Below are 57,671 nucleotides of genomic sequence, written 5' to 3'. Positions count from 1 at the left end.
AGACATTGGCAGGTGCATCCTCGATGTCTGTGTCATAGTTAATAAAAGTCTTGTCAGGATACAGCTCGGCTGTCGCATTGAACATCTCTGTAATCTCGGAACCACCGGAAATGACGATATTCCAGTCCTCAGCTGCAATATCATTAAACGTAGGCTCCCACTTCGTCTTGTCCGTACCCATCTCAATCACCTTGGTCTCGGCGTCCAGCTCCGTTTTGACCATTTCCAGACCATGATTGGCTGCGTCGAAGAATGATTTGTCCCCCAGCGTGCCTGGAATCAGCAGCACAACCTTCAAGCGGTCACCCTGTTCACTACCACCGTCAGTACCATTTGTGCCCGTTCCTTCAGATGCGCCTTTCGTTCCTCCGCAAGCGGACAGCAGTAGCAGCACAGCCAACATACACATTACCAATGCATTCTTCTTCATTTTCTTTACTCACACCCCTGTTTGTTGTTAAAATCATTGATGATCTGTCATACTTGTACATCAGGTCTTTCTAACAAATTGTGTATCAGATGTGCCCACTTGAACCATATTGCAATGTTTCATTACCAAAAACCGAACGTAACAATGGGTAACAACAGTTAACTTTCGTTTGTGAGTATGATCATAACAAAATTCAGCCATGATATTTATATGATTTCGGCCATGTTTTTGTACGATTCGGCTAAATGTCGAAATTTCGGGGAGGGCGATTATGGATCAAGTTCTGTATGTTGTCAGGGCGGAGCATGCCAGATTCACACATATTATCCCTCATCATCATGAATGCTATGAGCTGATCTATTATCTCAAGGGCAAAGGGACCTCGACGATCGGGGAGCATAGCTACCATTTTCAAGCTGGCTCTTATGCCTTGATCCCTCCGTTACAGCAGCATGACGAAGACCACCGCGAGGATGCCGAGGTGCTGTTCATCGGGTTTCAGACAGCTAGGTCCAAGGCTACGGAGCTTCAGGGTATGCATCGGGATGACAAGGAGCACAGTATCCGCAGCTATATGCAGGAGCTGAGCACCGAATATACAAGACGTCGAGAGGGCTTTCAGAAGCATCTGAATGATCGTCTTCACCATATGCTGTTGCATCTGCTACAACGAGGGACAGGCAAGCGGCATCCCTTGTTCTCTGGAGATCGGCTACAGTATGTACTTGCTCATATTGATGAGCATTTCAAACAGCGTCTATCCGTCGATATGCTGGCTGATATGTCTGGCTACAGCTATGATCGATTTCGGCATTTGTTCAAAGAGCGCTATGGTACGGCCCCTTCCAGGTACTTGCTGATCAAGCGTCTGGATTACTCCAAGCACCTGCTGGCTAGCACGCAGATGTCCATCTCCGAGATCTCGGCCGAAGCTGGCTTCGTGAATGATGCTCAATTTTGTAACATGTTCAAGAGAGAGACGGGAACGACCCCACGCTCCTATCGCAAAAGCCTGCAAATCAAGAGTATGTGACCACGCAAAAGAACCTTCATAACCACTTGTGTGTGTGGAAATGAAGGCTCTTTTTTATTTTACGCTGGTATATGTTATTTTGTTGATTACGCCGGATATCCTCCGGTGTGTTGTAACAGCTCAATCTCGCGTAGCATGTAGGGCAGATCAGATAATGAATCAATGATTAGATGTGCACCAGCACGCTTCAGATTGTACGCTGCTTCACGACGTCGCTCTTCCTTGTCGAATGGGGTTGGGGCTGACGTTCCATCCGCTGCGGCAGGCTCCTCATTCCGATTCAGCACCCCAATTGTCCATACCCCGGCATTTCTACCCTCTTGCATGTCTATAACCGTATCTCCTACCTTCACTACATCGCTTAGCGGATATACCTGCATGCGTTGGGCCATCTCATACAGCATCCACGGATAAGGACGACCGTTGCTCACCTCACAAGGCGTCACCATGCAATCCAGTCCCAATGTATTAAATACATGACCTGGGACCGTACTCAGCATCTCAAGCGAAAGTGCAGATGTTGCACCACACTGGATACGCCGCTCTCGAATCTCCTGTAACGCCAGATTCAATCCCTTAGCCGGGGCTGTACCATGCAGCATGGATTGCAGCATCGGCAGCAGCTCGTTATAAATATGCTCTACATCCTTAAGCCCAGGCTCATGTCCATAATGATTCACCCAGTTCCTTCGCACTTCAGCAAGCTGCAAAATATGGGCGATATGCTCTCGTAGGGGCAACCCCCGTCCACGCCTGATATCCGTAAGACCGACCTGGACCCCCATCCAGCGAAAAATGTCGGCCATGCCTTGCGATAATCGAAGTCCTTCGGGGTCCAGCATTGTGCTTTCCAGATTGAACACCACCGCTTGTATCATGCCCTTCGCCTCTCTTCCACGCTGCCTTGTATTACTTCAAGAGCTGTTGCACTCCATCGTATACGATGAGTGTAAGAAGAGATGCTGTGAGAGGTTAACAATATGCAAAATTCAATTCGTCCTAAGCTCATGTCTAAAATGCTGCTTGTAGCTGTTTCTTAATCTCAATTATAATGATAGGGCGAGTGAACCCGGCCAAAGCGTTGCTCGCCCCAAGCCGATTGCCTATGTGATCGGCTTGGGCTATTTTGCATTTAAGTGAACCCATTGATTAGAATTTCGATCTGTGTATATATGTACGATGTCTGGATCAACAGCAAATTCGACATAGACAGGGTATTGTGGCATTTTGCTGAGCTTCGCCTCGATCCTGACAATCTCGGATGGAGTGTACCCCTCTACACGAATGAGATGATCTCTTAGGTTGTCTTCAAGTTGGGTATATTTCATTTGCAGTTGGATATACGTTCCAAAGGCAATCACAATAATGATAATCAGGGCAGTAAGCGACGGTGCTCGTAGTAGCAAGTTCCTTTTACGACTTGCCTTATCCTTATTCTGGGACTTCCAATGTTTTATGATAGCACTCAGGATTTTTAATATGATGTATGTCCCGCAGTATATAAGAAATAATAAAATGTATAATGAAAGCATATCATCACCTCTCAAACTAAAAAATTGAGCTCTACTTTTTTTCATCTAGTGTTTCCGCAATGTATACGAGAACTCCAATGATTATCACCAATAAAAGATAGATAGTTTCGTCTCCTACAATCACGTGCATATTAAAGAGTGAAAGTATGAACCCAACAACGTAGAAAATAACGATACTTAGAAACATATATAAATAGACCATTTTACCTCCCTTCTTTGTCAACAGTTCTTAGTCAACAAATAGGTATCGTCGCAGCTTTCCGAGAATGCTCGATTATACGTAGCTGCTACTATGGTTACACCACTTAATTTGAGCTGGTTAAACAATAAAGCATTTTGCACGTAGTTCCTCCGAGAATTCAGGATATTAACACTGATTCATATCTACACATTCCACTTTTGCATAAAGTCGCAAGCAATCGTATGGTACATATTGTGAATTGGATATCACTTGATGAATTTTATACAAACTGGTCAACTCAATCTCTTTTTGATGTTACACCACCAATAATAAACACGAGGAGAAAAACCACAAAAGTCCCTATGATCACACAATTCAGCACACTGTAATGTCTTAGATTTATCATATAGATTGTAATGATATAGATAATGCATATGAAGATACTCTGTAGGTTGAACTTTCGGAATCGGTGTATTGTAATTCTAAACGTAAGCAGGATCAGAACAAAAAATGATATGGCAAAACCCGCCAGCAACATAAATTCTCACCTCTCTATATAATTATTAACAACTATAACGTACAGGAATAGCCTACTAATTTAGCAGGCTATCCAAACAATTAGTATTACATTCTGCTCACATAATTGTAAGCTTTCTTTATGTTATCCTGAGCTGCGTTGTAATTTTCATATACTAAACCAGCTTGTAATGCAGTTGCCCCACCAGCACTTAGAGCAGCTATAACAGATGGAATGGATATTACAGTCGTACCTAACAGTGAAACTAAACCAAGAGCACCAAATCTCATGTTATTGTGGTTAGTTGCAAAAGCGTCTATATTAGCCATAGCTAGTGAGACATAGTTATTTGAAATTGAGACTCCATTTTTACTGACATGGCTCCCAGCAGGTCCCCAACTCGTCCAGAAAGCAAAATCATTATACACTCTAAAAGAATACGTTCTATAATCGCCATAATAGTGAGCAATTGCAGGCAACCCTCCGGTGTCTTGACCGGCCACTAAACTGAAATCATTGGGTTGAATGATTGATTGAGTATTATGTGTAGTATTTAATTTTTCTCCATCAATGTAGTATTCATTTTTTAATTTTTGGATTTGAGTCTTATTTATACTATCTGTAATACCTCCTTCTGTACTTCAGTAGCATTACTATTTAAATTATAGCGTGTTTCAGCAACCAAATTTACTGTAATGTCTTCCCCTTCTATTTCTCTTTCGATCTCCAAATGAATAGTTTTAGTACCAATTTTTTCTCCTTGAACAATAACATCATAGGTTTCCTTCGTATTTTGTTTTTCTAGATTTTGGCTAACTTCAGGTGATGCACTTACGGGAGTGAAGAATACAATATTTGAAATAACCAGTGAAACTGCTAGGATTAATTTCGCTACTCTCAAAAAATTACCTCCAATCGAAATACTCTTAATAGTAAAATGGTAAAAGTATTAACATGCGCAGAGCGAGCGAACCCGGCCAAAGTGTTACTCGCCCTCCCCGTCTACCTAAATAATTGACTTAAATCTTGTTCCGTTACCAAGCTGTTGGTAATAATTGATTAGTTCATCAAGCTTGATAGATTGTGCAATGACCTTGGGATGCTGCATGGGATACCTTGCAGTTACTTGGTGTAGTTTAATTCGCTCACGTTCAATGCGTACACGGACAAAAAGCTTTTTGCTTGGCATGATTAATTCACCTCCTTCTGTGTAATATCTTAACTATTTTTGTCAAATGTGATTATCTTAGTAAAATGACACAACTGCTACAAATCGTCTACAAATAATATGGCTATATTAAAGGGTAATCCCAGTGATAATCCTGATCAAAGAAAAAAGGAGTCTTCAGTTCTACTATTAACAGTAGAATTAAAGATTCCTTTGTTATCTGTATATCTCTCGCTAAAATAGAAAAAATTCAATCCAACACTCTGGATCTAGTTTACCGATAGGTAGCGAAAGTCGAGAAAGCAAATATCAACTAAGAACCGATACCATGTCCTAAAGTTGTAACAACGTTCCCTACAAAAATTATTAAACTCATAACACAACTACACATTACCCAATAGTATTGCCTCCGCATTGATACGCTGCACCTCCATGGAGAGATTCTTGAATTCCTTTAATTCCTCAGGTTCAGCCAAGTCCCGATATTGCTCAAAGAGAGTCATACAATTAAGCATATTCAGCACACTGTGAATTTTAACAGCTATTTTCAAACTTTCCAAAATTAATTTTATGGAAAGCTCTGGCCGATGGCTATATTGATACACAGCCATATCTGCTAAGAACCTTGCATATCTATCTGCCATAACTGCTTCATCGTATTGTTCAATTGAAGGAAACGGAATATAGTCGTGGAATCGCTCCAAGATATCTTCAATGATGTAATGATATTTATTAGCCGCTTGAACGATATGGTACAACGCATAAGGAATCTCATTTGGATAAGAAGCTATGTAATCAGCATATGCTTGAAGAGCCTCCGTTTCTCCAACCATCATACGGTATAGTAGTGCGTTTGCTTCCCCCCATTTCTTGAATTGTTGGATATGCCTGCGTGCCTGCTCATCGTCCTCCCTGATCCAACTTTCACCTGTGCTATAAAGAGCCACGAGCTCCAAAGCACCTTGGTAGTCTCGATTTCACACACATTTGAGCATACTAGCCACGCATATAAAACATAATAGTACATCGGCTGAGATGGCGTTTTTTCGCTATCGATGTTAGTTATCTGAGCATAGTACATTGTGGCTAGTCGAAGCATTTCTTGTGCCATCTTTTCAGCCCGCTTCCAATCATGTACGGGTACAAATACATTAATCAAATGCTTCAATGCATCCAATTGATCCATCTCATCCAACCGATCAACATAATCCTCAAATACCATAGCGGCTCGATAGTTGGCTTCCAGATCCGTACCCAGCGAAATGACAAAGAGACGATACCGGCACAGCGCCAGACGCTCAGAGTGCTGGTACTTCTCCGCCTCACTAACCCGCAGATAGATGAACTTAGCAGCTTGTAACAGGTTATCTGAATATAATTCCTCGGCTATTTCAAACATAGTAGATACATAAGAGTTGTCCTCAAGCAGTTCATAAACTAATCGCTCTATACAGTCAAGACGTTCAAGCTTGGCACATCGCAGTATGAATGGACGAATTCTACGTAATGAGGGGGTAGCGACACATTCATGGACATAGCGATCGAAGAAGTAATCCTCCGACAGCCCCATAGCCTGTGTAACCTGTACAAGCTGATTAAAGGCAATGGGCTTGCTCCCTTGGATTAGCCGACTGAGCGTACCAGGGTTCATGCCTGAATAGTCGGCGAATTGAGCAATCTTATAATCATGCTTCAGCATATAATCTGCCACAATATCACGAATCGGGGGCACCCAATCATACACCTCCTCTCATAAAATCCAGAAATAGGATGTAATTACATTACACAATAGAATTCAACAGTGGTCAATACGAATTTGTTTAAAATTTCCAACAAAAGAAAGAAGCCCTCTACAAATATGAGGACTCCAACAACTCCAGATTAACTTTCAATCATTAATATCCCGAATCAATGGAACCATACACCAACACTCATCCGAAGCTTCTACTAGAGTGCTTCAATAATATCACCAGCAATCAAAGAAGCTGCATTCACCCGATGCGCAGCTGCCTGTGAACCCGCCAGACCATGGAGTCTCACACCAAATGTAGCCGCCTGCGTAGGATTCAAGCCCTGCGCGAGCAGTCCCGCAATGATTCCGGTCAGGACGTCTCCAGCACCAGCTGTTGCCATACCTGCATGCCCTGTAGTATTGACGTAGACCTGCCCGTCAGGAGTAGCTACCACAGTGCGCGCTCCCTTCAAGACTAGCGTTACTCGCCTTGTACGAGCATTCTGCATAGCAGCACTGATTCGATCACGTTGAAGCTCCTTCGTAGGCACCCCGAGTAGCCTGGACATTTCACCGGGATGCGGGGTCAAGATTACAGGTGCTCCCTTCGGACGGGACCACAATAATGCTTCATCGCCTGCATCTGCCAGGATATTCAGGGCGTCAGCGTCCAAGACCAACGGAGCCTCTATCCCCTCCCACAATTGTCGCAGCCAGTCTGTGTCTCCACTGAACCTGCCAAGACCCGGACCGATAGCGACTACATCCCGCTGAGCTGCTAGTTCCAGTAAGGATTGTACGGTGTGCGTACTCCAGCCTTCCTCACGACCATCTTCACTGCTGGATAGCTGGTCACGATCCGTCTTGCCTGTGCCAGTAGCCTGATTACCAGACACGCCTCTCAGCATCAGCTCAGGTGCAGCACCAATCATGTGGGGAAGCAGCGCCGCAGGCAACGCCCAGGTCACCAGGCCACAACCGATTCGCAGCGCGGCTCTTGAGGCCATTAACCCTGCTCCACTCATCGCCAGAGTCCCACCAACAACCAGTACATGACCGTAGGTGCCCTTATGACCATCGGCCTGCCTGCTACGGCTAACATCTATCTCCAGCTGTTGCTCTAACAGGGCTTCGGTCAGGAGCTGAACCTGTACATCCTGCCTCCGTATGGCACTGGCGGGAATGCCAATATAGCGAACGACTGTCTTGCCCGCATATTCTGCACCGGGGTATTGCGTTAACCCACGCTTGAGACAAGCCAGAACCACGGTCAGACTGGCACGGATGCAAGGATCGTGTGTCTCACCAGTATCAGCATCCAGCCCACTCGGAATATCCACCGCCACAATGGGTAAGCCGCTATCGTTCGCAGCCTGAATCAAGGCGGCATAATGCGAGCGTGGTGCACCCGAGGTTCCCGTGCCAAGCAACGCATCGACGATTCCGGTGCCATGCTCCCATTCCACTCGATCCTCTCCCCACACCAGTGCAGGAATACCCAATGCCTCTACAATATTGCGCTGCTCTGCGGCCTCGGCCCGTAGCTGTGAGGGGGCGTCGGCATATACGATCGTAACGCGAATACCAGCGTCCTGCAGATGACGAGCTGCCACCAGACCATCGCCACCGTTATTGCCTTTACCCGTGAGAATGAACCAATGCTCGGTCGGGAGAAGAGTAGCATCCCCAGTAAAATCCACCTTGATAGCACTACCCTGCGCATCGTCCTTTGCATAGCCATGCATAGTGTCTCGGGCGTTGCTATACATACTACTGAGCTTAATACCTTGTGCAGTATGCCCATGCAACGCCATTCTGTACTCACTCTCCGAGTTGCTGCCTCTCGTACTGGATGGCCTTTTTCCCGTTCGGTTCCAGCAGTATCGCAGCACCTCTTCCGCTACCACCCGTCCAGCGTTCTCCATCAGGCTTGCTACGGGAATCCCTAGTATATCAATTGCATAGCGATCGATCTTTCGCATTTCTTCAGTAGTTACAATCTGCACTATTACTCCCCTCCCTTCATTAGCTAATCCATTTCCTACGAAAGAGCATCAGCCTTGACCTTGGGCGACAGGGCTCCCCGCTTGCAGCCTCCTTACATCTACACTCCTATTTGATCTGATCAAGCTTCTAGTACCCAACCGTGAATCTGGCATTGACGAATTCTGCTTCCTCCGCCTCATCTACGAGAGCAACCGCGTAATCCTCAATGGAAATCCGACTGTAACCAAGCTCATCGGTGACGAGCCAGTCTGTGCCTATACGGAAATTCCCGGTGCGCAGTCCCGGCTTAATAACAGCAGCAGGGCTAAAATACGTCCAAATCACCTCAGCTTGGGATATTACCGCGAACGCCTCGGCATGGGCCAAAGCCAGCGGACGTGCCTCCTCTGGGAACTCCAGCGTATCCATCAGCAGCTCCCCGCTGCCCGTCTTCAGGCTACCTGCTCCACCTACGACCAGTATCCGTGGTACCTGAGCCTTCTTGGCTGCCTCAATCAGGATGCGGGCCACCTCGACCAGCTCATCCTCGGCCCCGAAGCGTGGCCCGTATGCACTAATGATCAACTCATGACCTCGTGCCGCTTCAGTCACGTCAGCCAGGGACAACAGATCGACCTCCACGACCTTCACATCTCCAGTCAGCCCGCCCAAACGCTGCACATCCCGCACGGCCGCAGTAACCTGATGCTTCCGCTTCAGCAGCTCCTTCACGATGGCTTGTCCAACTCTTCCTGTAGCTCCAAATACGATAATGTTCATTTGCACATGTATTTCCCCTTTTCTAATGAAGTTCTTGTCTCATACAGCTGATCGTTGTGGTGAATACACATCTTATGTTATTACTTATCCTTACTCTGCTCTGGCTAAACGTATTTCTCGCCATCTTACTCCTTCAAGGCTTCCTCCAGTACATTCCCTCCGAGACGGGACTCGTTAACCGAAAGCCGAATTGCTCATACAGTCGGTTAGCAGGGACATCTGCAAAGAGATTGGCGAAGCTTCCTGAGGGGACTTCACGCTCCAGGAATTTCATAATCTCACCCATTATAAGCTTGCCGTAGCCCTTGCCCTGCTCTGACGGCTTAACAGCAATATCGGTGACCAGGAAGAAGCATCCTCCATCCCCGCTTACTCGCCCCATTCCGATCAATTGTTCCGCCTCACGGAGCGTTACCGCGAACAGACTATTGGCAAGCCCCTTCTTCGCTGCTTCCAGGCTGAACACGGATAGTCCAGCTTCTCCGCGCAGTGATAGGTACTCTTCAGCAGCAGGTATCTCATATCTAATCTCCATCTGAACCATTCTCCTTCCGCGCTCGCTTATCTTACTCATTGTAACAGTATTATGCAAAATTAAATCACAAACACGACCCCATACAGCGTTTGCCTCCAGATCTTGCGCGTTTATATGAATAAAGAACTGTATTTAACACCTTACTAATGATCCTCGAAGCTTAGCCTTCCGTTTCGAGCTAAGGATTTTTGGCATCTTTCTTGAAATGTATATCGGGGTTATGCAATAGTGTAATTATTAAGGAAAGGAGGGACCGCGTTGTCCCCAGCGGAGCCTATGAACTGGAATTGGATTGAACTCTTCGTCATGCTGGCGTTCACCTGGACCGGCGTCCTCGTGGTGTGGCTGTATGTGCACAGCACTGCGCAATTGCGACTATCTCGTCGTAGCAGGCTGGACGAGCTTCAGGAATCATTATACATATACGGCGAGCTTGCTGGAGCCCTGGCATGCGTAAGGGAAGGCTCAAGACGAGGTGAGCCGGATAGCAGTCTTGTCCGGGCTTTGGAGAAAGCCAAAGCAGCTCCTTATCTAACACCCTATCTGCAGGAGGAGATTCAGGATTGTCTAGAGCAGGCGGACAGCTCACATATCTCGCTACTGCATAAATCAATAGAACGAGAAATGAACAAGCTAATCGACGAACGGCGAATGCTGCTGCAAGAGACGCACGCCCCCGGATGGGGAACGGCCTGGTGGAGTATGCTGCGCCCAGCTCTCGGTCCAGCGGCACTCATCGGCATTCTTTGGCTGATCTGGCGGATGCTGCGTCAATGGTTAGCACTCGAAGATACGGCTACCCCGTGGGAGCATAGCTTGCTCTGGATGCAGCTCCTGTCTGGCCTGCTAGCCATCCTGTGTGTTTACCGCCTGCTCAGCCTTCGGCGCCAGAATGGCCTGGATGTGACAGCGTCTCATATCCCAGCCAGCATTGTATCGTTTCTTATCGCTGGCATGGCTTTGCTACAGTGGCTGGGGCTGGGAGCCTCCCCTTATATTCTGGCCGCACAGCTCCTGATGTTCGTCCTCGGCTTCCGCTTCACTCGTGGGCGATCCCGGAGTAACCGCCCTTATGCAGGTCAGCCGGATGAAGACCCCGAGCCCCCTAAGGGTACATTCCCTGATGCCGGTAACACGAGCCAATAGCCTCGCTCATTGCCCGACTACAAGGTAGTGTTAATGATGATCCAGCAAATTCATCTTATGTTGTCATCCGGTCTGTCCCCGGAGACAGGCCGAGGATTGGGCTTGTAACCGGGGACAAATCATCGTATTATAGTTAGTAAAAATATAAATAATATACACTTATGTAAACGATATAGAATTTACAAGTGAGGAGCGCCCATGGAACTCGATATCTCAGAAAAATCTCTTCCGGTGTACGAAGCATTAGCCAGTGAAGTCCGATTGAAGATTATACAACTGTTGGCGAACAAGCCGATGAATATCCGTGAACTGGCAGATGCACTGACACTGAGCAGCGCCATTATGACCATGCATGTCAAGAAGCTGGAGAAGGCTGGCCTGATCTCCACTCGTATGCAGCCAGGTCGTGGCGGTGTGCAGAAGGTATGCAGCCTCGCCGCAGACAAGATTGAGATTACGCTCCCTGGACAGCAGCAAGAGGTGCGTCAATATCATCATACCGAGATTTCCGTTGGTCATTATGCCGATTTCAAGATTGAGCCCACCTGCGGGCTGGCTACTGTCGACAGTGTTATTGGTGAATATGACGAGCCTCGTTACTTTCTGGATGCAGAGCGGGTCAATGCTAAAATTCTCTGGTTCGGTAAAGGCTATATCGACTACAAGATCCCAAATTTCCTCCTCTCCAGCGAGCAGCCTGAGGAACTGGAGATTTCCCTGGAGCTCTCCTCCGAAGCCCCCTCTACGAACAACAACTGGCCTTCGGACATTACCTTCTTCCTGAATGATGTTCAGTTGGGGACATGGACCAGCCCGGGGGATTTCGGAGACAGTCGCGGCAAGTATACACCAGGCTGGTGGCCCGATACTGTCAACCAATATGGTCTGCTCAAGCGGCTTCGAATTACTGCCGAAGGCACCTTCATTGATGGCAAACAAATCTCTGACGTAGGCATACAGCAGGTAGGCATCGAGAACAAGCAGTGGACCTTCCGCATCGCCGTGCTGGAGGAATCAAGACATGTTGGCGGTGTGACCTTATTCGGCTCGGGCTTCGGGAACTACAATCAGGATATCATTTTCCGACTGTACTACAAGCTACTGGACTCGGCAGCAAGAGAAGGTCTTTAAGTACTAGAGAATCAACCTATACCCCGAATAATCGCAACAGCGACAGTAAAGGACGAGAGAATAATCTCCTAGACTGTCGCTGTTGCGTTGAATTAAACGTCTCGTGTTCATATCCATCTAGATTCATATAAAGCTAGCATCCACACTCTTTTACTCTTTCAAGCCACTCACTGATAAGTGACTCAAACAAGATAGCCTGTTCAATCTGAAGATTATGGCCTGCCCGGTCCAGAACGGCGAAGGTTGCTCTAGGATACTTGTCTAAAATGCCAAAAGCATCGATGTAACCAACGACCGCATCTTGTCGACCGAGAGTAAATACGGTTGGTTTATCGAAAATGACTTCATCTATATTGGTGGAGAATCCATAGTTTCTCTGGATTTTGCTAAGAAAATCATAATCAGCAATTCTACAGCCTGCCACGATCTCATTAGAATACCTTTTCCAATTATATTCATTGAGAACAACTTGATTTGCGCTAAAATCACTTCTTTGCTCTTCGCTTAAAGTATCCATGAACTCACGATCATAATGAACAACAATATGTTCGGGAACGATTCTTCTCTTATGCTCAGGAATCATTAATGGACAAATCAGCGCAGCACCACCAATACGATCTCTATGTCTATTAATTACCCCTCTTGTGATATATCCACCGTATGATTCACCTGCGATAAGATAATCTTGGTTCGGAATAAGTGTTTCGATAAAATCGACTACTGCTTCCAGCATATCATCTGAATTATTGATTTGATCGTAATCCTGTGTCAGTCCCATTCCAGGCAGGTCAAGATAGATACGACGCCAACCGGAGTTTTTTTCAAATATGGGCTCCATGCACCCACTCATTAACCGATGGTCCGGTGTAAAGCCGTGGATCATTATAATCGGTCTGCCTTCACCCATTTCCTCGTAATATATATTGGCATTCTTGACTTTGCAATACGGCATTCAGACTCCTCCAAATTGAGCTATTTATACTAAGCTTACACTGCTTACTCTACAGAAAAATCTACTACGCACCCGTAACGATGACAAAGGCTCTTCCCAGCGGAAGAGCCTCTTTGTCTAATGCATAGCTTCTACACTTTTATCCCATCATTCGTTTAATATGAGACGCTCATTACAGCTTCATTTTCAGCCCTTCATGTGTCGCCGTAAAGCCTAAACGCTCATAAAAACGCAACGCATCAGCTCGTTTTTTATCTGTCGTTAGCTGGACCATATGACAGCCTCGCTCTTTGGCGCGCTCTATCGCCCATTGAATCAATTGGCTCCCCATGCCTTCTCCTCTTACTGAAGAAGCCGTCCGCACCCCTTCAATCGTAGCTCTCCAGCTACCTTGATGAGTAAGATAAGGAGTAAACGTAAGCTGTAGTACGCCAACAATCTCTTCATTCAGGCAGGACACAATCAGTTCATTATTTGGATCTGAATCAATGGCCTCAAACGCTCTTACATAGCTGTCCGGAAGGGGAGTCTCGAAGCGTTCTCTCACTCTGCCCAGTTCGTCGTCCGCAAGCATTTCAACAATTTTATACAGATCATCTACTGTAGCTATTCTAAAATGAATCATGTTACCTCCTCTTAAGAGAGCAAAGTTAACATGCATTCTATCATATGTGCGTTTTGCCGCCAACCTGACTATTAGAGCATGAGGCTCCAGCTAGCCCTTATGAGACTCACACCTTCACTCAGGAACGCAGCTGCTCCAGAATCTGCGGGTCCTTGATCTTGCGATCCTCGGCCAGCAGCACAATCTTGGACAAGATCTCTGCCGTCTTGGGGTCCTCATCCAGGAAAGGAAGGAAGATTCGCCCCCGATGCTGGCTATGCACAGGTACAATATACAAGTCACCTGCTGCCTGCTTGAATGTGCTCCCACTGCCAAGATGAACGGCATATTCGCCTAATTCGCCTGCAATACGAGCATAGTTGCCTTCCAGCCTTACATTCTCCAGCTTCAACAGGCGAAGGGATTCCTTCACGATGACACGCCGCATCTCAATCGTCGTCAGACTGGCCTCTGGATCAACTCCACCAACATAAGCAACGCTAACGACCAGATCGAGATCACGCATCACCTCGGAAAATAATACTCCAGGTACATCCTTTAGAGCCACAGGCTCATTGGTCTTTCGGTCAAAGAACTGCACCGTCTCTAGTGTAGGTGACTCGGTATCCGCCGGGGAGAACCAATCGGCCATCGCGTACAGCCGCGCAATCAGATTATGGTGGTAATCCACGCGCTGCAGCCCCTCTTCGTAGCTAACCGTCCACTGACGCTGCTTGAGCAACGAGACCGTCTTATTCGGCTGCACCTGATACCCTGCATAGCGATTCGAGACCAGCCCGTTAGCCAGCTCATCCTCGTTAGGCAAATAGAGCTCGCGGAACACCTGCTTGAAGGGCTCGCGCTGCTTGAGATCCTCTCGTTCACGCTGTCCAATGTAGAATAGCTTCTCCATACTGTTACGCTGGTACAGGTGCCACAGGCCACTCTTGTACAGATGCAGCGGATGAGCAATGACCAGTTGATCTTCGGAATCCAGCGGATGACTCACATAACCCCGTTCTCCATTATCCGTGCCCCCTTGCTCTGAATCAGACTGTACCTGTGGACCAAGCAGACAGCGCAGTCCCTCATCCAAGTACCCGAAGGCGTCTCCACTACGGAACACAAGCGCCTGCAGGAGCGGAGCAAGTACAGGATTACCGATGAGACGGAACAATTCCTGAGCGGTGAACACGGTCTCTTGCACCATGGATCGCTCCAGCTCCTGCCGAGCACGACGGTATTGATCCGTCAGCTCGCCCTTCAGCTCCTTCAGGCGTACAACATGCTCATGCTTGTTCACACGGGACGGCAAGGATTTTAGCTCCTTACCCTGCTTCACCGCCACAATGCTCGTCTGTCCTTCCCTGCTAATCTCCAGCTTCACATGCAGACCTGGCTCTACCTCATACGGTTCGAGGAACGGCTCCAGGCCATCCAGCCTGCTCGCCTCCATATCCCATGTCAAACGCGTCACATCGGCATATCCGGCATTACGTGCCAGATTATCGAGAGCGATCTGAGCAGCCGTACCTTCACTGGCTTTACGCTGAGCCCCGAATTTCTTACTTTCCTTAAGAAACTGCTGAACAAAATCATACCGTCCACGTACATCCTGCTCGCGCTCAGAGCCAAGTGCTAACGGAATCAGACTATACGCCAGCAGATGATCCTTGTTGCGCTTCACCACTACAGAGCCGTGCATCTCCTCAAGTGACAGCTCCCCTAGCACGGCATCCGCGAACAGCTGGGAGCGGCGGTGGTTAGCCCCACCTGAGATATACTTCGCACAGTCATATAGCAGCTTGAAGCGCTTCGCACCAAGGGTGGCATAGGCATCATTGAACCAGCGAATGTCGAAGGCACCGTCATTGAAATCTTGAGCAGTTATCGGTGAATAACAAGCGACCACCGTCTCCTTCTCCGCAGAGAAATGCTCATTAATGTGGGCATGGAAGTACCAAGCTGCACTATGCAGTCCCTCCCACCCAAGGTGTCCGGATACGATGTCCAGCCATTGCGGAGCATACATGGCGGCCTCCAACAGCCTTTTCTCCGTCAGGGGGTATTGCTGTAGCAGCTCGGCAAGCTCCTTCTTCCCCTCTCCTGGGCGTGGATGGCAGTTGCGTATGAGATAGCTGAATGTCTCCTTGCGTGTAGTGCTGTTCCCATAGGAATATATATATCCGCGCACAAAGGAATCCTGGTCAAGAGCTGCAACCAATCGGACCCAATATTCGATGCCAGTTAGTCGGCCCAGCTTCATCGCCTGCTCCGTTAATTCAGTCGGTAGCTCCCCACGTAATAGCTCCAGCTCCACAATCCGGCTTATGGCCGTGTCACGCAGAGCCTCTATACGAGGATGTCCATCTGTTGTCTCTGTTCGCGGAGAAGTCAGGTCCATGAGGAAATGCGGTGAGCTAGGGCCTGCGAGTAGCTGGTAGTAGATCTCCTGTTCATCGATCAGGCTCAGCTCATAGGCTCGGATGAAATCTGACAAGGACAGTAGCATTTTCGGATATACCTTCTCCACCTTAACCATAGCTTGATAGGCTGTCTGGAAATATCGCTGGAAGCTTGCGTCATCATAGCTACGATCTCGCACGAGATAGGCCCACGTGTCCGTCAACATGCTCAGCAGTCCCGCCTCTTGCTGCACTTGATCTGCGGGCATAAGATGCAGGATTGCCGACCAGTATCGCTCTGCCATGCTGAAGGTATCTTCTCGGTTGCTATCTGTAAAGGCTGCCTCAATCAGCGTCTTCACCTGGTCTTTATACTGCAGATTAAGAAGCAAACCTTGGATGTCCTCAATCAAGGATAGGGGGTACACCTGCTCTATATAGGATTTGCGCCAGCCCTCCAGCAGCCAGATCTCCTTCATGTCATCATAGGAATCCATCGTGTAATGATAATATTGGTAATACTCATTCAAGGTGCCTCGCAGGCTGGGAAAGCGCGCAATGATAAACAGCTGTAACAGTTCCTGACTGGTTAGCTGATGATCACGGAAGTAGGCGTGCCATACCTCCGACAGCGGCAGTTGATCCAGCTCTGGGATATGCTTGCGCTCGTTATACCGTACCTTGGATTGCAGACGAGTACCAAGCAGATAGCTATGACGATATCCCGCATAATACTCGATCTCATATTCATAATCTCTGTGCTCATGCACTAGCTGATCCAAGCCCTCTAGCCATGTGCTTATCCGCTCGGGAGTCAGGGTGAACAGCTCCTCTGGACGGAAATCGCTAACATCCCGAACCTCTTCCAGCAGTGCTCTGCGGCGAGAAGGATCAAATAGCCCGAAGCCATTCTCCAGTGTGTATCTGGCATGAGATGGACGTAGCTTGTCGAGTAGCGGCTTCTCCTTCGGTGTGGGCTCAGTCACCAGCTCCAGCAGAGATTGTACACGTTCCTCCTGCTTCAGCTCTGGTCGTACCGCCGCCTGCTCCGTCAGGATCTCAAGCGCACCCAGACGCTGAAGCTCAGACTTGGACTGTAGCAATCGTGCCAGTGATGTATCCAGCTGGGCCTCGTCCTGGAGCAACAGCACCTGAATGACAAGCTGTCGTAACGAGCCTGTCTTCAGCTTAAGCAGCTCCTCCAATCGCTTCATCTCATCAGGTCCAAGAAGCATCTGCTTGGCATGGGCGAGTGCATGCTCACGATTGGACATACTTTTGTCGGATAGACTTTCAAATATAAAATTACGCTGCGTTGTATGCTCTGATCCGCGCACGAATAAAGATAGTAGCTCTCCACGGAGATCGGGTCCCAGCTGATCCTTCAGCAGGATGACCTCTGCGATCCAATCCGGGTCCATGTCATAGGCTGCCAAATACAGCATCTTACGAACCACATCATCCCGATGAATATGATAATGGACGTAATCCAGCACACGGGATGCCCTTTCCTCCCCACTTGGTGGAATCTGTTCAAGCATTTGCCTGAACAGTTCGAAGTCACGGCGACGTTCCACCTTACTCGCCAGCTCAGGTACAGGAGTCAGAAGGACACTTGATCCTTTCTCTTCACTTGCAACATTCCATTCGATCTTAAAGCCCCAGTTCCTCGTATACGCTGCATCGTAGTTCATGATAACCCAGTAGATTAACTCAGGGTCCTGCACTTGCAGATGCTGACGTGCGATGCTCAGTCTCAATTGTCGGTTCTGGCTATTCGCCAGCACATACTGAGAGACTACCTGCTGGTAGAGCTGCCCCTGCTTCATGAGCTCTGGGACCAGCTGTGCTAGATCCTGTTCCTCAAGTACTGCTGTTGCCCACAGACTCATCAACAGACGATGAGCATTCTCTTCCCTTAACCACTCCTCGCGAAGCTGCGCACTCACCAACGCCTGCAAGGCTTGCTCCAGCAGCTGCCCAGCTACACGCTGGTTAGCTGACTCCAGAGCCATACCTGTCCATACTGACATCGCCCGCACTACGGAGCTGAAGCGGATCAGCTCATGGTCGATCAGGATACGCAGCATATAGATGAAGGCCTCTACAGTCCCCTCATCCATGCGCTCTACTATACTTTGACGGAGACCCTCCTGCAGTCGGGCAGCCACCAGCAATTCACCAATCTGACGGTAGCCGTCCTCCCAGCTACTCATCAGCATTCCCTTGATCATCTCTCCACTAAGAAGAGCATGCTGCTGCTCTCCATAAATAATATCCGTTAGTACCTGCTGTACATGTGCATCTCCGGTATCCAGCGCGTAAGCAATACGATCCGGCAGAACCGTTCTGACTTCATGATGAGGGTAAGGCTCATTTGCAGGCAAAGATAAGTAAGCCTTCAGGTCAAAGCCAAGCATCTCCATTCTCAGCAAGGAAGCCAGCTTGCGCACGATCTGCGGCAAATGGGCACGGTAATCACGGGTTCGGAAGGGTCTACGATTATATCCGTTACTGTGTGGATATAGCAGTGCACGTTCCACCACATATACAAAAAAATCAGCTGTTGGCTGCTTCGTCAGACTTCTTACTGCCTGAACCAACGGCTGGAGAAATGTCGGGCCCTGTTGTGTGGAGTCTTGTTGTGTGGAGTCTTGCTGTACGGAGTCTTGCTGTACGGAGTTCGCGATATTCTGTCCCAACAAACGAACAATTTCCCCATAAGTCTGCTCACTCTCATTCACATATGGAGAATGGGCCAGCTGTGCAATGCATTGTGCGAGCTCACCCTCCTGGCCCTTCAGCCGCTCTGCCGACTGCTGCAAGTGCTTCAAATATTCCTTCTCTTCCGCGGAGTTCCTGCTGTTCAAAATCATTCTCCTCCTTCGTCTTCTTGACTCTAGTTGTGAAAGGCTACCACAATCGCCCTGCCAGCATGGTTAACCTGATAAAGACCAGTTCGTCACCCTCCTCTAAGGGTAGTAGCTCATCCAACTGCTCGAGCTCTTGTTCATTCAGGAATACACGGTACAAGCCATCCTTATAGGCAGTAAGAGCAACCGCAGACGCCTCTGTCACGTCAGGCATCCCATCACGATTGATGGTTCCGAAGCTAACCTTCCCGGTGTATGCCTGATCATCGATACTCTCCGGAAGCAAATAAGCAAGTCCGTTATTCTCCTCCTGACGATCCTGATATTTCTGAATTTGCCAAGCAACTGTATGCTCAATTAGCTGTCTCAATGTATTCGTTGTTTCAGGAAGCTCAATAGTTTGCTTAGCCAATACAGGCTTGCGCTTGGCTATGCTCTTGACCGTCACGGCAATCTTCATGATGCGCCTCCTTTATTGCATATATAAATATTCCACAATGGGTACATACATTCCCCTTTTTATTATGATAAACAAATTGATCCCATGATTTCATGAGTCATATCTCATTGTTGTCTAGTTACTAAGGACCAGTTCTGATGCGGTGCAAATACGAAGCTAGCTCATACAAAAAAGAGGCGTCCCACACACGCCCCTTCAATCGTTCGTTATATTTGACTATACTTATGTCGCCTTAACTTGCCTTAAGCTCGCTTCACCTTACCCTAAGCTCATTTTATCTTGCTACTACACTCGCTCTACCCTAACCACTATCGCACCACAGGCTCCACGCATACAGGCGATTTCAGCTCTAATTGATGTCCTGACGCTGTCAATCGACCAGTCTCCCCGTCGATAGAGTAGGAGACGAGATTGTCACTCTCCTGGTTAGCCACGATCAGATAACCGCCCACCAGGTTAAAATTGCGCGGTGTCTTCCCCAGCGTATCCACCCATTCTATCCGTTCAAGCTTCCCGCTCTCCTCGTCGATCCGATACAACACAATGCTGTTATGCCCGCGATTCGATACATACAGGAAGCGACCACATGGCGTAACCCGAATATCAGCGGCCGTATTTTCCTCCCTATAATCCTCAGGCAGCGTAGATAGATGCTGGAGGGGCTGCAGCTCTCCAAAGTGCACATCGTACAAGAAGGCCGAGACCGTGTTGTCCAGTTCATTGGCTACATAGGCGAATTGGCCGTTCGGATGGAAGACCAGATGACGCGGCCCGGCCCCCTTCGGCTGCTCAGCTTCCTTATGCGTCACCAGCTTGCCTTCCTCGATCCGGTAGATAACGATCTGGTCCATGCCCAGATCACAGACCATCACATAATCGCCAGAAGGATCAGGCACAATCGAGTGGGGATGTGGTCCCTCTTGGCGCTCTGCATGGACACTAGACCCGACATGCTTGACCTGGGAGGCCATCTCTTCAAGACCTGCACCACTCACGATAGGGAACATCCCGGCATTGCCTCCTGAGTAATTCGAGACCAGAGCGAAAGCACCATCCTTCGTCACCGAGACGTAGCAGGGATGAGCCCCCTGTGTTAATTGATGGTTCAATAGCCGGAGCTCGTGAGTCTGCTCATCGACTTCGTAAGCATATACCTTCCCCTCGCCGTCCTCACTGACAGCATACAGACAATGCTCCTCCGGATGTAGAGCCAGAAAGGACGGGCGCTCAATGCCATCGGTGCCGTTCACAATGCTCATCTCTCCATTGTCGCCATCCAGCTTGCACAGGTATAGGGCCTTCTCCTCCTGTGATGCATATGTTCCTGTATAAAAGTAGTACATCTGCTCTTGTGCCATGGTCACATTCCTCCCTGGTTCATGAGATAGATATTTCGTCTATCATTATTACCCAATTATCAGCGTTACTCATGGCAGGATCATAAATTAGGTAATAGCTATATATACAAAAAAGATCGAGGACAAAGCTTTATCCAGCCTGCCCTCGATCTTAGATGTATTACCTACCTATCATTACCGCACAAATACCGTGATACCCCTTGCTGACGGCGATATCACTCATGTAGCGAGTGTATTATCTAACTATAATGAACGCAGCCTACTTGCTCCAGCGCTCTAATTCAGCTTCTTACCAATCACATGACTGAGCGGAATGAAACCAAGCACCCGGCTGTCGTTACTGTTATTGCGATTATCTCCCATCACGAAGACGTAGCCCTCAGGCACGTCCCACGTCTGATCCCCCTGATCCATCATCTCTTCCTTGATATATGGCTCATTCAGCAGTGTACCATTCAAATATACCTGACCTTGATTCAGCTCAAGCTCGTCGCCAGCCTTGGCGATTACACGCTTCACATAGATGGAATCCGTCGGCTCATCGCTCAGCCAGCGCATGATAGGCTGCTCCATGATATCATCCCGAATGGTGCGCGCCTCATGTACACGACTATCAATAATGACTATATCCCCGCGCTCTATCGTTCCCGGGAACGTATTCGGAATCTTGGATACTAGCACCTTCTGTTGGTCATGTAACGTCGGGTCCATAGAATGACCTTCAACCGTATAAGGTTGAATACCAAAAATACCGATAACTAATGTAATGACGATCGCAATCCCAAAGGAGCATATCCAGCTCAGCATACTTTTGAAGAACTTTACCATGAATCATCTCTCCCGTACAATCTAGCTTAAATTCTATATGATCTGGATTAGAAATCTTACGATTGTTCAGATCTGTTAATCCTAGTATACACTTTCTAGTAAAAAGAAAGCCAATCTCTCACTACAGTTGTGTAAAATAACGGGCCCCGTACAATGATTTTACAATTCGAGGTCCTGAAACTTGAATTTGTGTATTAATGTAGTATTATGAACCAAGGCTTCAACAATTGCGTATGTACTTATGGATTCATTACAGGTTGTGCCGCTAAGGCACGAATGATGTGCTCAAGATTACCAGGTAGGTGAAAATATGCTTCCTTTCAGAGAGCGCTTAGCATCTCTCAAAATCATTCAACTGGTGGTCTCCGCCTATCAGAAACGAATTGTACGCCTGATCATTCCGGTAGTTATTATTACCCTGGTCGTGTGGCTGGGTAGCCGGGAGCTGCAATCCATTAATCCGGGACGCATGCTGAACGAGCTGCGGGGCTTATCATCTGGCTCCATCGTCTTCATGTTCATATTCTCGCTGATTGCTGCTGCTGTCATGAGCTCCTATGATTTTGTGATTCGGCGCCATTTCAAGCTGGAGGTCACCCGCTGGGCAGCCTTTCGGTATGGATGGATCGCCAACACCTTCAATAATGCCTTTGGCTTCGCCGGCTTTACAGGAGCGGGCTTGCGGGCTCTGCTGTACAAGAAGAGCGGTGTACCACTCAAGACCATTACGACTGCGGTCATCTTCCTATCGCCTATTGTAATTATTGGTCTGTCTCTACTGGCATGGGCATGTATTCTGCATATTCTGCCCGTAGGTGCCATGCTGCAGGAATATTCCTGGCTTCGCTGGGCTGTATGGGGGATGGCAGCGTACTTTCCAGTATTTATGCTGCTTCAGCGCACACCCATGTTCGGCAAATGGTTCAACAAAGGTGAGGGACAAATTCCGTGGAAGACCATTCTGGCCTTCCTCCTCTCCTCGGTGCTGGAATGGCTGTTCGCAGGCCTTGCATTTGCCGTGGCCGCACTTCAGATTTTGGATGGCCTTCCAATAGACGCCTTGATCGGGATTTATGTCGTGGCGGCTATTGCCGGCATTATCAGTCTCGCACCAGGCGGTCTGGGCGCATTCGATGTCACCACACTGCTAGGCCTCCAACTGCTGGGGGTAGACGCGGATCGTGCTGTCACCGTCCTGCTGCTCTTCCGACTGTTCTACTTCGTCATCCCTTGGCTCATCGGGATGGTGCTGGCAGCCCTTGAAATGATGCCCGGACGGGAGAAGCTTGGAGAGCTTGCCGGAGCTGGCTGGACCTATTCGCTGAACAAATGGCAGCGGTTCTGGGGCTGGCCTGGGCAGTTCCGCTTCCTGGCTGACCTTAGCGTATGGGCACTGAGCAAGCTGGTGCTGATCGCCGGCGCAGTCTTGCTGCTATCGGCTGCTGTACCTGGTCTGCTATACAGGCTTCGCTGGGCCGAGCATCTGCTGACGCTACCGATCATGCGGCTGTCCCACGATATTTCCGTTATGATCGGGATTATGCTCATTGTGCTGTCTCACGGCATATCGCTGCGGATCAAGCGAGCACTGCGGCTGACACTCGTGCTACTCCTTGCCGGGGCCGTCTTCACCTTCGTGAAGGGACTGGATTTCGAGGAGGCGAGCTACCTATTGTTCGTTGCCCTGATGCTGTGGCTGTCCCGCTCTCGCTTTTACCGGATTGGAGCACCGCTGCGGAGGACGAATCTGTTCATCTGGGGCGGTATATCGGTCCTTGTGACCGGAGTCTACCTCTTGATTGGGGCTGGTGGCTATCGTTATTTCTCACACTGGCTGCCGCAAGGTATGAACTCGCATCTGTTCATTGGCCCGAATCGAATCGCAATTACAGCGGTCCTCAGCCTGCTGTTCGCCTGGATTTTCCTGACGATGTATCTGGTGCTTCGCCCTCAGCGCAGCAGATCCGAGCAATTGGATGAGGAAGCCTTGGACAAGCTTGAGCAATTCCTGGAGGACGAGGACGGTCATCTGCTGACACACATGCTATTCCTTGGCGACAAGCATCTCTACTGGGCCTGTGATGGCAACGTATTGATTCCATATGCACGCACCCGCAACAAGCTGGTCGTGCTCGGTGATCCATTGGGCCCGCGGGAGCAAATTAGCCGAGCTATACAGGAATTCCAGCAGTATGCGGATCGCTACGCCCTGCTCGTGGTATTTTACCAGGTGTCCCCAGACTACCTGCCCATCTATCACGAGAATGGATACCGCTTCTTCAAGCTGGGGGAGGTGGCTCTTGTCAAGCTGGGGGAATTCACCATCTCCGGGAAGAAGAACACGCCACTACGGACCGTCAGGAACCGTTACGACCGGGAGGGCTATTCCTTTGCCATGGTGCATCCTCCATTGACTCCATCCCTGCTGGAGCAGCTTGAGCATGTATCATGCGAGTGGCTCAAGGGACGCAAGGAAAAAGGCTATTCTCTCGGCTGGTTCCAGGAATCTTATCTGTCTCGTGCACCAGTAGCGCTCGTACGCAATCCAGATGGGGATATTATCGCATTCGCTTCTTTGGCCCCAGCCTATGACGGGGATGACAAGATCGCCATTGATCTCATGCGACATCTACCTGATGCTCCAAATGGCACGATGGACTATCTGTTCACTCATGTCATGGAATGGGCGCGGGAGGAGGGCTACACGACCTTTAGTCTCGGAATGGCACCACTGTCCAGCGTCGGACAGAACGAGAAGGCTCTGCGTGAAGAACGCATGGCACGGCTGGTCTTTCAATACGGTGGTAACTGGTACGGATTTCAGGGACTCAGGCGGTATAAGGAAAAGTTCAACCCCTCGTGGGAGCCACGTTATCTGGCCTATCCCTCCTCGGTGTCATTGCCCATTCTGACCGCCGACCTGCTGTATTTGGTCTCAAAAAAGATGAAATAGCACCAAAAGAGGGACTGCCTTCGTTCACCACAGCTAGTGGCGACGAGGCAGTCCCTCTTCGCATAATATTTATAACTTATATTGTTCGTTAACAGGATAAGCTTGGTCAGGAATATGACATTTCTTAGAAGCTGCCGCGTACAACTACGTCTTCCAGTGGCAGGCGACCTGATGGACGAGCAGGCTCCAGTGCTGTTCCTACCGTAATCAGCATAACTGGAATGTAACGCTGAGGAATCTGGAAGCTCTCGATCAGCTGTGCTGGATTGAAGCCGCCCATAGCGCAAGTGTCATAGCCAAGAGATTTGGCAGCCAGCATGATGTTCTGTGCAGCCAGAGAAGCATTCAGGATTGCAGAATCACGCGCTACCTGCGGATTTTGATAAGCTCCGTTAATTTGTCCTACCAGTGCATCACGCACTTCAGCCGGCAGGAAGCCATTATCAACAGCCTGATCATAAATAAATGTATTGCGGTTAGCCTCAAGATCACCAAGGACGGCAATCGTCACATTGCTATCTGCAACCTGGCTTTGATTGTAAGCGATAGGCAGCAGCTTCTGCTTGTCAGCCTCACTTTCAACCACGAGGAATTTCCAATGCTGAAGATTCCAAGCAGATGGAGCTTGGCCAGCAGCACGCAGGATCGCTTGCAGATGCTCCTCAGGAAGAGCTGCATCCTTTACATATTTCTTGACAGCATGACGCTCGCTAATGACACGCAGCGTCTCGTTATGTTCAATGTTAGACATGGTTCACACTCCTAAAAATATAAATATTGTTTTCGCGAATCGGCGACAGCGAGCTCCTCGTCCACGGATCTCCGAAAACTACCTCAACCCAGCAAGGATGCACCATGACTTACGGCTCACGTAGTCTTCGGAAAATCAACAAATGTAATTTTATTAGTTACAACTAATAAAGTCAAGCATAGCTTTACATAATCAGGTGAACCTAGATATGATGTTAACAGATTCAAATAATAGCGGCTCATGAAGGGATGTTATCCTACTTCAGGACGAGCCAGATTATACTATATAAAAAGGGGATTTCTTATGCTTGGTTACAAAAAAAGCGATCTGGTTCTCTTCGGTGCATGGGTCGTCGCATGTATCGCCACACTAGGGAGCCTGTATCTCAGCGAATATCTGGGATACGAGCCCTGCAAGCTCTGCTGGTATCAGCGTATTCTGATGTATCCACTCACCGTGCTGCTAGGGATTGCCTATTTCCGTGGTGATACGGGTGTTCGTACCTACGTGCTGCCACTGGCAGGGATCGGCGCAGCCATCTCAACCTATCATGTCATTATTCAACGGATTGCTGCTTCCCGCACTTCTGCACCCTCAGGCGGTACCGCTTGTGGTCGTGTCTCCTGTGAGAATGACTATTTGAACTGGTTCGGATTCATTACGATCCCAATGCTGGCCTTGATTGCCTTCATCATGATTATTGGCGCCATGCTGTACCTGGTTCGAACAGAGCGCAGTAGCAACAACTGATCGTTGGCATCCCAAGAGTAACTGTATATTATAACCATCAAGGGTTATACTGTAGTCTGTTACATAACCTGCTCTCATATTCTGTATAACCACGCCGAAGGAGCATTACAGTTCAATCACAGCTGAATGGATATCGACTGCGAGCATCAGGCCTACTAAATATGGTATACTATTGTAGTTAAAATTCAAGATATCAACAATACGTCATAAAAGCAACTGCATCTCCAGAAGGAGGTTCCTGCATGTTTCAGATTAACCCGACTTACCTGCAATATGGCGCTACGTTTGGCATGCTTACCATAGCGCTGATGGCTATTTTCATACGTATGAAGGTCGGACACCGTCCGGTGAACAGCAAGACAATTATTATGCCCCCTGTAGGCATGGCGACAGGATTTGCGATGTTTGTCGTACCGGATGTACGTATCCCACTGTTATGGGCGCTTGCTTCGTTCTTGATCGGATGGTTCATTTTCTCCTATCCGCTCATTCGCAGCACTCGCTTCGAAGTACAGCAGGGTCAAGTATTTGTCCAGCGCTCGCGGGCATTCTTCTTCATTCTGCTTACGCTGCTGGCTGTGAGACTACTGCTGCACGAGCTCGTCTATATGTACATTTCCATCCCACAGACGGCAGGTGTATTCTTCATTCTCGCCTTCGGCACACTGACCCACTGGCGACTCTATATGTACAAGGAGTATCGCAAAATCCAGCCAACTGCCCCTGCCGATCCGCATTCGCGGAAGGAAATGTAGCCGGCGAAGGAACCTTAACAGTCCATTAACAACATACAACGAACAACATGAGGCAGTCATCAGGAGTGAACTGCACCCCAATTGTTAGACACCATCTAGCAGTTGGAGGTGCAGTTTTTTTGTCCAAGTTTAATTTAGAATTGGTTTAAGTTGTTAGTCAGAAGCTGTATCTATCGCACGTCCAGGTTGCCTAAATAAAATGTCAACTTTTTGGGGTCACTTCACCTTAGATGGCTGTTTTTTTGCCCCCCCGAGTCACACTAAGCACTCTGTTGCTTCACTCCAATTCTGCACTTGACTGGTCCTATCTCCTGCTTATCATGTAATTTCGCAGTAAATTACAAAATTTTTATTGTATTAAATTGGTTAATGATTATAATCATTTGTATAAATGACTTTTACATAGTTTTGTAGATTTTTTTACAAAAAATCGAATTGAATTCCTTCTTCACTGCTCCGTTTTATCCAAAATCCATTTTTTCTAAACAGGAGGCTCTCTAATTATGCTCGTGCCCAACCATATTTGGACAGAAGAAGAACTGCAAGGAAACATTCATTACAATGAAGATGTAACCAGCATGATTGAAAAAAACACCTGGCATCATTTATTCGAATCCCCTCAATGGATTCTGTTGAACCCGGCAGAAGAGATCATCAATTTTTATTACAAATATGTGGATAGTCCAAGTAAACAATTTCGGGAAAGAGCCACCCTCCGGGGCAACAAACTGCATGATTTGGGCTGTGGTGGCGGGAGGCACCTCTACTATTTTGCGGAGCTTGGTTTTGACGTCACTGGCAGTGATCTTTCGACGAATGCAATTGACTTTACACGTTCCGAACTGCAGCGCAGAAATGTGGAGGCACGACTGAATCTGTGCCCGATGACGGAATTGCCGTATGATGATAACGAATTTGACATTACGATTTCAAGAGCAGTCATTAATCACGGAACATTACAGGACATCAAGAAAGTGATCTACGAAGTAGCACGCACTACGAAGCCTGGCGGGTTGTTTTTTGTTACCTTCTCCTCAGAACGTGCCTCTGATTGGAAGAAAGGCATTGAAGTCGTCAAAGATATCACTTATATTCCAGTCGATGGACCTGAGAAAGGCCTGACTCATACCTTCTTAAGCGCCACCAATGCCGCTGCACTATTAGAGCCGTTTTTCATTATCGAAGAGTTATATATTTCAGAACATCCACCTCTGATGCCCAAGGCACCTGGTGCTACAGATGAAAACGAGTATTTCGGATCAGAGTATGTAGTGATTGGAATACGCCGATAGCCGCTGTTAACCAAGTTATTGTGCCTGTAATTACTATGCTAAACGAATTATACAAAGGTGATCACAATGATTCTAACTGGCCCGGAAATTATCAAGGAAGTGATGAATGAACGACTTCACATTAAACCTTTCTTGATAGAGAATGTTAACCCAAACAGCTACAATTATAGGTTAGGAACCTCTCTGCTGGAGATTACCGACCAAGTCATTGATTCCGCTGAGAGAGCAAATGTTAAAGAAATTCATTTAACAGAGCAGGGACACACCCTCCTACCTGGCAAGCTATACCTGGGTAGTACGGTTGAGGAGATTGGAAGTGATCACTATGTGACACAATTAATCGGAAGATCCTCTGTAGGCAGATTAGGGCTTTTTCTCCAGATCACTGCACAGCTAGGGCACATCGGCTCCAAACATTGCTGGACGTTGGAACTGAAGTGTGTACAACCAGTGAAGGTGTATCCGTATATGAAAATAGGACAGGTCAGCTTCTGGTCAGTTGAGGGTGACAAAACATCTAGCTATAACGGGAAGTATCATGGTTATAACAAGCCTCATATCAGTGAAGTATTTCGTGAATTCAGCCACCAGTAAAGGCCAATCAGCAGTAATGGAGGAATCTTATGATTCTAACAGGACATGAAATTAGGGAACAGATTTTGTCAGGTAAAATTATTGTGGAGCCATTTGATGAAAAGTCTATTAACCCCAACTCTATTAATTTCAGGTTAGGCGACTTTGTTAAGGTATATAAAAATAAAGTATTGGACCCGAAAGTAAAGCAGGAGGTTGAAGTCATCCCCATTCCAGACCAGGGGCTTGTGCTTCTACCAGACACCTTATATCTCGGATATACCATGGAGAAGATGGGGAGCAACCATTATGTCCCTATTTTGAGTGGCCGCTCTTCAACAGGGAGATTGGGGCTTTTCGTCCATATTACTGCGGACTTGATTGATATAGGTTCCATTAATCATTGGACATTGCAGATGCACGCCATTCAGCCCATTCGGATTTATAAAGGCATGCTGATTGGTCAGGTGACTTTTTGGAAGACTCAGGGGGACATCTTGTTATACGAAGGGAAATATCAAGGAAGCACTGGGCCCATGGAGTCGCAAATCTGGAAGGATTTCATGGTATGATTCTGCCGTTGGATGACCAGTATACTCCATTCCCTCCCGAACTCATTTCAAAAAGTCATTATGGAGTCATTCAGTCCTTTCGTAGCTATTTCTCTTCCCAAGGGTATCATGAGCATACGCCTGTTGATATCAATTCTAGATTAGACCCTTCAGTGTATTTCATTGGTTCAACCATTAGTGTCCTTAAACCATATTTATTCGCAGCGTCCATTCCTGAGCCTGGATTGTTTCTTGTTCAAAGATGTGTACGTACACAAAATAGCAAGCTTCTGCTCACAGACAGCGAGATGCCTAAATGGGCTTCTTATTTTCAAAGTATAGGTACACTTTCTCCCATTACAAAGTTAAAGCAAGTGTGCATGGATGTCTGGCATTTTTTGCACATCAGCTTAGGAATTCCTAAGCATGACATCATGATCAGAGCTTCCTCTCGCGATCAAGACTTGTTGGAGTTCTGGAGAGAAATGAATGACGGGCCATGTCTGGATATCGATTCATTTCCTATCTCATATTATCGTCACCAGTATGGTCACGAAGAATGGCATGGCCGAAATATTAACTTTGCACTCAGACAGCAAGGTGGACAGCATTTTTCAGACATCGGCAATTTGATTGTTCTGGAGCACCGAGATGGTCAGGCAGGTGGCGTTGAACTTGCGTTCGGCATTAGTACCTTGAATGCAAGAAAATTTAGTCTCAAGCATCCCATTGAGGCCTCTTTAATTAGCACTGCTATTCCATTTGACCTTCTTCGGACCTGCAAGCTTGCTGACGCAATGGCAGTCGCACTACATCTAACAAGAGAACGATTACGACCAACTGCCTCGAATACACGCGGCAGAATACTTCGAACCTATATTCGCGGAATTGACTATTTATCAAGACAAGCCAGGTTGAATCCCTCCCAAGTACAGCAATGCATTCAGCTCTATGAGCTAGAGGAATATGGGGCAGTCTCCGATGCAAGCGAATTGATCCATAACTATTTGATCAAAGGAGTATAACGTGATTATTGGCATCGTATCCGATATCCATGAAGATATAACACGTCTCAAAGAAGCACTTGTCTTATTTGAAAAAAGAAATGTCACTGAACTCGTATGCCTCGGCGATCTGGTTGGCTTCTCTGTTCCTTACTACACTTACTTTGACACAAGAAACTCCAATGAAGTTGTCCAGATCATCAGAGAGCAATGTACTCACTGTGTCATTGGGAATCACGATTTATATGCTATACAGCGAATTCCTGATCAGCGCTCACACTTTAACTATCCTGAACATTGGTATGAATTAGACTTTGAGGAGCGCAAGCGCCTCGCCTCTGGAGAAGTTTTTCTGTACGAGGACAACGAGCTTCCGTCGCTGTTATCCTCCAAAAATAAAGAATACCTTCTGTCATTACCAGAACATGTAGTCATGGATGCTGGAGATCATAATATCCTGCTGTCCCATTATGCCTATCCAGACTGCACGGGTTCATCGACCTGTGAGGTAACTGAGCCCCCGCAATTACAACAACATTGGGATTTCATGCTTAGTCAGCAGTGTCTATATAGCTTCTCTGGTAATGATCATTTTGAAGGAGTACGCTTATTTACAGCAACTAGACGTATTGATTATTCCTTCGAAGCTATCCAGTTACCGAATGATGCATTATGGCTGCATGGCCCGACTATTTCACAAGGAACCTTTAACAACGGTTGTATGATCTATGACACCCAGAGCCGCACACTTGAAGCTATTCCCTTGCATTCCACAACTCACACTGTATTGAGGAGATAGAGTATGCGTAAGCACATTTTATTTGTTGAGAGTAGAGAATCACTGCCTGGCATTGAATTCTGCAAGCAGCAGGGCTGGTATGTGACATTAATAACAGCTGATCCATCCTTCTACCAGCCAGCCAGACTGGAGCTCGCAGATCAAGTAATCCAAGTGAACACTTTTGACGAACAGATCGTTGTTGACTTTATTAGCGAACATCACGTACAACATCCTATTCATGCTGTAATCTCACTTAGCGATCTGTATGTTATACCTGCAACTGCAGCTGCTAGAGCCATCGGAGTACCTACCATGGACCCTGATGCTACAAAAAGAGCAAGAAACAAATGGGCAACACGCGTAATCTGCAAACAACATGGAATACCTTCACCAAAGTCGATATTAGCTCACACACTTGATGAAGCTCTGACAGCAGCTAAGACGATCAATTACCCTTGTATTATAAAACCATGCGACGGTGCAAGCAGCCTAGGCGTAAGATGTGTCCACAATGAAGTACAATTGCAGCACGCCTATCAGGAATACATGGCTAATAGATCCTTAGGTAAAGGGTTATACGCCGGAACGAATATATTAATAGAAGAGTATTTGGAAGGGAACATATATAGCGTTGAAGCCTTTACTTATCACGGGACGACTCAGATCCTAGGGCTTACAGATCGTCAATTAATCGGTTTCCCTAAATTTGTCGAGAAATCAGGAACCTTTCCTGTAGATACAGCATTCCAGCAACAATCCATCGAAATCGTTCACGAATGTCTCACGAAGCTGGGCATTGACTTTGGTGCCTCCCATACAGAGATCGTCCACACTACAACAGGCCCATATATTATTGAAGTGAATCCCAGAATGGGCGGCGGACCTATTCATGACTTGATATATCATGCAACGGGGATTGACTTTGTCAATGAAATATTGAAGGCTCACATGGGGCTTACCCCAATCTTCACTCCATCCCACAGCAAAGTTGCATCTGCAAGTATGTTGTATGCCTCAACTCAAGGGATATTAAGCTCAGTGAGACAGACACAAGCTATTGTAGATCATCCCAAGGTCAAACAGTTTGAAATTGCAAAATTGGGCTCACAAGTCCAGACTCCCGAATCCAATTTTGACAGCATTGGAAAGCTAGTCGTTGTAGGGGACACCGAGCTTGACGTCAGGCAGACAATTCAGCACCTGGAATCTCAGCTTGAGTTCGTTGTTGAATGATGGAGACCAGACATTCAGGACCCAGCAAGCTGAACTTTTGGAGAGAATATCATCCGACAGTCTACGTGCTCCTATTCGGTACTATCTTTACCCGAATGGCCTCCTCCATGTGCATACCATATCTTATCATTTACTTGGTCAAGCGTGGTGGTGTAGACCTAGCCACAGCAGGTTTTATAATTGGCATAGCGTCTTTATTCGGAACTGTTGCGGGCTATTGGGGTAGTGGGCTTTCCGATTACATCGGAAGAAAAAAAGTCATGGTCTTCTGTCTGTTCCTAGTAGGTATTTCATTCATATCGTTGTTTCTATCTAGCTCCATCTTCTTGCTGGCGCTGTTCAACACTCTGCAAGTCATATGCCGATCTATCTTTGAGCCAGTAAGCCAAGCACTTGCAGCCGATCTCACACCGGATGACAAGAGAGCCAAAGTATTCTCCCTACGGTATGCCGCCCTCAACATTGGCGTGTCTGTTGGTCCTCCATTAGGAGCTCTGCTTAGTGTTACATATGGCTCGCTACCATTTCTGATTACAGGCATTATTTTCAGTATATATGCTTTTTTTCTCTGCCTCATTATCCAAGACTCGCATCCAAGACGCCTGAAGGAATCTGTAAAGAAGCCCTCTGTCAATTACCAGATCCTCATCCATAAGGATGGAACTCCTTTAAGACTTATTCTGATGGGAGGAATCCTCGGTATGATCGGCTATGCACAAATGAACACAACGCTAGCCAGTCATATAGGCAGCAGTTTTGAGAACGGGCTTGTACTTTTTTCTGGTCTCCTGTCACTAAATGCAATTCTGGTTATCTTATTTCAAATGCAAGTAGCCAAGCTCTTCTATAAGTATTCCTTATTGAACTGTATCCTGTTCGGGAATCTATTGTACGTGCTATCCAATCTTGGCTATGCCTATTCTACCCATTGGATCATGCTAGGTGTGTCCATGATTCTTTTTACTTTTGGTGAAATGCTAACTTTCCCGGCTGGTGATCTCCTAATTGATCGTATTGCGCCTGAAGATAAAAGAGGACTCTATTATGGTGCGAAAAATATCATCAATCTTGGTAACTTTCTGGGTCCGTGGATAGGCGGCTTATTGCTATCCTACAGCAGCAAGTTGTTATTTATAACGATGGCAGTCATAACACTAGTAGATTCTCTATTCTACTGGATGGGTATTCGAAAGGGGAATCACAATGGCCGTAGCATTACTTCACAAGTCCAAGAGAAGTTCTGACTATTATAAATGGTTAGAGTCGCTTAATGAGGATCTTTATCTGATCTCGGCTTATCTGCATCCAGAGGAACAGGAACATTATACAGCCGCTATCCACACAGACGATTATTTATCCATTTCTACGATAGATGAATTATTAAATATCGCTAGTCATTCTCCTCTTCGTCAGATTATCACCTTTGCTGAAGAGGATATTATTCGAGTCGCCGAGCTTAGAGAGAAGCTGCAGATTTCAGGACAGGGCGTAGAAAGTGCTGTAGCTTACCGTGACAAGGTCCAGATGAAAACTTGGATGTCTAGATACGATATTCCTTGTGCAGACTTTCAAGCGCTAACGACAATGACGGATGTATTACAATTTAAAGACGCTCACGGCTATCCTTTTATTTTCAAGCCAATTGATGGCTTTGGTAGCATGAGAACACAAATAATAAGGAATGATCACGATCTGCATCTATTAACAGAAGCCTATGGGCAAGATGATCTAAGCAGGTATATGTTAGAGACTTTTATAGAAGGCGATATGCACAGCTCCAACGGGATTGCCATCCAAGGAAAAATACGCTTCTGTTCCATTAATCGTTATTCTACAGGTGGGCTACACTATCAGGACTCTGAGCCTGATCACCTGGTTACAATGCTAGCTGAGGATGATCCACTGTACGAGCGTATTCTACTGTTCACACAACAGGTAATAGACGCTTTACCTACACCAGAAGTTATGGTTTTTCATTGCGAGTTATTTGTTAGAGATGAGGATCTAATATTCTGTGAAATTGCCAGCAGACCTCCTGGAGGCTACATGTGTGAAGGAATCTGGCATGCAAATAGCGTTGATCTAAAAGAGGCCTTCGTCAAGCTGACTTGTGGCATAGAGTATGAATTAACGGATCGAAAGCAAACTAATTTAACCGCCATATATTACATACAAAAACGTGAGGGCAAGCTACTGTGTCAGCCTAATCATTTTCCCTTTGACTGGGTTAAGGAGCACATCATACTATGTCAAAGCGGGCAATGGTATAACAAAAGCGCGCACAGTGCGGATTTTGTTGCCACTATCGTTTTTACAGGCACAACGACCGAGGAATTAATGGATAGATATCATATAATTAAACAATATTGTACAGATCATGTATTGTGGGAAACCTCGTCTTGAGGTGAAGAACCAAGGTTTCTCAAGAATCCTTAGTGGTTGAATAACAACGAAGTGTTATTAGTGAAGTGGAAGAAAAACGTATAGAGGAATGTTAGTTAGTCAGAAGAAACGCTCATACAAAGAACGTTTCTTTTTGTTATTTCGAATCCAATTACATTCTGAATTTGAGCTAATAGCTTAGAGTCATCTACATTGGCTTTTTCGATATAAACATTCATCCTCCTGCCCCTTCCATCTCAATTTAAAACAAACAAGACTAACCGATATGGCTAGCCTTGTTCATCGTACGATTACTGCTCCGTCAAAATTACAGGTCCATCTGCAGTAATTGCAATCGTATGCTCATATTGTGCGGATAATCCACCATCCAATGTGCGCGCTGTCCATCCGTCCTCATCAATCTTACAGCGATAAGTGCCTGTGTTCAGCATCGGCTCGATCGTAATGACCATGCCTTCCTTCAGGCGCGTGCCGCGGTGCGGAGGTCCATAGTGAGGAACCTGCGGCTCCTCATGCATCTTCTCGCCAATACCATGACCGATGAAGTCACGCACGACGGACACACCCTCTGCTTCCGCAAATACCTGAATAGCATTAGAGATATCGCCGATGCGATTGCCGATCACAGCCTGCTCAATCCCTTTGTACAAGGATTCCTTCGTTACATCCAGCAGCTTGCCAGCTTGCTCGGATACGTTACCCACGGCATAGGACCAGGCCGAGTCTGCGAGCCAGCCATTCAGGTTCACAACCATATCAATCGTTACGATATCGCCATCCTGCAGTGGTGTCTTGTTCGGGAATCCGTGGCAGATCACATCATTCACCGATCCACAGGTAGCATACGGATATCCGTTATATCCCTTCTGCTCAGGAGTAGCTCCATTCTTGCGCATGAAGGCTTCCGCAAAGGCGTCGATCTCCATCGTGCTAATGCCTGGACGAATCAGCTTCGCAATCTCCCTATGGCAGGCTGCGAGAATCTCTCCCGCCTTCTTCATATGTTCTATCTGTTCTTTCGTCTTCAAAATAATCATCAGGTGGTCTCCTTAACATGGTTAAAATGCAAATACAGCTTCCTACGCTTATAGCTTACTGTATATTGTATCTCGAAACGACAAGAATTGAAACGTTGTTGGCCCGGCTTGCAGTTAGAAAGTACAAAAGCTTATGATAATTGTAACTTTCCATAATATAAGCAAGACGGGACCTTTGAGAGGAGGAAACAGCTTGACCGCACCACAATATATGATTGGCGTAGATATCGGAACTACCAGCACCAAGGCCGTGCTTTTCGAGGAACAGGGACATGTCCTTGCCCAGCATCATGTCGGATACCCGCTAGACACCCCCGAGCCTGGGGCTGCCGAGCAGGACCCTAAGGCTATTCTGGAGGCTGTATTAACTGTGACCAAAGAGGTTATGGACAAGAGCAAGGTTGCCCCTGAGTCTGTTCTCTTCGTATCCTTCAGCTCAGCCATGCATAGCATTCTGGCCGTGGATGCAGACGGCGAACCCCTCACAGCCTGCATTACCTGGGCAGACAATCGAAGCGCCGATTGGACCCGCGTCCTGACTGAACAATTGAACGGGCATGAGATCTACAGACGAACTGGAACACCGATCCATCCTATGTCTCCATTAACCAAGCTAATGTGGATCACTCGTGATCTGCCACAGATCGCTGAACGCGCCTCTAAGTACATTTCCATCAAAGAATATATATTTGCCAAGCTGTTCGGTGAATATGTCATCGATCATTCCATCGCCTCTGCTACAGGTATGCTGAATCTGAAGCAGCTCGATTGGGATGCCGAAGCCTTGGCGGTAGCTGGCGTTACCCCGGACCAGCTCTCGAAGCTGGTCCCGACGACTCATATTATGAAAGGGCTTCAACCAGACTATGCCAAGCACATGGGACTGGACCCAGCCACTCCATTCGTCGTTGGAGCCAGTGACGGGGTACTCTCGAATCTGGGTGTGAATGCCACCGAGCCCGGGGTCGTGGCTGTCACCATCGGTACCAGTGGCGCCATTCGAACCGTTGTAGACGAGCCCGTCACGGACCCGAAAGGACGATTCTTCTGCTACGCTCTGGCAGAGGGCAAATGGGTCATTGGCGGACCTGTCAACAACGGCGGTATCATCTTCCGATGGATACGAGATGAATTCGCGGCTTCGGAGGTCGAGACAGCCAAGCGGCTAGGACTAGACCCATATCATGTATTGACGAAGATCGCTGAGCAGGTGCCTGCTGGGTCAGAGGGGCTATTGTTCCATCCTTATCTTTCGGGTGAGCGTGCTCCACTCTGGAACCCGCAGGCGAGGGGTTCTTTCTTCGGCTTGACGTTGCGGCACAAGAAGGAGCATATGATCCGCTCTGCACTGGAGGGCGTACTGTTCAATCTATACAGTGTAATGCTTGCCATGGAGGAGGTCATTGGTCGTCCTGCATTGATTCATGCCACGGGTGGCTTTGCCCGCTCGGAGCTGTGGCGGCAGATGATGGCGGATATTTTCGACCAGGAGGTCGTCATTCCCGAGAGTCTGGAGAGCTCCTGTCTCGGAGCAGTCATTCTGGGGCTGTATGCGCTGGAACGGATTCCGACGCTGGATGGAGCAAGCTATATGATGGGCACCACATATCGGCACAAGCCTGTTCACAGCCATGTCGGGGTATATCGTGAGCTGCTGCCGATCTACATTCGCCTATCCCGTAAGTTCGAGGAGGAATACAGCGAGCTAGCCAGCTTGCAGAATCGCCTTACTCAAGAGACCCCGAAGCAGTAGCATAGTGATGATGGATAGTGTGAAAGGGTATCGTGAGAGGCATCGTGGACATGAAGAAGCGTAAAGGTTCGACTTTTAGCTTGCCAAAGCTTGAAACCATACCGGGACACGAGCCGTATATGATGAAAAGCTAAAATTTTAAATACAAGGAGTGTCGAATATATGCTACGCAAAATAATAAACAAGCTTCTTCATTCCACATCCTCATCCTCGCATAAACGCCATTACAGCAGCTCCCGCGGAAAGCAATACAAGCGGTATTCGAGCAGCGATCATGGCAGAGGCTATAGACGTAAGATGTCCTCTTCGGATCTGAAATACGGTAATCGTTCACACGGTCAGGATTACTACAAGAACAGACACAGACGTTATTCCAGCTCCTAATCTGTAAAGGCTATGCAGCTATGCAGCTATAAGGCTGATAAGCTATAAGGCAATAGTGCATTAGCCTCTAGGCACCACCTTGAGAGCTTAGCCTTCGAGCATCAGTAACTGAGCAACAATCTTTGAGGAAAATTCGATGAGCAATAGCATCTAAAGCGAGCAGTACAGTAGCCTTCACCCATGATCCTACGAGGTGAAGGCTGCTTGGCTTGATGTGATCTGTGGCAATCAAGGAACTAGGGTCATACTCTCTCCATCATAGATTATGCTGCCTGCAAAACTTTTGAAACTGAACGTGAGCGGCTGATTGTATTGCTGATCTTTCAGAATGATGATTAGAGAGTCCTCTCCTGTATTTCCTTTAGCTCCAATGTCCATACTAAAATCGTACTTCTGTCCATTCGCATCTGCCCAATCAAATGTTTCGAATGAATAGGGCGGAGAACCTGCAAGCTTTAGAGAAACCCATTTCTTCCCCCCTTCCTCGCGAATAATACTGCTCTTGATTCGGTCATCCGATGCGTACACCTGCTCGTTACGCTCCGTATCCAGCTTGATTTTGATATCTGTGTCAAACTTGAAGCTCATACCTCCCAGCGTAAAACGCATAGGCGTAGCTTCCCGATACCAGCTGCCTGGGAAATAGATCGTATGCTGTCCGCTACTGTTGTCTATATCCTGATACATATGCAAAATCTCGCTAAACTGATGATCCTTACCGAGCTGCAATCGAGGATCGAGCAGGTGATACGTTGGCCGATTCTTGACATCAACCTCCCGAATCTTCACATCCGTGCGAAGTGGGGTCTGCGTAAAGCCTTCAAGCACATACTCCTTCTCACCGATCTTGAATGGCTTCTCGATCACGGCCTCTCGGTGCAAGTCAGCGAATCTGCTCTGGTCCAATTGTACCTCCGTCTCGAACCATCGCCCATTATGCAATCCACCAGTCTTGCTCTCCTCCTGAATATATCCCGTTAGCCTGAATTCAGATGGTACATATTCTCCTGTTGGAAAGTCGAAGGCAATCTTATTTTCCTCCTTTATGATCTGACCCTCCATCATATATGGCATATAGATAGCAGATGTAGGCTTGCCGTCTCGATCCAGAAGATGTAGCTTGTTATTCTCAAGGATCACCTTATTTGAGGTAGATGAATTAGTCAGATTGTAGAACACAATAACACGCTGTGAATCGGCAATCGCACCATCAATCTGCATAACATAAGGTCCAGACTCCTGCGTCTGATTCAATGACTGATATAATCCATGCTCGACAGCCTGTAACAGGGTATTATCCTTCTCCACAAGCTTCTGTACATACGTCGGAAGTGCAGCTACGGCATCCGAGGAAGCGGGCTTGGCAGGCTCCCCCTGCGGCATATAGTATAGTGAGGCCAAGATAGCCAGACAGATCGCAAGGCCTGCCCCACCCCATCTCAGGATATAAGCAAAGCGGCGGCCACGTTTTCGCTCCGCCGCCTGTCGCAGCCCTTGCTTCATCGCTTGTTCCAGCTGAACCTCCTGAATTCTTCTTTCCGCCAAACGGCTGTCTTCAAAATATCTGCGCAGCTGCTCCTCATGCTCTCCCATGCTGCACCTCACCTCCAGTCTCCAGCTTGCCCTTCATGAGCTTCAATCCCTTGTACAACCAGGTTTTTATCGTTCCTTCGGGCTTGTCTAATACTCTTGCGATCTCCTGGATCGTCATATCTTGATAGTATTTCAGCACGAGCACATCTCTGTACTTGGGCTTCATGTGCGCCAGAGCCTCCTGCAAATCAAGCTTGCTGTCGCTAATCATTTCGCTCGTCGTCTGACTCTCATGATTGAACAAGGGCTGGAATCGTTTGCGTCGCTTCAGCTCATCGGCGCAAATATTCATCAGGATGCGGATGAGCCAAGGAATCATGGTCTCTGGCTCCCGCAGGCCACCACATTTGAGCCATCCCCGGCACACGGTCTCCTGAAGGGCTTCCAGGGCATCAGCCTCAGAATGCAAGTAGCTATAGGCAATCCCGTACAAGCGTCTTCTATGCGCAGCAATCAATTGCTGAAATGCCTCTTCATCCCCGGCACAGGCCCTCTCTGCAAGCTGCTTTTCTTCCACTAGCTCCATGATGCAATACTCCTCTCCATTCGCATGCTATGAACTCGGCCGAATCTTATCATGCTATTAAAGAGACTTCACAGCCCCGCAGAAAGTTTTGACTAATTCGTTTTTTTCTTCCACACATGACAAAACACCCTTGGCCTGCATCGGCTTCATCCGATACGGCACAAGAGTGTATTGGACACAGAGATCACGTGACTCAGTGACTGTGACTGGTACTTGAATTAACAGTAGCTAAGTCGACTAGCAGATGAATAACATCTGCGCAATAATTACCAACAGAATGAACAGGACAAGAATGGCGCCTGTAGAGGTCCATGGCCCTGGACAATATCCATAGCTAGGCCCGTAGGAACCTCCTTTATCACCCCCGTACGCCGGCCCCATTCCCATGTTCTTCGCTTTACCGCTCATGCACAGCACCCCTTTCGCTCATTTTCCATATCATCCTATGTAGACGATCGTATAAGCGTAAGGGACAATATCCCATTTTCAATGAAATTCGCCCGCTAGTTGGGTGTGCAGTTGCTGTAGATCATGGCGCAATTCAAGCGTATTCTCATAGCAGGAGCCTAATTGCAGCAGACGCTCCAATATATGACGAGTGCCACGATGCAGTTGCAGCTCCTGCTCCCAGCCTGCAGGCGGCTGCTTCGGTGCAGATGACAGCGACTCGGTAACCTCAACAGTCTCATACGACGTATAAAGCAGGAACAACAGATGATGTCCCAGATCGTAGAGATCACTCTGAATGACCGGGAGACGTCGCTGTGGATCACGCTCATTTAGTAGCTGTTGAATGGCCGCTGTAGCTGGCTCTTCCCCACTCGGCAAAGCAAGGCCAAAATCAATCAGATACAGATCTTCGCCATGCAGGATGACGTTAGGAATTCGCAAATCCATATGCACGAAGCCACGCTCATGCACATACTCCACCAGATCCAGCAGGGACAGCATATAAGATACGCATTCCCGCTCATTGAATTGGTGCTGCTCCTGAAAGATCAATTCCTCCATGTTGCGTCCTTCGACAAACGTTGTCACTATATATTGTCGCTTTTTACAGGTAAAGGCCGCCTTAAGTGCAGGAATACGCGGATGCTCCAGCTGACTTAAGGCAGTGGCCTCCTGCTTCAGCAGCAGCTCTCCTCTTGCCTTCTTGCTTGGTCGAGCTTGCTTGAGCGCATAGATCCGCCCATCCTGCTTGTCCGTGCACGCGTAGGTCAGGCCATAACTACCCTCACCCAGCAATTCATGTATTTTGTAGCGGTCGGCAATGATCTCCCCCGGCTCACAAGGATAATCCTGCCATGCTTCAATGCTCCTCCGTATATATCCTAAGACCACTGTTCCTCCTAGCGTAAGAGGATGGACTGTCGCCATCTTTACAGTCCCATTATATCATTAGCCAGCAGCCCTATGCCTCCCTGCTCTTGCGCGGCACCAGACCCAGTAGAGCAAAGATAGAGCTGCGGGTCTTCTTTTTACGACCTTGGTACGTACGTAGACTGGTGATCAGCTGACGATCACGCTCCTCCTCCGTCCTTTCCTTGATCCAATTCTTCTGCTCCTCCAACTGGGCAGTCAGCTGGCTATTCAGCTGTTGCAGCTGTAGCTGTCCTTCCTCCAGTTCCTCAATACGGCGATACAGCTTGTCCCAGTCCGGGCTTAGGGCCTCATGGCGGAGAGATATTTGCTGCTCTGTCTGCGGTGTCTGCGGTGTCTGTGCTGGCTGATCTGAGCCCCCAGCCTGATCGGACTGCATGGATGAACCCGATTGTATAGGTTGATCTAATGGTAGTCGCTGACCTGATGATAGCGGCTGATCAGACTGCAGCACGGAATTAGACTGCAGCTCCCCGACGGCTGATTCCATATGAATGTCCTGTCCTAAAGTTTCGTTCAATTCCCTCCGCGACAGTGAAGGCTGATCCTCCTCCATTCGTTCTGCCTTCGCTTTGCCCGTGTACTCCTTCTCGGATGCTGCCGCTGTGACTGCCTCCACAAGATACCTCAGCTCATCGCCCTTTTCGGCCCTTTTGGCCGAATACAGGAGCATTGCCGGCTCTTCCTCCATCCCACTTGTCACGCTCATCCCTACGCTCCCTGAATTATGAATATCGTGTTCTGCACGCTGTCCATCTTCCGCGAACAAAGCCTGTTCCACAGCCTCTGACAGCAGCAAATTATTTTCCCTCAATGCCGTCTTCAGCAGCCTGAACCGTTCCATATCCTTCTGAGAGAACATTCTGGACTGGTTCGCCGCTCGCTCAAAGCGGTACCCCTTCTCCTCCATTGCAGCAGCGTACTTACGAAGCGTACTTGTTCCTACGCCAAGCTTTCTGGCGATATCGGCGGTTGACTTCAGCTCTTGCATTCGTAATCCCTCCTGAATCTATAATGGATGCAGCCTTCTGACATGACGGCTCGTCTACCGAAGGGTAACCTCGGCTTTTCGCAATGTAATTCCAATTCGCTTTTAGAGCGGCGATCTCCTTTGGCTGAATTCTTCTAATATTGAGGATTACTAAGAACTTTTGTCGTTCGCGCATTCGTCAGTTTTCTTGTCATGAAATGATCAAAAAACTGTCGGTTTTATCGCTTGTTCACCTGTATTTTTCTGGCATGAAATGTTTTAGGATAGAAATATCTATAATTCAATTGCATTATGTGAAGAAACGTGACGTATACCTGGGCTTTTGCATAGACTATATTAAGAAGGATGTTCATCCACATAGGAGGCTGTATCGAATGAAAGGGAAAACGCGTAAAGTGGCTGTGATCGGTGCGGGGATGGTAGGCTCCAGCTGTGCCTATTCCATGGTGAATCAGGCGGTATGTGATGAAATCTTGATTATTGACCGTTCCAGCGACCGGGCTCTCGCCCAAGCCCTTGATCTGTCCCATTGCATGGATTTCACCCATACTCGAACCAAGGTCTACCCAGGCACCTGCGCTGATTGTGCAGATATGGACGTAGTGATTCTGACGGCTGGAGCCAACCCACAACCAGGGCAATCCAGACTGACCGTCTTGGAGGCAACAGCTACTATCATTCAGAATGTTGTTCAAGAGGTGATGGACAGTGGCTTTCAGGGGATATTCGTAATTGCCTCCAATCCGGTGGATGTCGTAACCTGTCTTGTGCGGCAGCTCTCAGGCTTCCCGCGCTCCAAGGTCATTGGCACCGGTACATCCATCGACAGCTCCCGCTTAAAGACACTGCTCTCGGAGGTATTTGCCATTGATCCCCGCAGCGTCTCCGGGTACGCATTAGGTGAGCATGGCGAATCACAGTTCGTCGCCTGGTCACACGTCACTATTGGCGGCAAGCCTATCCTTCATATCCTACGGCAGCATCAGGACCGGTTCGCTCATGTGGACCTGGAGGACATCGAGCGCAAGACGCGTGATGCTGGCTGGGAGATTTTCACCCGTAAGGGCTCCACTCAGTTCGGAATTGGAAATGCACTGGCCTACATCACACGCTCCATCCTGAACGATGATCGCAAGATTACAGCCGTATCAGCGGTGCTCGAAGGAGAATACGGCCATTCCGGGCTTGCCATCGGGGTACCGGCGATTATTGGCGGGGCAGGAATTCAGGAGGTTGTAGAGCTGGAGCTCACAGCGGAGGAACAGGTCAAATTCAATCAATCCTGCAATATCATCCAGCAAAGCCTCGACCAACTCTCTGTCGTGTAATCACTTCTTCAAAAATAGACCGCCGCCCCAGAGAAGTTGAGCGGATCGAAGAGCCAACAACGCTCACAGATCATCTCATCCCGGGGCAGGCGGCCTTTTGTTCACGTGCACATTTTACAAACTCACACTTTATGGATAGCTTCATACAAGCTAGATATACGTAGCATGTACTCCTGACCTGTGTACCTATCTCGACAGGGTCCCAAGTAACCAGCTACAAGCTGCATCAACGCTTCATCCTGTTAGCGTGCACCGACATTCGTACCAGCTGGCGTTCCGGACCCAATCAGATCACTGCCTGTTGCCAGCTTCAGGAAATTGCCAAGCTGCAGGGAGCCATCTGCATTCCGAATGACTGAAGGACTGAGGCTGGCAAAGTCCTCTGCACTCACGACCAAGCCTTTGGCATTCGTGCTCTTCTTGTTCTTCCACCATACGTTAGAGCTATCGGTATCCGTACCACTAGTCTTATCGCTGCTTCCACCATTAAAGGACAGATTATTCGTGAAGATATGCGTTCCTTTATCAAAGGCAAAATTGCTCTGACCGTTGGCCCATGAAGTATTATTCTTCATGCTGATGCTGCCCGGGTTGCTGTTATACGTGAAGCCATGCTTTTTATTCTGAAAAGCAATACTGTTCGTCACAATATGATCAACACTGATCTTCTCACCGCCCAGCTTGAAGCCGTTGCCATCACTGTTGGAGGTCGAGGTACCGTCCTCTGTCTGTCCATTCTGATAGGCGATACTATTGCGTATTGTGACTACGCCGATAGCGCCCGTATCCGACTTGGAGTAGAGATCCCATCCATCGTCTACATTATATGCCGCCAAGCACTCATCAAAGACATTGCCTGGACCAACGGTCAGCTTGGCTGCGAAGCCGTCTGCATCCTCACCATCATCTGGATCAAAGTTGTTGTGCGAATAGGAACGAATGACTTCATTGTAGCTAGGCCACTCACTCTTGGCTGCGGTTGAGCTGTAGCGTGCGATTTGAATCCCTGTGTCACGATTATGATGCGCTTCTATATTTTCGAGACGGTTATAGCTCCCCCCGATGAATACGCCATTATCTCCGGCTCCCTTGATCTCAAGACCCTTCACGAGCCAATAGTCGCCAAATAATTGTAAGCCCCGATTCGCCGAGGCGAATTCCTGAGCAGAGAAATCAAGAACAGGCTTCTCACTTCCATACGCTACGAGCCCCTTACGGCTACCGGATGTACCGCTATTCCCGCGCTCAACGGTAATCGTCTGTCCATAGCTGTACGTGCCTCCACGCATATAGATCGTTTTGCCAGGTGCAATCTGGGTTAACGCTGCCTCCAATGTCATTGGACTGCTTAACGTACCCGGATTGGTTGCGCTTCCATTAGGGGCTACATAAAGATCCGTAGTAGCCAAGCTAATGACTGCTTCCTCCGGCTGCACCTCAGAAGCCAGAATATAAGATGGAGATGCATAGTAAGCGCTTCCAGCAATGAGAGCCGCAACAACCCCTGTGATTACTGTAGTCGAAGACCATTTCGATTTGGAACGGGTATGGGCTCGTCCTGCACTTGCAGTGTTACGATTGGATTTGATTGTACTCAATGGATATTCCTCCTTTGAATTATGAATCATGTCAATCCTACGGCCGTCTCCACGCTCTTAGCTCCCGTAAGAGCCTCTCCCCTCCTTAATGGTCGATTGGGCGCTGCTTGTACACAACCGCTGTAATACGTGAGCAGCCTAAAGCCTGTACACAAGTACATCATACACAGATCAGGTATTATATTCCAGTGCTTTTTCTTACATTCGTCCTGAAATTTTGTTTTTTTTTGGAATTTGGAGCACAATAGATGTCGTATGCCCGGCATACTTCTTCTAACCTGTTACAAAGAACAGGGCTTGCGGGTAATGATTAGCTAACCTGTTACCGAATCCTCCAACCCAAAAGGAGTGAATGTCCATGCTACTGGAGGCAGTACACCATGATCCGAAGCGCAACTGGGCTTTTGGATATGACGAGAAGACCATCTATCTTCGTCTGCGCACGAAGAAGAACGAGATGACTGAGGTTCATGCGCTAACCAGAGATAAATATGACTGGGAGCGGACTCGTGAGCTCATCCCTATGTACAAGTTCGCTACCGACAGCCGATTCGATTATTACGAATGCAAGGTCCAGCCACGCCACCGTCGTCTGAAATACAGCTTTCTCCTGTGCTCGGGGGAAGAGCAGCTATGGATGGTTGAGCATGATTTCGTAACAGAAGAGCCGGAGAATCCCGACCGCATGTTCCAATATCCTTTTCTTAACCCTATCGATATTCTCCGACCCCCTGCTTGGGTCAAGGATGCTGTGTTCTATCAGATCTTCCCGGAACGCTTCGCCAATGGCGATCCGTCCCTTAATCCTCCAGGGACTGAGGCCTGGGGCGGACAGCCACGGTTCGACAACTTCTTCGGCGGGGACCTGCAAGGCGTGCTGAATCATCTGGATTACCTGGAGAGCCTTGGCATAACAGCTATCTACTTCACTCCTGTGTTCCAGGCGACAACTAATCATAAATACGATACCGAGGATTATATGAAGGTGGACGCCCACTTCGGCGATGCCGCTCTGCTGAAGACGCTGGTGAATGCGTGCCATGCACGAGGAATCCGGGTGCTGCTGGATGCCGTGTTCAATCATTCCGGCAGGACCTTCGCTCCGTTTGTGGATTTGCTGGAGAAGGGAGAGGCCTCCTCCTATAGAGACTGGTTCCATGTACATAGCTTTCCCTTGACTGTAAATGATGGCACACCTACCTACGATACATTCGCGCTGGAGCCGATGATGCCCAAGCTGAATACAGAGCATCCCGAGGTGAGGAGCTATCTGCTGCAGGTAGCCGAATACTGGACGAAGGAGATCGGTATCGATGGCTGGCGCCTGGACGTTGCCGATGAGGTAGATCATGCCTTCTGGCGAGCCTTTCGTACGACCGTGAAATCCATCAATCCCGAGGCTTATATTCTGGGAGAAATGTGGAATGATTCTGTCGAGTGGCTGCAGGGTGATCAGTTCGATGCCACGATGAACTACCCTTTTACTAGGTCGGTTATTGATTTCTTCGTGGATAATAAGACGGATGCCGAGCAGTTCGCCTTCTCCATCGGCAATCAACTGGCCCGCTATCCTCGTCAGGCTGCCGAGGTTGCCTTCAACCTGCTGGACAGTCACGATACTCCGCGCCTGCTCACCCTCTGCAAGGGAGACACACGGCTCATGAAGCTAGCGGCGCTCTTCCAGTTCACCTACCTCGGCACACCATGTATCTACTATGGCGATGAGATTGGCATGGATGGCGGGGCAGACCCGGATTGTCGAAAATGCATGCAATGGGACGAGGAGCTGCAGGATCGTGAGCTGTTCGCCTTCTATCAGGAATTGATTCAGATGCGGAACGAGCACCCTGCTCTGCGTGCTGAAGGAAGCTTCCGCTTTCTGGAGGCGAAGGCGGGGAGTGGCTTAATTGTCTACGAACGTCGCTCACACCAAGAGCATCTCCTGATTCTGCTCAACCGTGAGAACCATCCGCAAGCAGTCAGGGTGGCATTAGAGGCAACAGGTGCGACACCTCTGAAGCCACGATATGGCCATTCGCAGGGAGTCCTCCATGAAGACATTCTGGAGACGGAATTGCCGCCCTTCGGTTACGCAGTATGGCAAGGCGCCTTGTAGATTGTTAGAGGTGATCAGGCCTGCCCCCACGAATCTCTGATCCGCTAGGAATGTAAGCTGGATTCAAGGGCTACTAGGAGCTCCTAACTTGCAGCTACCATTTGAGGAGTTCCTTATTACCATTCGAGGCTCCTTACTTGCAGCAGTCCTTCTCTCCTCTAACCAAAGCAAGACCGTTGCCCATGGTGTGATGACCACTGGCACGGTCTTGTTCTTTTACGTTATCTCAAGATTATTTACACGATCCCAAGATTAGTTCTGGCATCCTTGGCTCCTTCTGTACGACTGGGAACTCGGGCGATAGGCCTAGTGTCTCGTGCTGTATATGTCTGTCTCATGCTGTATATGTGTGTCTCGTGCTGTATATGTGTGTCTCGTGCTGTATGTTGTGTCTAATGCTGTAGGTGTGTGTCCCAGTTGTATGTCTATGTCCTATGCTGCAGGTATGTGTCTTTCTCTGTATATGTTGTCTTGCTTCACTGTTCGTCAAAAAATGTGCCGCCTGCACATTCTGTCGCCAGAGCTCGAAGCTGGTTCAGCCCATCTTCCCCCAGCGAGGTGTCCCTCCCATCATGCTGTATGAGACTGCTCCCCGGCATAACGCTCATATGCCTTACACATGTCGGCGGATGGCTCCACGCCAAGCTCTTCATATAGCAGCACAGAGAAGCGCTCATAGTGCTGGATCAGAGCTGTGTGATTCCCCATCTCATCGTATATGCGTAGCAGCTCGGTACATACCTGCTCGGAATACGGCTCCTTCTCCTGAAGCTGCAAGAGACGCTGGGCTGCCTTTCTGGAGTGTCCTGTACGGTGCTCTTCACGGGCTCGCAGCAGCATTCCCTCCACATAGAGCTCTCGCAGCTCCTCCTGACGGGAGTAAGCCCATACATAATCATGGTCCTCCAGATAATGTCCACGGTACTGCTGTAGCGCACGATCCAGCTGTTCATAATCCTCCTGGCCCTCAGGTGCGCTGCGAAAGGCTCGAACGGCCTGCTCAAAGGCATCCACATCTGTACTCCAGTGCCCTACATTCAGACGATAGCGGTCCAGATTAAATTCAAGCCGGATGCCCTCCAGCCATTCCTTCAGCATTTTGCGGATCTGGTAGACGGTGGTGTGCAGATGCACAACAGCTTTATCCATTGTATACTCCGGCCACAGGTCATCGAGGAGTTGCTGCTTGTTGACCCATTCTCCCCGTTGCTGAACCATGTAAGCGAACAGCTCCTGGGACTTGAGCGTCCTCCATTTGAAAGGCTTACCGTCAAACTCCTTCGGCACAGCCCCGGCGAGTGACGTTAACTCAAGGCGTTGGAAGCAGCGCACATCCGGTTCGGCCACCAGCGGCTCCACTGGCTGAGCCGGGCCCCTGCTTACGATTCGGTCAATCGTCTTGCCGAGCCGCTGAGGATGCACAGGCTTGAGCACGTAATCCAGTGCTTGCAGCTCAAAGGCTTCGATAGCATATTCTGAATACGCTGTGATGAAGACGATCTGAGCTCCTAGTCCAAGCTGCTCAATCCATTCAGCCGCCTCCAGTCCATTCATTTCAGGCATACCGATATCCAAGAATATCACATCTGTATGTGCTGTGCTCAAGTGCTCTATTCCCAGCTTGGCAGAGGTGTATTTGCCTGCGACTGTCAGCCGCCCGTCGTTCTGTAGGAGTCTTTCCAGTTGATTCAGTGCTGAACGCTCATCATCAATCAGAATAGCCTTCATAAGCCTTCCTCCCTGCTGTTGTTCTCTTTATAATAGTCGGCTTTCCGGCAAAGAGCTGCGCTTGTCCAGCAGCCCAATAGTTCTTAGTAGACGGTCTGCTGTCAGCGGCTTCAATATATAGTCCACTGCCTGCTTCTCAAAGGCATGCAGCGCATAATGGCGACTAGCTGTCACAAAGACAATCTCCGCTGCACATTTCGCCCGAATAATATCTGACATATCCAATCCAGAAATGCCTTCTAATTCTATATCGAGAAAAACAGCGTCAGGCTTTAGAGCTTCTACCTCATTTAATGCAATTTTGGGGTTACTTGAGCATCCAACGACTTGAGTCTCAGGCATATGCCCAAATATATCCTTCATTCTGCGCATATGATCTTCATCGCAATCCAGTAAGTATATCTTCAGCAAGCGTCCCCCTCCTGAGCAAATTATTATCCTTTCGCCGCGAATTCTCCAGGTAGCTTGTAAGGTACTTTGAAGCTGACCGTCGTACCCACTCCAGGTGTACTCTTGATATCAAGTCCGTGCCCGTATAAAGTCATCAATCTGCGGTGAATATTGCGAAGACCTACACTATTGCTATGAGTCCCCTCAATCAGAAGCTGTGGTAGCAGCTTAGGCAGAATTCCGACACCATTGTCACTCACCCGAATATGTATGTGGCTGTCTTCATGGTGTATTACAATCTGAATAAGTCCGCCAGTAGCCCTCTGCATAATTCCGTGCCTGATCGCATTCTCCACAATCGGCTGAATGGTTAGTGGTGGAATGAGAGCCTTCGCCTCCTCACTAATATCGTATTCAACCTGAAGCCTCTCCTCGAATCGTGCCTGCTCAAGGGACACATAGGCTTCTACAAGCTCAAGCTCCTTTTGCAGCGGAATCGTCTGATCGCGATTCTGGAAATCAAAGCTACCACGTAAATACTGACTTAAGTCCATCAACAGCTCAATTGCCCGATCCGGGTCCACCGTACAGGTTGAAATAATGACATTCAGGGCGTTGTACAGGAAGTGCGGCTTGATCTGGGCTTGTAAAAATGCCATCTCAGAGCGGACAACCTCCTGTGCAGAGGAACGAATATTCAGTAGTGTATGCACACGTACTCGCAGCTCCTGAGCATCCACAGGCTTGCGCAGAAAATCATTAGCCCCTGCCTCAAAGCCGACTTCAATATCACCAGGCAGATCCCTGGCGGTAAGCAGCAGGATCGGCAGCTCGGCCAGAGAATAGCTCTCACGAATCGCTCTGCATAGCTCTACTCCCGACATGCCCGGCATGACCCAATCCGTAATGACCAGGTCAATACGCTCTTGTCCAGACACATATTCCAAGGCCTCGGTCCCTTGATCAACAGCGATGACCCTGCAGCTAGGCGAGCTAAGCAGCTCCATTAGAACCTGCAGATTAATCGGGTCATCATCCACTGCCAGTATTGTATGCTGTCTCTCATCTGCAGGCAGAACGGCTCGCTGTTCTCCCGGAGACGATGAAGCAGACGTCTGCTTACCAGCCGTTGTCTCGTTCAGACTGCCGTACCTTACCAGCTCCGATTCGATCAGGTATTCGTTTAGGTCCAGTAGCTCTGCTGACATAGTCACGACAGGCTGCTTATGGCTTGCGTCGACAAGCGGGAGCGTGAAGATAAAGACAGAGCCCTTTCCTACCTCAGATTGTACTTGAATACGTCCACCATGCAGCTCAATAAGCTGCTTTGTAATATTTAACCCCAATCCGGTCCCGCTGTATGGAGATTGATCTGATTGGCCTCCGCGATTGAACAGCTGGAATATATCCTGAAGATGCTCCTTGGCAATACCAATTCCTGTGTCCTCCACTGTGAGCTTCAGCTCGCGTTCGTTTGACTCTGCCCGAATCGTGATCGTTCCTTCATTCGTGAACTTCACAGCATTCCCCAGCAGATTGTACAAAATCTGACTCAGTCGATCCTCGTCAGCGAGGACACGCGGAAGCTCCTCTGGTAGCTCCGTAATGAACACCACTCTTTTCTTGCCCACTGTATGACTTAGCACCTCCAGCACGGAGTATACAGCGGATCGTACATCTACAGCTCGAAGATAGAGCTGTAGCCTGCCATTTTTGAGATTCGAGAAGTCCAGAATATCGTTGACAAGGTATGACAGTCTACGCCCCACAGCTGTGATTAATCCCAGATTACTGAGCTGCTTCTCATCCAATCTCCCCTCTGAGCGCTCGATGGTGGACTGGGCAATGTTAATAATTCCGTGCAGTGGAGTTCTCAGCTCATGCGAGGTATTGGCAAGGAACTCATCCTTCAAGCCATCCAGCGTGAGCAAGCGGTGAGACAGGCTCTCCACCTCATAGAACGATTTGGCATACCGATGAGCCAGCAGGAGCGCCTGGGCACTGACGAAGATCAGGACTTCATAGGCAATCAAGCCCTTGATTTCCAGTCTCCCCACCAGATTCGTGATGGTTACTACAACCGTCATCATAATGCTGAGCATACTGGCGGTCATATATGTAACACTCTCCGGTCGCATGACCAGCCCCTTGGCCATGGCATACACCGAATAGAGCACACTTACGATGGCATACATTAGCAATACCGGCTCGGTAGTAGACATGATAATCGTAGGTAGCAGCAGGCCGATGGCCACCAACAATACAGTGCAGCCTGTCGATATCCAAAGGGCGATACGGTGCACCAATCCCTCTATATAGGTGCTCACATACCTTAGCAGGAAAAAATACACCAGTGTCGATGAGATCAACTGAATGCGCAGGATCCATTCATAGGGAATGCCAGGAATCGTACCTGCCAGCTTCTCACCCTGCACCAGACAGTACAGCAATGCGGCGAAGCAAAATCCACCCAAGTAGAGCAGAGACAGCTCCTTTTTCCGCAGACGGTACAGTACCATGAAATAGAGAGCAGGCAGGAAGAATCCAGCTGCAACCAGCAGATCCATAGCTAATGCCTTATTCCGTACCTGCTGAATGGAGCCTGTATCTCCGAAGAGCAACGGCTTGACCATCCCTCCTGAAGCATAGCTATAATTCGCTGCATGGATCGTCAGCTCAAGCGTGCTGCCATCTGTTTTGCCGAATCCAGTAAACGGAACATTCCCTGGTTGTCCAGTATCCGCTGTTCTGCTAGGCTCCCCACTGGCTCCGATCTCCGTATCATTCAGGTAGACACGACTCGCGGAGCGAATATTCTGCATGGTGACACCGTATACGTCCTCCTGCTCATCAGGCAGTAATATTCGAAGGCGGTAAGTACCAAATCCGTCAGGCTGACCATCCGGGAGAGCACTGTCCCATTTTCCAGGCACGGCTATGTATGATTTCTGAACCCTATTCAGCGAGTGCACATCCAGAGAAGCCTCTGTCATCCGCATAACAGGAGGGGATGGCGGTAGGAAGCGCTCCGAATAGAACTCCCATTCACCACGAAGCTGTACTACACCCTGCTCACGAAAGTTCCATTCACGAAGATCCAGCACTCCCTTCTCTGCACGCGGAAGCTCCCGGCTATCTGCGGACCACGCTAGGATGAGATACACTGGCAGAGCTACGGTCATTAGTACAACCACAGCTATGCTTACGATTTGCTTTTTCATAGATAAGAGGCTCTCCCGGTTTTTTAGTGTCTGGACAAGGAACCTGCCATTATCCAGCTGTAAGGCTATAGTAGCCCATTCACTGTCATCCGTCATCCTCTTACCCCAAATAAAGACCACAAATCATGGTAATTCTGATGTACCTCTCCAAATTGATTATAGATCGTGCCTCTGAACGGATTCTGAGCAATACAAGATCGAAGGTGGAATAGATACCTTTGAGAAAATTTATGCAAAAAGCTTACATATTTGCTCCGCTTCCTGACAAGCCTATGAGTATCCGTGTCGTGCGGAAGATGCACATCATGAACAGGAGGTTTAACGTATTGAAGACATTGATCGTGAAAAAGCTAGGCTGGCTCCTATTAGGTGGCTTGCTGATCCTGACTGTACCAGGCATGGACAGCGTAGCCACAGCGGCTGGAGACGGTCAGCCCTTTCATTTTGGATTCAAGAAAAGCCGTAACGGCGAGCTTCCATCCATTGCACAGGAAGGCTTCATGGACAAGCTGCAGGAGCAAGGAGCCGTCTTCTTGGGAGATACGAGCCACAAGGAGCTATATCTGACCTTCGACAATGGCTACGAGAATGGCTATACAGGCAAAGTACTGGATGTTCTGAAGCAGCATAAGGTACCGGCCGCCTTTTTCGTAACCGGACATTTCGTGCGAGATCAGCCTGAGCTGCTACGCCGAATGGCGGATGAGGGCCATATCATCGGCAACCACTCCTGGAGTCACCCGGATATGACTACACTATCTGCTGAGCAGATCCGTACAGAGCTGGACAAGGTACGCGAGGCAGCAGGCAAGATTACGGGACAATCGGAAATGAAGTATGTCAGACCACCGCGTGGTATCTTCAGCGGAAAGGTATTGAAGGTGTGCCAAGAGGCAGGATATACCAACGTATTCTGGTCTGCCGCCTACAAGGATTGGGATGTACAGCGGCAAATGGGCTCCAATCATGCCTTCCGGCAGGTGGTCTCACAATTCCACCCTGGAGCCGTTCTTTTGCTGCACTCGGTGTCCAAGGATAATATGGAGGCATTGCCTTCCATTATTCAGGCGGCCCAGCAGCAAGGCTATACGTTCAAGAGCCTCGATGAGCTGCAGCATAAAACCTACCGATAAGCATATATAGTACGTAGAACAACAAGGTGAATACCAAGCTGAATAACAGTCGACAGGCTCCTGCTTGCAGCGGCTCTATATTCACATTTGTAACCGGTCAAGGGTAAAGGAGTAGCCTCTCGACCTCTACACACATAGACCCCGGAATAGCTGCCTTCTCTGGATATAGGAGAAACAGTACAATTCCAGGGTCTATTTAGGTTGTACTTCGACCGTTCAAATTACCTATATAGATAAGAGGAGAAGTTATAGTCGGGCCCGGCTGGCTCCTTGATCACTGCAAAAGGATAACTCGTGGTACGATTCTCATGATGGGAGGAATTCGCATGACCTGCACTCAGGACAATCTGATCGGTGAAACGATGTCAGTCCCTGGCAACATCAATATCGACGTTGCCTCCGCTCAGCCACATGGTACCAGACGCTTAATGCTCAGTGACAACCCCGAGACATTGACGTCGACCAATGTACCCGAAGTGGACGGAACCTTATGGCATGATGTGGTCCACACTACCGACAAGACTGTACGGCATCGGATTTTTGGCTGGCACTACAACAAGACAGGTGGCCCAGTCCGTATCGGTGTTACGATCGAGAATAAGAATGGGGCACCCATGAGGCTTAGCCAACTGGAAAGAGAATTGAAGGTTGTGCCAGAGACTGCGAGCTGGATCATTGATGTCGGACAGTGTATTGCCAAGTCCTGTCTGGCCGGGACGATGGAGCGCATTCGTCCAGTGGATTCACTTCAAGCCTGTCGAGGTGTATCTCTGCTGGAACAATTCGAGGTGCCAGAGGGGTCTCTGGCTGGCTTCGTCTATGATCTGACGTTGACCCGTCCGGGACACCGAGGGAAGCTGGATTATGAGATCCGAACCGTAGTGAGTAAGGACCTAACTGCTGACTTGCGTGAGGTGGTATCAGCACCTCTACCGCCTGTTCCGCCACCACAAGCCCACCCCCGAGGAAGCTGGAGCTTCAGCGAGACGGACGCTATCATGCCGGAGTATATCATCGGTACAAGTGCTAATTATAGAGCTTGTGCTGCCTCACGGCTGGACGGAACAGTTCCGGCTGACCTGCTGTTCACAGCAGCACGTAGTGAACTAGGGCCAGCACTTGATAATCGGGGACAGTTCGGGGTCATCTACCATGTCACAATCCCGATCTATAACCCTCTACCGGAGGAACGCCAGGTACGCATTTATGCCAATCCACGCGGAGGTGCTTTTGCAGGCTCAGTACGACTGGACAATACCGTGTATGGCATTCCACTCCTGCGTAACAATACCCAAGTCTGTAGACTTGCAGACATAACTGCTCCTCCAGGCCGTAGCTCGTATTCGTTCAGCTTCATGGTGGCTGGCAGTGCCAGTACTCCACTTGGCATTTATGTGACGAGTCCTTAATTATCCTTAATCATCCTTAATTAGTCCCTAATTACTTCTTAAGATGATCCTCAGCGCAATAAAGCACACAGGTCAAGGGATAAAGGTTCTCCCGGGTCCTGTGTGCTTTATTATAGTCCCACATATACGATAATTGTGTCCTTATGTATGCATCCCAGCCAGTCTTATGCAATGGATACATAATTCAGCGGCTCCTGCTGCGGACGTCCGAACAAATAGCCTTGGGCCAGCGGAATTCCTGCTTGCAGACAGTATAGATAATCCTCGCGATTCTCAATCCCCTCTGCAAGTACTTTTCCATGAAAAGCTTTAGCCGATTGCACAATTCGCTCAATCTGACGCTGCTTCTGCGGATCACGGTGACATTCGTGAATGAGACTACGATCTATTTTCACATAATCAGGCTCAAGTCTGTTCATGAGCTCCATCGTCGCGTACCCGGCTCCCAGATCATCCAGAGCCACGGCAATCCCGTGTCTGCGATATTCATCGAAAATACGCTTCAATACATCCAGGTCTTTAATTTCCTCCGTCTCAACGACCTCAAACACAAAATCAGCAGGATCAAGCGACAGCTTTGCAATGATGTCAAAGGAGTGCTGGAGGCAAAACTTCGGATTTCGGATAGATGAGGGCAAAAAATTCACAAATCGCTTCGTACCCCGAGGCAGATATCTCGCGCTTGTCTCAATAGCTTTGACGCAAGCAGCTCGGTCCAGATATGTATACAACCCTGTGCTTCGAGCCACCTCGAATAATTGATAGGGTGAGATCAATTGCTCATGTGATGACTGGCGAAGCAGAAATTCATAACCGATCACTTGCAGATCCTGATCCACAATGGGTTGCATATGGCTGCTGAATTCCCGCCTAAGAATAAGCTGCACTATATCGTAATGCTCCAGACGTGCCCGCAGCATTGCAAGTTCTACCCACTCTTCCGACAGCAGGTGTACAGCCGATTCTTCACTTCGGGATTTCAGCTTTCCTTCCAAGGCCGATTCCTCAGCTTCCAGGAGAAGAAACAGTTGCAGCAGCTCGTCCCAATTCGAATAGGAGCATCCCATGACATGGTTATCCAGCAACACGACGTGTCCTATTTGCTGAAGCTTATGTCTAATGCTTCCATCCACTGGGCGTATCCATAACGTCCCCTCTGTGCGGATCGGGGGAATAGTACTGCAGCTGCCACAATTCATAAATATGGGCCTCCCTGGAAACTAAATTTCCTTTTTTATGAATATCATAACATGTATTTTAGAACAATAGGACTACTTTTTCGACGCATTTTTTACTTTTCAACAATTATCCACAGCAAAAAAGGCCTAAAGAACTATAGTTTCGAGTTCATTTACGAAAAAAAAACTGCGTATGAGTGCATATACATCGTCGTGCATAATTATATGCATAACTTAAAATTTATCGACATACTTCTACATAAACAATCCACATGTATCCGAAACCTTTTTAAACCAATCTAAACCAAATACAGACAAGCCCTGTGCTCTTGAAGGAGCCACAAAGCTTGCCTGTATGAGTTGACCAACTTCAGCACCACAGGTGACTGTCACCAGGCCGATTGTAATAACAGCAGCTTACTTAGGCAATACGATTTCTTGCCCTACCTGCAACTGATACACATTTTTGATATTATTCAGCTTCGCCAGCTCCTGCCAGCTCACGCTATACTCCAGGCCGATCCGGTACAGGTTGTCACCCTTCTTCACAATATAGCTACCCGGCTTCGCGGATGCTGCAGGTGTAGTAGGTACAGCTGTTGGCTTGTCAGCGGCCGCTGGCTTCGAGTCCTTGGAAGCCGTCGTCGGCTTCGCAGCAGGTGCTGTCGGCTCTTCAGTGACTGTTGGCTTTGCACTACTTGATACTGAAGATTTCAGTGTGTACTTCGCAAAGCCATCCTCTTGCGTGCCTGCGAAGGACATCGTTGTACTGGAAGCCGTCAAGCTCTGAGCACTCGGCGAGGATACAAAGGTAACCTTGGCATCGCCAAACGGAGCAAGCGACCAGTTATTGTCCGCCGTCGGGTTAATCGTCCCGTTATCACGAATATAGTCGATAATTACCTGACGGTTCTCGTCTGGTGATGCGATTACGATGCGCTTGCCATCCGGATTCGCCAGCTTGGAGGAGGAAGCGCGATAGTTATTGGTAGCTACGATGAACTCCTGCTTCGGATCAATCGGCTTGCCATCATAGCTCAGATCCTTGATCCGGCTAGCTGATGGATTTAACACTGTACCCTTGGCATCGTACTTCGCAGGCTGTGTGACATCAATCTGGTAGTTAACTCCATCGATCACATCAAAATTATAAGTTGGGAAGTCACCATTAATCAGTTGCTGCTCATCGGTCTTCAGCGGATCAATCTG

49 protein-coding genes (2 of these 49 cut by a window edge) are annotated in these 57,671 nt (G+C 48.3%); 20 read left to right on the top strand and 29 right to left on the bottom strand.

Going from position 1 to position 57,671, the window contains the following annotated elements; translation table 11 throughout:
* On the bottom strand, positions 1-430 hold the 5' end (the start) of the coding sequence (locus tag K331_RS0112045) for a BMP family ABC transporter substrate-binding protein (protein ID WP_028590482.1). It extends 698 nt beyond the left edge of the window; 430 of the gene's 1,128 nt are visible here — the first part of the coding sequence; its start codon is at positions 428-430; its stop codon lies off the left edge, out of view.
* 271 nt (positions 431-701) lie between these two features.
* On the opposite strand from K331_RS0112045, the gene K331_RS0112040 reads away from it, so the two are divergent.
* Positions 702-1,463 (top strand): AraC family transcriptional regulator, encoded by a 762-nt coding sequence (locus K331_RS0112040; RefSeq protein WP_028590481.1) that lies wholly within the window; start codon positions 702-704, stop codon positions 1,461-1,463.
* Positions 1,464-1,549: 86 nt separating this feature from the next.
* Here the strand turns inward: K331_RS0112040 and K331_RS0112035 are convergent, their stop codons facing one another.
* The 9 genes from K331_RS0112035 to K331_RS0111985 all read right to left on the bottom strand — a co-directional run bounded on the left by K331_RS0112035 (position 1,550) and on the right by K331_RS0111985 (position 9,894).
* On the bottom strand, positions 1,550-2,341 hold the full coding sequence (locus tag K331_RS0112035; protein WP_028590480.1) for an HAD hydrolase-like protein: 792 nt from the start codon (positions 2,339-2,341) through the stop codon (positions 1,550-1,552).
* 1,459 nt (positions 2,342-3,800) lie between these two features.
* A complete protein-coding gene (locus tag K331_RS31895; protein WP_156897652.1) occupies positions 3,801-4,196 on the bottom strand; it encodes a hypothetical protein in 396 nt (131 codons plus the stop codon).
* A gap of 107 nt (positions 4,197-4,303) precedes the next feature.
* Positions 4,304-4,594: a hypothetical protein gene (locus tag K331_RS0112010; protein ID WP_028590476.1), complete on the bottom strand. Its 291-nt coding sequence runs from the start codon at positions 4,592-4,594 to the stop codon at positions 4,304-4,306.
* Positions 4,595-4,699: 105 nt separating this feature from the next.
* Positions 4,700-4,882, bottom strand: coding sequence for an aspartyl-phosphate phosphatase Spo0E family protein (locus K331_RS0112005; RefSeq protein ID WP_028590475.1), 183 nt, complete (start codon positions 4,880-4,882; stop codon positions 4,700-4,702).
* A gap of 362 nt (positions 4,883-5,244) precedes the next feature.
* Positions 5,245-5,697: a hypothetical protein gene (locus K331_RS30970; RefSeq protein WP_051289808.1), complete on the bottom strand. Its 453-nt coding sequence runs from the start codon at positions 5,695-5,697 to the stop codon at positions 5,245-5,247.
* Complete coding sequence (locus tag K331_RS29425) at positions 5,694-6,593, bottom strand: helix-turn-helix domain-containing protein (protein ID WP_051289807.1); 900 nt, start codon at positions 6,591-6,593, stop codon at positions 5,694-5,696. Before K331_RS29425 ends, K331_RS30970 begins: the two co-directional genes overlap by 4 nt.
* A gap of 215 nt (positions 6,594-6,808) precedes the next feature.
* Positions 6,809-8,599 carry a bifunctional ADP-dependent NAD(P)H-hydrate dehydratase/NAD(P)H-hydrate epimerase gene (locus K331_RS0111995; protein WP_028590474.1) on the bottom strand — a complete coding sequence of 597 codons (1,791 nt, stop codon included), beginning with the start codon at positions 8,597-8,599 and terminating at the stop codon, positions 6,809-6,811.
* Between the two features lie 127 nt (positions 8,600-8,726).
* The gene (locus tag K331_RS0111990; protein ID WP_028590473.1) at positions 8,727-9,359 is read right to left on the bottom strand and encodes an NAD(P)-dependent oxidoreductase; all 633 of its coding nucleotides are present in this window, start codon (positions 9,357-9,359) and stop codon (positions 8,727-8,729) included.
* A 133-nt stretch (positions 9,360-9,492) separates the two neighbouring features.
* Positions 9,493-9,894 carry a GNAT family N-acetyltransferase gene (locus tag K331_RS0111985; protein WP_133569734.1) on the bottom strand — a complete coding sequence of 134 codons (402 nt, stop codon included), beginning with the start codon at positions 9,892-9,894 and terminating at the stop codon, positions 9,493-9,495.
* Between the two features lie 258 nt (positions 9,895-10,152).
* On the opposite strand from K331_RS0111985, the gene K331_RS0111980 reads away from it, so the two are divergent.
* Both K331_RS0111980 and K331_RS0111975 read left to right on the top strand, forming a co-directional pair.
* Positions 10,153-11,040 (top strand): hypothetical protein, encoded by an 888-nt coding sequence (locus K331_RS0111980; protein ID WP_028590471.1) that lies wholly within the window; start codon positions 10,153-10,155, stop codon positions 11,038-11,040.
* A gap of 198 nt (positions 11,041-11,238) precedes the next feature.
* Positions 11,239-12,171, top strand: a complete 933-nt coding sequence (locus K331_RS0111975; protein ID WP_025678231.1) for an ArsR/SmtB family transcription factor — start codon at positions 11,239-11,241, stop codon at positions 12,169-12,171.
* A gap of 133 nt (positions 12,172-12,304) precedes the next feature.
* Here the strand turns inward: K331_RS0111975 and K331_RS0111970 are convergent, their stop codons facing one another.
* The 6 genes from K331_RS0111970 to lepB all read right to left on the bottom strand — a co-directional run bounded on the left by K331_RS0111970 (position 12,305) and on the right by lepB (position 21,651).
* Complete coding sequence (locus K331_RS0111970; RefSeq protein ID WP_028590470.1) at positions 12,305-13,123, bottom strand: alpha/beta fold hydrolase; 819 nt, start codon at positions 13,121-13,123, stop codon at positions 12,305-12,307.
* 172 nt (positions 13,124-13,295) lie between these two features.
* The gene (locus K331_RS0111965) at positions 13,296-13,748 is read right to left on the bottom strand and encodes a GNAT family N-acetyltransferase (protein WP_028590469.1); all 453 of its coding nucleotides are present in this window, start codon (positions 13,746-13,748) and stop codon (positions 13,296-13,298) included.
* Between the two features lie 118 nt (positions 13,749-13,866).
* Positions 13,867-19,008, bottom strand: a complete 5,142-nt coding sequence (locus K331_RS0111960; RefSeq protein ID WP_036634790.1) for a DUF4132 domain-containing protein — start codon at positions 19,006-19,008, stop codon at positions 13,867-13,869.
* A 37-nt stretch (positions 19,009-19,045) separates the two neighbouring features.
* Positions 19,046-19,465: a hypothetical protein gene (locus K331_RS0111955; RefSeq protein WP_028590467.1), complete on the bottom strand. Its 420-nt coding sequence runs from the start codon at positions 19,463-19,465 to the stop codon at positions 19,046-19,048.
* 308 nt (positions 19,466-19,773) lie between these two features.
* Entirely contained in the window at positions 19,774-20,823 is a 1,050-nt protein-coding gene (locus tag K331_RS0111950; RefSeq protein WP_028590466.1) for a lactonase family protein, read from the bottom strand.
* Between the two features lie 276 nt (positions 20,824-21,099).
* Positions 21,100-21,651, bottom strand: coding sequence for a signal peptidase I (gene lepB, locus K331_RS0111945; protein WP_018887149.1), 552 nt, complete (start codon positions 21,649-21,651; stop codon positions 21,100-21,102).
* Positions 21,652-21,961: 310 nt separating this feature from the next.
* On the opposite strand from lepB, the gene mprF reads away from it, so the two are divergent.
* Complete coding sequence (gene mprF / locus K331_RS0111940; RefSeq protein WP_028590465.1) at positions 21,962-24,604, top strand: bifunctional lysylphosphatidylglycerol flippase/synthetase MprF; 2,643 nt, start codon at positions 21,962-21,964, stop codon at positions 24,602-24,604.
* A gap of 124 nt (positions 24,605-24,728) precedes the next feature.
* Here mprF and K331_RS0111935 read toward each other — a convergent pair whose 3' ends face one another.
* Complete coding sequence (locus K331_RS0111935) at positions 24,729-25,355, bottom strand: nitroreductase family protein (protein ID WP_028590464.1); 627 nt, start codon at positions 25,353-25,355, stop codon at positions 24,729-24,731.
* A 303-nt stretch (positions 25,356-25,658) separates the two neighbouring features.
* Between K331_RS0111935 and K331_RS0111930 the strand changes: the two genes are divergently transcribed.
* The 10 genes from K331_RS0111930 (at position 25,659) to K331_RS0111885 (ending at position 34,697) form a co-directional block, all read left to right on the top strand.
* Positions 25,659-26,105: a disulfide oxidoreductase gene (locus K331_RS0111930; protein ID WP_028590463.1), complete on the top strand. Its 447-nt coding sequence runs from the start codon at positions 25,659-25,661 to the stop codon at positions 26,103-26,105.
* A 242-nt stretch (positions 26,106-26,347) separates the two neighbouring features.
* Positions 26,348-26,860 carry a CcdC family protein gene (locus K331_RS0111925; protein ID WP_028590462.1) on the top strand — a complete coding sequence of 171 codons (513 nt, stop codon included), beginning with the start codon at positions 26,348-26,350 and terminating at the stop codon, positions 26,858-26,860.
* A 503-nt stretch (positions 26,861-27,363) separates the two neighbouring features.
* Positions 27,364-28,152, top strand: a complete 789-nt coding sequence (locus K331_RS30965; RefSeq protein WP_028590461.1) for a class I SAM-dependent methyltransferase — start codon at positions 27,364-27,366, stop codon at positions 28,150-28,152.
* 66 nt (positions 28,153-28,218) lie between these two features.
* On the top strand, positions 28,219-28,746 hold the full coding sequence (locus K331_RS0111915) for a dCTP deaminase (protein ID WP_028590460.1): 528 nt from the start codon (positions 28,219-28,221) through the stop codon (positions 28,744-28,746).
* Between the two features lie 29 nt (positions 28,747-28,775).
* Entirely contained in the window at positions 28,776-29,297 is a 522-nt protein-coding gene (gene dcd, locus K331_RS0111910; RefSeq protein WP_028590459.1) for a dCTP deaminase, read from the top strand.
* Positions 29,294-30,301 (top strand): hypothetical protein, encoded by a 1,008-nt coding sequence (locus K331_RS0111905; protein ID WP_028590458.1) that lies wholly within the window; start codon positions 29,294-29,296, stop codon positions 30,299-30,301. Before dcd ends, K331_RS0111905 begins: the two co-directional genes overlap by 4 nt.
* A gap of 1 nt (position 30,302) precedes the next feature.
* Positions 30,303-31,079, top strand: coding sequence for a metallophosphoesterase family protein (locus tag K331_RS0111900; protein ID WP_028590457.1), 777 nt, complete (start codon positions 30,303-30,305; stop codon positions 31,077-31,079).
* 3 nt (positions 31,080-31,082) lie between these two features.
* A complete protein-coding gene (locus K331_RS0111895) occupies positions 31,083-32,294 on the top strand; it encodes an ATP-grasp domain-containing protein (RefSeq protein ID WP_028590456.1) in 1,212 nt (403 codons plus the stop codon).
* A complete protein-coding gene (locus tag K331_RS0111890; RefSeq protein ID WP_051289805.1) occupies positions 32,291-33,538 on the top strand; it encodes an MDR family MFS transporter in 1,248 nt (415 codons plus the stop codon). Before K331_RS0111895 ends, K331_RS0111890 begins: the two co-directional genes overlap by 4 nt.
* A complete protein-coding gene (locus tag K331_RS0111885; RefSeq protein ID WP_028590454.1) occupies positions 33,498-34,697 on the top strand; it encodes an ATP-grasp domain-containing protein in 1,200 nt (399 codons plus the stop codon). Before K331_RS0111890 ends, K331_RS0111885 begins: the two co-directional genes overlap by 41 nt.
* Before the next feature lie 290 nt (positions 34,698-34,987).
* Here K331_RS0111885 and map read toward each other — a convergent pair whose 3' ends face one another.
* A complete protein-coding gene (gene map, locus K331_RS0111875) occupies positions 34,988-35,734 on the bottom strand; it encodes a type I methionyl aminopeptidase (protein ID WP_028590453.1) in 747 nt (248 codons plus the stop codon).
* Between the two features lie 193 nt (positions 35,735-35,927).
* Between map and gntK the strand changes: the two genes are divergently transcribed.
* Positions 35,928-37,487 carry a gluconokinase gene (gene gntK, locus K331_RS0111870; protein ID WP_028590452.1) on the top strand — a complete coding sequence of 520 codons (1,560 nt, stop codon included), beginning with the start codon at positions 35,928-35,930 and terminating at the stop codon, positions 37,485-37,487.
* 612 nt (positions 37,488-38,099) lie between these two features.
* Here the strand turns inward: gntK and K331_RS0111860 are convergent.
* From K331_RS0111860 to K331_RS30960, 5 genes are all read right to left on the bottom strand, one after another.
* Entirely contained in the window at positions 38,100-39,464 is a 1,365-nt protein-coding gene (locus tag K331_RS0111860) for a DUF4179 domain-containing protein (RefSeq protein WP_028590450.1), read from the bottom strand.
* Positions 39,451-39,990 carry a sigma-70 family RNA polymerase sigma factor gene (locus tag K331_RS0111855; protein ID WP_036634784.1) on the bottom strand — a complete coding sequence of 180 codons (540 nt, stop codon included), beginning with the start codon at positions 39,988-39,990 and terminating at the stop codon, positions 39,451-39,453. The genes K331_RS0111860 and K331_RS0111855 overlap by 14 nt, the downstream gene beginning before the upstream one ends.
* A gap of 237 nt (positions 39,991-40,227) precedes the next feature.
* Positions 40,228-40,398, bottom strand: a complete 171-nt coding sequence (locus tag K331_RS31890) for a hypothetical protein (protein WP_156897651.1) — start codon at positions 40,396-40,398, stop codon at positions 40,228-40,230.
* Positions 40,399-40,476: 78 nt separating this feature from the next.
* On the bottom strand, positions 40,477-41,331 hold the full coding sequence (locus K331_RS0111845; RefSeq protein ID WP_028590448.1) for a serine/threonine protein kinase: 855 nt from the start codon (positions 41,329-41,331) through the stop codon (positions 40,477-40,479).
* A gap of 70 nt (positions 41,332-41,401) precedes the next feature.
* Positions 41,402-42,361 carry a MerR family transcriptional regulator gene (locus K331_RS30960; RefSeq protein ID WP_051289804.1) on the bottom strand — a complete coding sequence of 320 codons (960 nt, stop codon included), beginning with the start codon at positions 42,359-42,361 and terminating at the stop codon, positions 41,402-41,404.
* A 374-nt stretch (positions 42,362-42,735) separates the two neighbouring features.
* On the opposite strand from K331_RS30960, the gene K331_RS0111835 reads away from it, so the two are divergent.
* Complete coding sequence (locus K331_RS0111835) at positions 42,736-43,689, top strand: L-lactate dehydrogenase (RefSeq protein ID WP_028590447.1); 954 nt, start codon at positions 42,736-42,738, stop codon at positions 43,687-43,689.
* A 242-nt stretch (positions 43,690-43,931) separates the two neighbouring features.
* On the opposite strand, the gene K331_RS0111830 is transcribed toward K331_RS0111835, so the two are convergent.
* Positions 43,932-45,287, bottom strand: a complete 1,356-nt coding sequence (locus K331_RS0111830) for a right-handed parallel beta-helix repeat-containing protein (RefSeq protein ID WP_051289803.1) — start codon at positions 45,285-45,287, stop codon at positions 43,932-43,934.
* Positions 45,288-45,645: 358 nt separating this feature from the next.
* Between K331_RS0111830 and K331_RS0111825 the strand changes: the two genes are divergently transcribed.
* A complete protein-coding gene (locus K331_RS0111825) occupies positions 45,646-47,403 on the top strand; it encodes an alpha-glycosidase (RefSeq protein WP_028590445.1) in 1,758 nt (585 codons plus the stop codon).
* A gap of 88 nt (positions 47,404-47,491) precedes the next feature.
* On the top strand, positions 47,492-47,659 hold the full coding sequence (locus tag K331_RS31885) for a hypothetical protein (protein ID WP_156897650.1): 168 nt from the start codon (positions 47,492-47,494) through the stop codon (positions 47,657-47,659).
* A 314-nt stretch (positions 47,660-47,973) separates the two neighbouring features.
* Here the strand turns inward: K331_RS31885 and K331_RS29410 are convergent, their stop codons facing one another.
* Genes K331_RS29410 through K331_RS0111810 form a run of 3 tightly spaced genes read right to left on the bottom strand, consistent with a single transcriptional unit; the run spans position 47,974 to position 52,742 of the window.
* Complete coding sequence (locus tag K331_RS29410; RefSeq protein WP_036634781.1) at positions 47,974-49,131, bottom strand: response regulator; 1,158 nt, start codon at positions 49,129-49,131, stop codon at positions 47,974-47,976.
* Positions 49,132-49,158: 27 nt separating this feature from the next.
* A complete protein-coding gene (locus K331_RS0111815) occupies positions 49,159-49,542 on the bottom strand; it encodes a LytR/AlgR family response regulator transcription factor (RefSeq protein ID WP_028590444.1) in 384 nt (127 codons plus the stop codon).
* Positions 49,543-49,565: 23 nt separating this feature from the next.
* A complete protein-coding gene (locus K331_RS0111810; protein ID WP_028590443.1) occupies positions 49,566-52,742 on the bottom strand; it encodes a hybrid sensor histidine kinase/response regulator in 3,177 nt (1,058 codons plus the stop codon).
* A 398-nt stretch (positions 52,743-53,140) separates the two neighbouring features.
* Between K331_RS0111810 and pdaA the strand changes: the two genes are divergently transcribed.
* Positions 53,141-53,875 (top strand): delta-lactam-biosynthetic de-N-acetylase, encoded by a 735-nt coding sequence (gene pdaA, locus K331_RS0111805; protein WP_226383586.1) that lies wholly within the window; start codon positions 53,141-53,143, stop codon positions 53,873-53,875.
* A 326-nt stretch (positions 53,876-54,201) separates the two neighbouring features.
* Positions 54,202-55,284 (top strand): hypothetical protein, encoded by a 1,083-nt coding sequence (locus tag K331_RS0111800; RefSeq protein WP_028590441.1) that lies wholly within the window; start codon positions 54,202-54,204, stop codon positions 55,282-55,284.
* Positions 55,285-55,448: 164 nt separating this feature from the next.
* Here K331_RS0111800 and K331_RS0111795 read toward each other — a convergent pair whose 3' ends face one another.
* A complete protein-coding gene (locus K331_RS0111795; protein WP_028590440.1) occupies positions 55,449-56,483 on the bottom strand; it encodes an EAL domain-containing protein in 1,035 nt (344 codons plus the stop codon).
* Between the two features lie 396 nt (positions 56,484-56,879).
* Positions 56,880-57,671, bottom strand: partial view of a bifunctional 2',3'-cyclic-nucleotide 2'-phosphodiesterase/3'-nucleotidase gene (locus tag K331_RS0111790; RefSeq protein ID WP_036634777.1) — the end only. The gene runs 1,443 nt beyond the window's last position; 792 of the gene's 2,235 nt are visible here — the last part of the coding sequence; the start codon falls outside the window, past its right edge — the gene reads right to left on this strand; its stop codon occupies positions 56,880-56,882.

This window comes from Paenibacillus massiliensis subsp. panacisoli DSM 21345 (assembly GCF_000426545.1).
Taxonomy (GTDB): Bacteria; Bacillota; Bacilli; order Paenibacillales; family Paenibacillaceae; genus Paenibacillus; species Paenibacillus panacisoli.
The sequence above is the reverse complement of the archived record's forward strand: the minus strand, read 5'-3'. Positions and strand labels throughout refer to the sequence as shown.

What these genes read in the sequence shown, in the direction of transcription:
- K331_RS0112040 (WP_028590481.1), top strand. Translation starts at nt 702, where the DNA reads ATGGATCAAGTTCTGTATGTTGTCAGGGCGGAGCATGCCAGATTCACA.
- K331_RS0112035 (WP_028590480.1), bottom strand. Translation starts at nt 2,341, where the DNA reads ATGATACAAGCGGTGGTGTTCAATCTGGAAAGCACAATGCTGGACCCC.
- K331_RS0112005 (WP_028590475.1), bottom strand. Translation starts at nt 4,882, where the DNA reads ATGCCAAGCAAAAAGCTTTTTGTCCGTGTACGCATTGAACGTGAGCGA.
- K331_RS30970 (WP_051289808.1), bottom strand. Translation starts at nt 5,697, where the DNA reads ATGATGGTTGGAGAAACGGAGGCTCTTCAAGCATATGCTGATTACATA.
- K331_RS0111990 (WP_028590473.1), bottom strand. Translation starts at nt 9,359, where the DNA reads ATGAACATTATCGTATTTGGAGCTACAGGAAGAGTTGGACAAGCCATC.
- K331_RS0111985 (WP_133569734.1), bottom strand. Translation starts at nt 9,894, where the DNA reads ATGGAGATTAGATATGAGATACCTGCTGCTGAAGAGTACCTATCACTG.
- K331_RS0111975 (WP_025678231.1), top strand. Translation starts at nt 11,239, where the DNA reads ATGGAACTCGATATCTCAGAAAAATCTCTTCCGGTGTACGAAGCATTA.
- K331_RS0111970 (WP_028590470.1), bottom strand. Translation starts at nt 13,123, where the DNA reads ATGCCGTATTGCAAAGTCAAGAATGCCAATATATATTACGAGGAAATG.
- K331_RS0111965 (WP_028590469.1), bottom strand. Translation starts at nt 13,748, where the DNA reads ATGATTCATTTTAGAATAGCTACAGTAGATGATCTGTATAAAATTGTT.
- K331_RS0111960 (WP_036634790.1), bottom strand. Translation starts at nt 19,008, where the DNA reads ATGATTTTGAACAGCAGGAACTCCGCGGAAGAGAAGGAATATTTGAAG.
- K331_RS0111955 (WP_028590467.1), bottom strand. Translation starts at nt 19,465, where the DNA reads ATGAAGATTGCCGTGACGGTCAAGAGCATAGCCAAGCGCAAGCCTGTA.
- K331_RS0111950 (WP_028590466.1), bottom strand. Translation starts at nt 20,823, where the DNA reads ATGGCACAAGAGCAGATGTACTACTTTTATACAGGAACATATGCATCA.
- lepB (WP_018887149.1), bottom strand. Translation starts at nt 21,651, where the DNA reads ATGGTAAAGTTCTTCAAAAGTATGCTGAGCTGGATATGCTCCTTTGGG.
- mprF (WP_028590465.1), top strand. Translation starts at nt 21,962, where the DNA reads ATGCTTCCTTTCAGAGAGCGCTTAGCATCTCTCAAAATCATTCAACTG.
- K331_RS0111935 (WP_028590464.1), bottom strand. Translation starts at nt 25,355, where the DNA reads ATGTCTAACATTGAACATAACGAGACGCTGCGTGTCATTAGCGAGCGT.
- K331_RS0111930 (WP_028590463.1), top strand. Translation starts at nt 25,659, where the DNA reads ATGCTTGGTTACAAAAAAAGCGATCTGGTTCTCTTCGGTGCATGGGTC.
- K331_RS0111925 (WP_028590462.1), top strand. Translation starts at nt 26,348, where the DNA reads ATGTTTCAGATTAACCCGACTTACCTGCAATATGGCGCTACGTTTGGC.
- K331_RS30965 (WP_028590461.1), top strand. Translation starts at nt 27,364, where the DNA reads ATGCTCGTGCCCAACCATATTTGGACAGAAGAAGAACTGCAAGGAAAC.
- K331_RS0111915 (WP_028590460.1), top strand. Translation starts at nt 28,219, where the DNA reads ATGATTCTAACTGGCCCGGAAATTATCAAGGAAGTGATGAATGAACGA.
- dcd (WP_028590459.1), top strand. Translation starts at nt 28,776, where the DNA reads ATGATTCTAACAGGACATGAAATTAGGGAACAGATTTTGTCAGGTAAA.
- K331_RS0111905 (WP_028590458.1), top strand. Translation starts at nt 29,294, where the DNA reads ATGATTCTGCCGTTGGATGACCAGTATACTCCATTCCCTCCCGAACTC.
- K331_RS0111895 (WP_028590456.1), top strand. Translation starts at nt 31,083, where the DNA reads ATGCGTAAGCACATTTTATTTGTTGAGAGTAGAGAATCACTGCCTGGC.
- K331_RS0111890 (WP_051289805.1), top strand. Translation starts at nt 32,291, where the DNA reads ATGATGGAGACCAGACATTCAGGACCCAGCAAGCTGAACTTTTGGAGA.
- K331_RS0111885 (WP_028590454.1), top strand. Translation starts at nt 33,498, where the DNA reads ATGGCCGTAGCATTACTTCACAAGTCCAAGAGAAGTTCTGACTATTAT.
- map (WP_028590453.1), bottom strand. Translation starts at nt 35,734, where the DNA reads ATGATTATTTTGAAGACGAAAGAACAGATAGAACATATGAAGAAGGCG.
- K331_RS0111860 (WP_028590450.1), bottom strand. Translation starts at nt 39,464, where the DNA reads ATGGGAGAGCATGAGGAGCAGCTGCGCAGATATTTTGAAGACAGCCGT.
- K331_RS0111855 (WP_036634784.1), bottom strand. Translation starts at nt 39,990, where the DNA reads ATGGAGCTAGTGGAAGAAAAGCAGCTTGCAGAGAGGGCCTGTGCCGGG.
- K331_RS31890 (WP_156897651.1), bottom strand. Translation starts at nt 40,398, where the DNA reads ATGAGCGGTAAAGCGAAGAACATGGGAATGGGGCCGGCGTACGGGGGT.
- K331_RS30960 (WP_051289804.1), bottom strand. Translation starts at nt 42,361, where the DNA reads ATGCAAGAGCTGAAGTCAACCGCCGATATCGCCAGAAAGCTTGGCGTA.
- K331_RS0111835 (WP_028590447.1), top strand. Translation starts at nt 42,736, where the DNA reads ATGAAAGGGAAAACGCGTAAAGTGGCTGTGATCGGTGCGGGGATGGTA.
- K331_RS0111825 (WP_028590445.1), top strand. Translation starts at nt 45,646, where the DNA reads ATGCTACTGGAGGCAGTACACCATGATCCGAAGCGCAACTGGGCTTTT.
- K331_RS29410 (WP_036634781.1), bottom strand. Translation starts at nt 49,131, where the DNA reads ATGAAGGCTATTCTGATTGATGATGAGCGTTCAGCACTGAATCAACTG.
- K331_RS0111810 (WP_028590443.1), bottom strand. Translation starts at nt 52,742, where the DNA reads ATGAAAAAGCAAATCGTAAGCATAGCTGTGGTTGTACTAATGACCGTA.
- pdaA (WP_226383586.1), top strand. Translation starts at nt 53,141, where the DNA reads ATGGACAGCGTAGCCACAGCGGCTGGAGACGGTCAGCCCTTTCATTTT.
- K331_RS0111800 (WP_028590441.1), top strand. Translation starts at nt 54,202, where the DNA reads ATGACCTGCACTCAGGACAATCTGATCGGTGAAACGATGTCAGTCCCT.
- K331_RS0111795 (WP_028590440.1), bottom strand. Translation starts at nt 56,483, where the DNA reads ATGAATTGTGGCAGCTGCAGTACTATTCCCCCGATCCGCACAGAGGGG.